Origin of the sequence: Xanthobacter variabilis, assembly GCF_043831965.2 — a bacterium.
In the GTDB taxonomy this organism is placed as follows: Bacteria; Pseudomonadota; Alphaproteobacteria; order Rhizobiales; family Xanthobacteraceae; genus Xanthobacter.
Window position 1 is genome coordinate 617,501 of record NZ_CM195533.1, and the last position, 57,012, is coordinate 674,512.

At 68.2% G+C, this 57,012-nt stretch carries 47 protein-coding genes (1 of these 47 running past the window's edge); 31 read left to right on the plus strand and 16 right to left on the minus strand.

Annotation, left to right across the window (positions count from 1 at the left end; all coding sequences use genetic code 11):
* The first annotated feature begins 429 nt into the window (after positions 1–429).
* From V5F26_RS02740 to V5F26_RS02750, 3 genes are all read left to right on the plus strand, one after another.
* Positions 430–2,418 carry a M23 family metallopeptidase gene (locus tag V5F26_RS02740; protein ID WP_234053091.1) on the plus strand — a complete coding sequence of 663 codons (1,989 nt, stop codon included), beginning with the start codon at positions 430–432 and terminating at the stop codon, positions 2,416–2,418.
* Positions 2,419–2,581: 163 nt separating this feature from the next.
* On the plus strand, positions 2,582–3,511 hold the full coding sequence (locus V5F26_RS02745; protein WP_394947652.1) for a hypothetical protein: 930 nt from the start codon (positions 2,582–2,584) through the stop codon (positions 3,509–3,511).
* A 180-nt stretch (positions 3,512–3,691) separates the two neighbouring features.
* Positions 3,692–4,654 carry a hypothetical protein gene (locus V5F26_RS02750; RefSeq protein ID WP_394947653.1) on the plus strand — a complete coding sequence of 321 codons (963 nt, stop codon included), beginning with the start codon at positions 3,692–3,694 and terminating at the stop codon, positions 4,652–4,654.
* 625 nt (positions 4,655–5,279) lie between these two features.
* Here the strand turns inward: V5F26_RS02750 and clpB are convergent.
* Complete coding sequence (clpB, locus tag V5F26_RS02755; RefSeq protein WP_394057945.1) at positions 5,280–7,913, minus strand: ATP-dependent chaperone ClpB; 2,634 nt, start codon at positions 7,911–7,913, stop codon at positions 5,280–5,282.
* 335 nt (positions 7,914–8,248) lie between these two features.
* Here clpB and V5F26_RS02760 point away from each other — a divergent pair, with 335 nt between their 5' ends.
* From V5F26_RS02760 to gyrB, 4 genes are all read left to right on the plus strand, one after another.
* On the plus strand, positions 8,249–9,085 hold the full coding sequence (locus tag V5F26_RS02760; protein WP_394947654.1) for an MOSC domain-containing protein: 837 nt from the start codon (positions 8,249–8,251) through the stop codon (positions 9,083–9,085).
* 104 nt (positions 9,086–9,189) lie between these two features.
* Positions 9,190–9,726: an arsenate reductase ArsC gene (locus V5F26_RS02765; RefSeq protein ID WP_234053096.1), complete on the plus strand. Its 537-nt coding sequence runs from the start codon at positions 9,190–9,192 to the stop codon at positions 9,724–9,726.
* Between the two features lie 64 nt (positions 9,727–9,790).
* Complete coding sequence (locus V5F26_RS02770) at positions 9,791–10,405, plus strand: LysE family translocator (RefSeq protein ID WP_234053097.1); 615 nt, start codon at positions 9,791–9,793, stop codon at positions 10,403–10,405.
* A gap of 53 nt (positions 10,406–10,458) precedes the next feature.
* Positions 10,459–12,885, plus strand: coding sequence for a DNA topoisomerase (ATP-hydrolyzing) subunit B (gene gyrB, locus V5F26_RS02775; protein ID WP_394057951.1), 2,427 nt, complete (start codon positions 10,459–10,461; stop codon positions 12,883–12,885).
* A 32-nt stretch (positions 12,886–12,917) separates the two neighbouring features.
* Here the strand turns inward: gyrB and V5F26_RS02780 are convergent, their stop codons facing one another.
* A complete protein-coding gene (locus V5F26_RS02780; protein ID WP_394947655.1) occupies positions 12,918–13,688 on the minus strand; it encodes a DUF429 domain-containing protein in 771 nt (256 codons plus the stop codon).
* 97 nt (positions 13,689–13,785) lie between these two features.
* On the opposite strand from V5F26_RS02780, the gene ligA reads away from it, so the two are divergent.
* The 5 genes from ligA to V5F26_RS02805 all read left to right on the plus strand — a co-directional run bounded on the left by ligA (position 13,786) and on the right by V5F26_RS02805 (position 19,920).
* The gene (ligA, locus tag V5F26_RS02785) at positions 13,786–15,927 is read left to right on the plus strand and encodes an NAD-dependent DNA ligase LigA (RefSeq protein WP_394947656.1); all 2,142 of its coding nucleotides are present in this window, start codon (positions 13,786–13,788) and stop codon (positions 15,925–15,927) included.
* A gap of 191 nt (positions 15,928–16,118) precedes the next feature.
* Complete coding sequence (locus V5F26_RS02790) at positions 16,119–16,916, plus strand: (Fe-S)-binding protein (protein ID WP_394947657.1); 798 nt, start codon at positions 16,119–16,121, stop codon at positions 16,914–16,916.
* An 11-nt stretch (positions 16,917–16,927) separates the two neighbouring features.
* The gene (locus tag V5F26_RS02795) at positions 16,928–18,370 is read left to right on the plus strand and encodes a LutB/LldF family L-lactate oxidation iron-sulfur protein (RefSeq protein ID WP_234053102.1); all 1,443 of its coding nucleotides are present in this window, start codon (positions 16,928–16,930) and stop codon (positions 18,368–18,370) included.
* Positions 18,367–19,050: a LutC/YkgG family protein gene (locus tag V5F26_RS02800; RefSeq protein WP_394057959.1), complete on the plus strand. Its 684-nt coding sequence runs from the start codon at positions 18,367–18,369 to the stop codon at positions 19,048–19,050. The genes V5F26_RS02795 and V5F26_RS02800 overlap by 4 nt, the downstream gene beginning before the upstream one ends.
* A gap of 153 nt (positions 19,051–19,203) precedes the next feature.
* Positions 19,204–19,920 (plus strand): alpha/beta hydrolase family protein, encoded by a 717-nt coding sequence (locus tag V5F26_RS02805; RefSeq protein WP_234053104.1) that lies wholly within the window; start codon positions 19,204–19,206, stop codon positions 19,918–19,920.
* A gap of 533 nt (positions 19,921–20,453) precedes the next feature.
* Here the strand turns inward: V5F26_RS02805 and V5F26_RS02810 are convergent.
* The 3 genes from V5F26_RS02810 to V5F26_RS02820 form a co-directional block, all read right to left on the minus strand.
* On the minus strand, positions 20,454–20,759 hold the full coding sequence (locus V5F26_RS02810) for a branched-chain amino acid transport AzlD family protein (RefSeq protein WP_234053105.1): 306 nt from the start codon (positions 20,757–20,759) through the stop codon (positions 20,454–20,456).
* The gene (locus tag V5F26_RS02815) at positions 20,749–21,462 is read right to left on the minus strand and encodes an AzlC family ABC transporter permease (protein WP_234053106.1); all 714 of its coding nucleotides are present in this window, start codon (positions 21,460–21,462) and stop codon (positions 20,749–20,751) included. The genes V5F26_RS02810 and V5F26_RS02815 overlap by 11 nt, the downstream gene beginning before the upstream one ends.
* A 64-nt stretch (positions 21,463–21,526) precedes the next feature.
* Positions 21,527–22,480, minus strand: coding sequence for a LysR family transcriptional regulator (locus V5F26_RS02820; protein WP_394057962.1), 954 nt, complete (start codon positions 22,478–22,480; stop codon positions 21,527–21,529).
* Positions 22,481–22,607: 127 nt separating this feature from the next.
* Between V5F26_RS02820 and V5F26_RS02825 the strand changes: the two genes are divergently transcribed.
* The 12 genes from V5F26_RS02825 to V5F26_RS02880 all read left to right on the plus strand — a co-directional run bounded on the left by V5F26_RS02825 (position 22,608) and on the right by V5F26_RS02880 (position 37,102).
* Positions 22,608–24,131, plus strand: a complete 1,524-nt coding sequence (locus tag V5F26_RS02825; RefSeq protein WP_394947658.1) for an FAD-linked oxidase C-terminal domain-containing protein — start codon at positions 22,608–22,610, stop codon at positions 24,129–24,131.
* A 14-nt stretch (positions 24,132–24,145) separates the two neighbouring features.
* A complete protein-coding gene (glcE, locus tag V5F26_RS02830; protein WP_394947659.1) occupies positions 24,146–25,351 on the plus strand; it encodes a glycolate oxidase subunit GlcE in 1,206 nt (401 codons plus the stop codon).
* 171 nt (positions 25,352–25,522) lie between these two features.
* The gene (gene glcF / locus V5F26_RS02835; protein ID WP_394947660.1) at positions 25,523–26,818 is read left to right on the plus strand and encodes a glycolate oxidase subunit GlcF; all 1,296 of its coding nucleotides are present in this window, start codon (positions 25,523–25,525) and stop codon (positions 26,816–26,818) included.
* A 155-nt stretch (positions 26,819–26,973) separates the two neighbouring features.
* On the plus strand, positions 26,974–27,609 hold the full coding sequence (gene thiE, locus V5F26_RS02840; RefSeq protein WP_394947661.1) for a thiamine phosphate synthase: 636 nt from the start codon (positions 26,974–26,976) through the stop codon (positions 27,607–27,609).
* A 70-nt stretch (positions 27,610–27,679) separates the two neighbouring features.
* Positions 27,680–29,296 carry a malate synthase A gene (gene aceB, locus V5F26_RS02845; protein ID WP_394947662.1) on the plus strand — a complete coding sequence of 539 codons (1,617 nt, stop codon included), beginning with the start codon at positions 27,680–27,682 and terminating at the stop codon, positions 29,294–29,296.
* A 143-nt stretch (positions 29,297–29,439) separates the two neighbouring features.
* Positions 29,440–29,721 carry a transcriptional regulator gene (locus tag V5F26_RS02850; RefSeq protein ID WP_234053112.1) on the plus strand — a complete coding sequence of 94 codons (282 nt, stop codon included), beginning with the start codon at positions 29,440–29,442 and terminating at the stop codon, positions 29,719–29,721.
* Positions 29,722–29,724: 3 nt separating this feature from the next.
* Positions 29,725–31,779, plus strand: coding sequence for a hydrogenase 4 subunit B (hyfB, locus tag V5F26_RS02855; protein ID WP_394947663.1), 2,055 nt, complete (start codon positions 29,725–29,727; stop codon positions 31,777–31,779).
* On the plus strand, positions 31,770–32,723 hold the full coding sequence (locus V5F26_RS02860) for a respiratory chain complex I subunit 1 family protein (protein ID WP_394947664.1): 954 nt from the start codon (positions 31,770–31,772) through the stop codon (positions 32,721–32,723). The genes hyfB and V5F26_RS02860 overlap by 10 nt, the downstream gene beginning before the upstream one ends.
* Before the next feature lie 3 nt (positions 32,724–32,726).
* Positions 32,727–33,404 (plus strand): hydrogenase-4 component E, encoded by a 678-nt coding sequence (locus V5F26_RS02865; protein ID WP_370640788.1) that lies wholly within the window; start codon positions 32,727–32,729, stop codon positions 33,402–33,404.
* Positions 33,401–34,849, plus strand: a complete 1,449-nt coding sequence (locus tag V5F26_RS02870; protein ID WP_394947665.1) for a hydrogenase 4 subunit F — start codon at positions 33,401–33,403, stop codon at positions 34,847–34,849. The genes V5F26_RS02865 and V5F26_RS02870 overlap by 4 nt, the downstream gene beginning before the upstream one ends.
* An 8-nt stretch (positions 34,850–34,857) precedes the next feature.
* Positions 34,858–36,363 (plus strand): hydrogenase large subunit, encoded by a 1,506-nt coding sequence (locus V5F26_RS02875; RefSeq protein WP_394947666.1) that lies wholly within the window; start codon positions 34,858–34,860, stop codon positions 36,361–36,363.
* Positions 36,364–36,577: 214 nt separating this feature from the next.
* A complete protein-coding gene (locus V5F26_RS02880; RefSeq protein WP_234053117.1) occupies positions 36,578–37,102 on the plus strand; it encodes an NADH-quinone oxidoreductase subunit B family protein in 525 nt (174 codons plus the stop codon).
* A 33-nt stretch (positions 37,103–37,135) separates the two neighbouring features.
* On the opposite strand, the gene V5F26_RS02885 is transcribed toward V5F26_RS02880, so the two are convergent.
* The 4 genes from V5F26_RS02885 to adh form a co-directional block, all read right to left on the minus strand.
* A complete protein-coding gene (locus V5F26_RS02885; RefSeq protein ID WP_394057981.1) occupies positions 37,136–37,327 on the minus strand; it encodes a hypothetical protein in 192 nt (63 codons plus the stop codon).
* Between the two features lie 197 nt (positions 37,328–37,524).
* Positions 37,525–38,484: a PDR/VanB family oxidoreductase gene (locus V5F26_RS02890; protein ID WP_394057983.1), complete on the minus strand. Its 960-nt coding sequence runs from the start codon at positions 38,482–38,484 to the stop codon at positions 37,525–37,527.
* Between the two features lie 186 nt (positions 38,485–38,670).
* On the minus strand, positions 38,671–39,699 hold the full coding sequence (gene adhP / locus V5F26_RS02895; RefSeq protein ID WP_234053120.1) for an alcohol dehydrogenase AdhP: 1,029 nt from the start codon (positions 39,697–39,699) through the stop codon (positions 38,671–38,673).
* A gap of 606 nt (positions 39,700–40,305) precedes the next feature.
* Positions 40,306–41,826, minus strand: a complete 1,521-nt coding sequence (gene adh / locus V5F26_RS02900; protein ID WP_234053121.1) for an aldehyde dehydrogenase — start codon at positions 41,824–41,826, stop codon at positions 40,306–40,308.
* 262 nt (positions 41,827–42,088) lie between these two features.
* On the opposite strand from adh, the gene V5F26_RS02905 reads away from it, so the two are divergent.
* Entirely contained in the window at positions 42,089–44,074 is a 1,986-nt protein-coding gene (locus V5F26_RS02905; protein ID WP_394947667.1) for a sigma-54-dependent Fis family transcriptional regulator, read from the plus strand.
* A 100-nt stretch (positions 44,075–44,174) separates the two neighbouring features.
* Positions 44,175–45,041 carry a 3-oxoadipate enol-lactonase gene (pcaD, locus tag V5F26_RS02910; protein WP_509210536.1) on the plus strand — a complete coding sequence of 289 codons (867 nt, stop codon included), beginning with the start codon at positions 44,175–44,177 and terminating at the stop codon, positions 45,039–45,041.
* An 83-nt stretch (positions 45,042–45,124) separates the two neighbouring features.
* Here pcaD and V5F26_RS02915 read toward each other — a convergent pair whose 3' ends face one another.
* From V5F26_RS02915 to V5F26_RS02935, 5 genes are all read right to left on the minus strand, one after another.
* Positions 45,125–45,898, minus strand: coding sequence for a cephalosporin hydroxylase family protein (locus V5F26_RS02915; protein WP_234053124.1), 774 nt, complete (start codon positions 45,896–45,898; stop codon positions 45,125–45,127).
* Positions 45,891–46,931, minus strand: coding sequence for a class I SAM-dependent methyltransferase (locus V5F26_RS02920; protein WP_394947669.1), 1,041 nt, complete (start codon positions 46,929–46,931; stop codon positions 45,891–45,893). Before V5F26_RS02920 ends, V5F26_RS02915 begins: the two co-directional genes overlap by 8 nt.
* A gap of 106 nt (positions 46,932–47,037) precedes the next feature.
* Positions 47,038–48,261, minus strand: coding sequence for a methyltransferase domain-containing protein (locus tag V5F26_RS02925; RefSeq protein ID WP_394057988.1), 1,224 nt, complete (start codon positions 48,259–48,261; stop codon positions 47,038–47,040).
* Positions 48,262–48,372: 111 nt separating this feature from the next.
* Positions 48,373–49,428: an NAD-dependent epimerase/dehydratase family protein gene (locus tag V5F26_RS02930; protein WP_394057990.1), complete on the minus strand. Its 1,056-nt coding sequence runs from the start codon at positions 49,426–49,428 to the stop codon at positions 48,373–48,375.
* A gap of 185 nt (positions 49,429–49,613) precedes the next feature.
* Positions 49,614–50,513 (minus strand): AraC family transcriptional regulator, encoded by a 900-nt coding sequence (locus tag V5F26_RS02935; RefSeq protein WP_394947670.1) that lies wholly within the window; start codon positions 50,511–50,513, stop codon positions 49,614–49,616.
* Between the two features lie 151 nt (positions 50,514–50,664).
* Between V5F26_RS02935 and V5F26_RS02940 the strand changes: the two genes are divergently transcribed.
* Positions 50,665–51,705, plus strand: a complete 1,041-nt coding sequence (locus tag V5F26_RS02940; RefSeq protein WP_394947671.1) for an aldo/keto reductase — start codon at positions 50,665–50,667, stop codon at positions 51,703–51,705.
* A 30-nt stretch (positions 51,706–51,735) separates the two neighbouring features.
* Here V5F26_RS02940 and V5F26_RS02945 read toward each other — a convergent pair whose 3' ends face one another.
* A complete protein-coding gene (locus tag V5F26_RS02945) occupies positions 51,736–52,050 on the minus strand; it encodes a PepSY domain-containing protein (protein WP_370640787.1) in 315 nt (104 codons plus the stop codon).
* Positions 52,051–52,286: 236 nt separating this feature from the next.
* Here V5F26_RS02945 and V5F26_RS02950 point away from each other — a divergent pair, with 236 nt between their 5' ends.
* The 4 genes from V5F26_RS02950 to V5F26_RS02965 all read left to right on the plus strand — a co-directional run bounded on the left by V5F26_RS02950 (position 52,287) and on the right by V5F26_RS02965 (position 56,452).
* Complete coding sequence (locus V5F26_RS02950; RefSeq protein ID WP_234053130.1) at positions 52,287–52,958, plus strand: response regulator transcription factor; 672 nt, start codon at positions 52,287–52,289, stop codon at positions 52,956–52,958.
* Complete coding sequence (locus tag V5F26_RS02955) at positions 52,955–54,316, plus strand: sensor histidine kinase (protein ID WP_394947672.1); 1,362 nt, start codon at positions 52,955–52,957, stop codon at positions 54,314–54,316. The genes V5F26_RS02950 and V5F26_RS02955 overlap by 4 nt, the downstream gene beginning before the upstream one ends.
* A gap of 82 nt (positions 54,317–54,398) precedes the next feature.
* Positions 54,399–54,809 carry a hypothetical protein gene (locus V5F26_RS02960; RefSeq protein ID WP_394947673.1) on the plus strand — a complete coding sequence of 137 codons (411 nt, stop codon included), beginning with the start codon at positions 54,399–54,401 and terminating at the stop codon, positions 54,807–54,809.
* A 290-nt stretch (positions 54,810–55,099) separates the two neighbouring features.
* Complete coding sequence (locus V5F26_RS02965; protein WP_394947674.1) at positions 55,100–56,452, plus strand: ferredoxin reductase family protein; 1,353 nt, start codon at positions 55,100–55,102, stop codon at positions 56,450–56,452.
* Between the two features lie 167 nt (positions 56,453–56,619).
* On the opposite strand, the gene V5F26_RS02970 is transcribed toward V5F26_RS02965, so the two are convergent.
* Positions 56,620–57,012, minus strand: partial view of a hypothetical protein gene (locus tag V5F26_RS02970; protein ID WP_394057999.1) — the 3' portion only. 138 nt of this gene lie beyond the right edge of the window; only the last 393 of its 531 coding nucleotides appear in the window; the start codon falls outside the window, past its right edge — the gene reads right to left on this strand; it ends in the stop codon at positions 56,620–56,622.

Genomic DNA, 57,012 nt, shown 5'->3' on the forward strand with positions numbered 1-57,012 from the left:
GGACAAATCGCGGCTGCACAGCACCGAAAGCACGCTCGTGCAACGGGTTTGCCGCTGTGGAAAAATTCGCAGCAGGTCAGCTTGCGCCACAGGCGGTCGCGCGAACTTTCGGAAATCGAGGTCAGGGTCGGCGGGTCGCGCGTGCGCGCGCGTTCTCTATTTTCTGCGCACCTTCGGAAGTCCGGAGAGCGTTCACGAAAACGTGGAAGGCACGGAGACAGAGGGCATCGGCGGGCGTGCGAAGGGACGATGCGGCAACGCGTTACGAGGCCGCGCCATGCTTTCGCCGCGAGTCGAGGATCTCATCCGGCCTGCTTGACGATGCCGGGGTTGCGTTGACGAGGGCAGTGTCGAGAGGCATTGTCCGCGCACCTGCAAGAGATGCGTCGCGGGACGAAACGGTGCGCCGCAGCGACCTGAAGGGACGGAATGTATCAACGACGATCAGCAGCCGCTTGGCGCGATTCCGGAAGCGCGGCCGGTCTCGGTGAGGACCCGCCGCTTGGCGTCGATGGCGACGAGGAAGAGATTGATCGGCGCCGTGTTTCGGTGCGCTGGTTCGCTGCGACGCTGCTGACGGCACTGTGCGGTTCGTTCCTGATGGGAGGCGCGGTCTATGCCGCGCTCGATGGTGAACACCGCCTGGCGCTTATGCCGGAAAAGATTCGCACCACCCTGCGCAACGCGCTGGCTGTCGGTGAGCGGCCCACGAATGCTTCCCGGAAGGGCGATCGCATGTCGCTACTGAGCGACAGCTCGAACGCGCGGCAGACGTTCCGGGTTTCCACGGCCACCAAGGTGGGCGACCGTGAGATCATCAAGGTGCGGCCCTTCACGCGCGTGGCCGCCAACTTAGCCATGTCGACCACGTCGGTGTCGGCCAATATTCCCCGTTTCAACCCCGCGCAGCTGGTGGCCGATTCCACGGCCAGAGAGGAAGCCGCCCCGCAGGCGGAGCCGACCGGCGAGGTGACGGTGGTGATGCGCGAGCTGACTTCGGTTCCGCCCCATACGAAGCTGGGCGCCACGGTCCCCATGGAGAGCGTGCTGGTTAAGGTCCGGGAGATCGCGGAGCTGGCGCGTAGCCAGCCGGGCGTGCTGCCGGAGGCGATCGTCGGTACCAGCGCGCATTTCTCACCCAATGCGCCCTATCTGTCCTACGCCAGCGTGGGGCAGGATCTTGGTGCCGCCGCAGCACCGGCCCCCCGGGACAATATCAGCTTCGTGCCCAAGACTTCGGCGGAGACGTCTGGCGGCAATGACTGGTCGGACACGACCGTGGTGGTGAAGAAGGGAGACACCATCGTCTCCATCCTCACCGATGCGGGCGTGTCAAAGGAGGATGCCCGCGCGCTGGCAGCCGCATTCAAGCGCGGCAAGGATGGCATTGTGAAAGACGGGCTGCGGCTGCGCATGCTGCTGCAGCAGGAGGGCAGCCGGATCCTGCCGCTGCGCGTCTCGCTTTTCAGCGATTCGGGTCACGAAGGCACCATTGCGCTGTCCGACCGCAACGAGTTCGTGAACGTGCCGGAGCCCGCCGAAACGGAGATGGCCGGCGTTTCCGAGGATGCAGACGACGACAGCGGGCCGGGCGTGCGCCTCTACGAGAGCATCTATGAAACGGCCCTGCGCAACGAGGTGCCCCGCTCGGTGATCGCGGATCTCATCCGGGTCTACTCGTTCGACGTTGATTTCCAGAAACGTGTGCGCTCGGGCGACAATTTCGAGGTGCTGTACTCGGACGACCCCTCGGGCAATAACGAGGTGCTGTTCGCGGCTCTTACCCTCGGCAATGACACCAAGCGCTACTACCGTTTCCAGACATCGGATGATGGCGTCATCGATTATTATGACGAGGACGGCAAGAGCGCGAAGAAGTTCCTGGTGAGAAAGCCGCTGAGCGGCGGCATCATGCGCTCTCCCTTCGGCTATCGCCGACATCCCATCCTGGGCTACTCCAAGCTTCACACGGGCGTTGACTGGGCGGACGCCATCGGCACCCCGATCTATGCCGCCGGCAATGGCACCATCATCTATGCCAACTGGAAATCCGGCTATGGCAAGCACACGGAGATCCAGCACGCCAACGGCTATGTCACCACCTATTCGCACCAATCGGGCTTTGCCCGTGGCATTCGCGAGGGGATGCAGGTCCGCCAGGGGCAGCTCATCGGCTATATTGGCTCCACCGGCCTGTCGACCGGCCCGCATCTGCACTACGAAGTGAAGATCAACGGCAATTTCGTGGATCCCATGCGCATCAAGCTGCCGCGCGGGCGCGCCCTTTCGGGCAAGTTCCTGGCGGAGTTCGGCAAGGAGCGCGAACGCATCGATGCCCTGATGAACCACGGGCCGGTGCCGCCCAAGGTGGCTGGCGTTTCCGCCTCCGGCAAACCGGCGCGCGAAGCGAGCAACTGAGGACCATTCGCGCGCGGCGGATCCCGCTTCGCAGGAGGCGGGGGAAGTGCACCGGGCGCGGCGCCACGCCGCCGCGTTTCGGGCCGTGTGGTGCAGGAAAGTCATTTCCTGTTCGCCTCCGGGAAGCGAGAATGGACGCCTTGCATCCTGACAAGAGCATCCCATGACCCGCCTCGCCCGCCGCACCCTTTGCGCCGCCCTGCTTGCCGCCGCCCTCCCCTTCGTGTGCCAGCCGCTCGCCGCAACGGCCGCCCCGGTGGATGATTATTTCGCGGTCCGCGACAAGGCCATCGCCACGGCCCTTGCCGCGGCGAATGCGGGCAAGAATGGCGACGACGATGTCATCAAGGCGGAAGAAGCCGCGCGCCAGGACCTGGCCAAGCGCATGTCAGCCTTGGTTGGGCCCCTTAAGCTGAAGGGCTTGGGCAACCCCACTTATACCCTCGACGTCTTCGTTTACGGCGACGACCTGGGCACCACCCAGCTCGACGGCATGGCGCTGACCGACAAGAACGAAACCACCCGCGTGGTGGTGACGCCGGAGCCGGTGCTGCAAGCCTGGCTCACCGCGCGCGCCAAGGACAAGGACGCTCCCGCCGCAGCGCGAGGAGGCCTCAAGGCGCTTCCCAATACCGCCTATCTGGTCAACAACAGCATCGTTAATCCGGGCGGCGGCTTCATTCCCTATACCGCCCTTGCCGTGACCGCCGCGCCGGGGGAAACGGCCTATGCCAATCTCGGCCTCTACACCGATGAAGCCCCGGCCGACACCCCTCCCAATACCATCGTAGTGGTGCGGGTGGCCGATGGACGGGCCGTTCTAGGCATGATGCCGGTGACCCTAGACGCGAAGGTGCCGGCCGTCTGCACGCAGGTCTGGAAGCCCTACGATGTAAAAATTCAGGCGCTCCTGAAGGCGACTGAGACGGTAAGCGACCTGGAGGATCCCCGCTTCGCGGAGCTGTCGAAGCTGGAGGAGGAAGGCGCCGCCGCCTTCCAGGCCTGCTTTGCAAAGGCCCCGGAAAGCCAAGCAGCCCTCGCCGCGGCGACCAAGCGCGCCGAAGCCTTTCTCGACACCCTGCGCGGCCGGTGACAAAGCCGCTCCCCGCTGCGTCAATGGCGCGGCGGGGAGCTGGCGGAATTTGGTCCCCTCAGCGCTTGGATTTCGCGCGGGTCGGGCCAGAATGCCGGAACGGCAAAGGCCGCGGCGCCGCGGCGATGATTCCCTTTTTCGAACTCTGCCCGCTTTTCTCGAACGCGCCAGGAGGCCGACATGAGCCGGATCGCACAGCATCGCCCCGCCCCCCAGCTCTGCCGGCGTGGCTTGGCCCGTCTGGCGGCGGCAACCCTGGTGGCGGGCCTTGCGCTCTTGCCAGGCATGGCGACGCCAGCGGGGGCAGCCACCGTCGAAGATTACATCGCGGCACGCGACAAGCTCGCGGCTGAGATCGCCGGCGCGGTCCGGGCCGGTGAGAGCGAGGACGCTGTGGACAGGCGCAATGCCGCCGCCGTCAAGGATCTCCAGGCGCGCATGGAAGCCTTGCTGGGTCCGGTGTCGTTCCCCGGCACACAAAGCACGCCCATCTTCCTGCCCACCACGCTCATTCCCGAATTCCTGGAATCGCAGCAGCCGGACGGCCTGCTATTCTCCAGCGACGATTATCTGACCCGCGTTTTCATCTCGCCCGAGCCGGTGTTTCTCAACTGGCTCGGCAACCGCGGCAAGGCTCCGGACGCCCCCGCCGCCCTGCGCTCCGGCATGGGCGACGCCATGGGCTCCGGGCCGCTCTACAATGCGGTGATGGGTGCCGATGCGGCCTTCGTGAAATACATGGACCTGCCGGTGGCGGCCGGGACGGGGGAGAGTGTCAATGCCGCCCTCGGCCTGTTCACCCAGACGGGCGCCCAGAACGATGCGCCCAACACCATCGTCTTCACCCGCGTGGCCGACGGGCGCGTGGTGGTGGGTGCCACCGAGGTGAAGGAGGATATTCCCCCCTTCCCGGCCTGCGACAAGATCTGGGACAGCTTTGAGGACAAGGCCAAGGCGCTGATCGTCGCCGCCGAGAAGTCGAAGAACGACCAGGATCCGCGCTGGCAGGAATCCACCAAGGTGGAGGAGGAAGGCGCGGCGGCCTATCGCGCCTGCTTCGTGAAGGAGGCGCCGGCCCAGACCTTCTTCCAAGAGGCCACCAAACGGGCGCAGGAGCTGCTCGCGACGGCGCGCGGCAAATAACGCGACACCTGAGGATGTGGGCAGCATAAGATCCCGCTCGCGCCGCCCGGAAAGAGGCTGCGCCGGCCGGCACGTTCCTGAGGATGCGGTCCAACGCCGCTTCATCCATGTGGTCGCGCGGGGATGAAGCCTCATCGCGGATGCCCGAGGGCGGAGCGCGTTTGCGGGCGAGCGGTGCGCCGCGCCCCGGCGGAAATGGTCGCCCGGCTCGCAAAAGCGGCGGCACGGCCCGTCCGAGAACCGACAGCACGCCAGGGAAGCGAATGGCGTCTTCCAGCGACTGGCGGAATGCCCGCAACGCACTTTCCGCCATGGCGAATATCGCTGCGAGCGGCGGAGCCGGTGAGGTCCCGTCTATCGGCCAGAACGCGTGTCGTTCAAGACGCGTGTCGGGCAGGCCGCGCTCGAAAATCTCCGGCGCCGGCAGAAGCTCCATCGCGATGGGCATCGTCCGTGTCCGGCCTGACCATCTTCAACAGCCTGACTAAGCCGTTGTCTCCACGCGAAGCGCAATTCCCCGCGTTCGAGACGCCTTGGCCGTCGCGACACAGTGGCCATGGCGAAAAAAAGGCCCTCCCGCAAGGGAGGGCCTCGTTATCTTCAGCCTTACAGCTCAGCCGCCGGGTCAGGCCGCCTCTTCCACGCTGGTCGCCTCGCCCAGGAAGGTGAGGTGGCCATCTTCCAGGCCGATATGAACCGTGGTGCCATCCAGGATGTCGCCGGCGAGGATCTTCTCGGCGAGCGGGTCCTGAACCAGCTTCTGGATGGTCCGCTTCAGCGGACGCGCGCCATAGGCAGGGTCATAGCCCTTCTCGGCCAGGAAGTGCCGCGCCTCCGGCGAAAGGTCCAGGGTGATCTTGCGATCCTCCAGGAGCTTCTTCAGGCGGCCCATCTGGATATCGACGATGGAGTCCATCTGCTCCCGCTTCAGGCGGTGGAACATGACGATCTCGTCGATACGGTTGATGAATTCGGGGCGGAAATGGTGCCGCACCGCGTTCATCACCAGGTCATAGGCCTCCTCGTCGGACACCACCTCTTCCTTGCCGTCCACCTTGAAGCCCATGGGCTGGCGCGGATCGGCCAGGAACTCGGCCCCGAGGTTCGAGGTCATGACGATGAGCACGTTGCGGAAGTCCACCGTGCGCCCCTGCCCGTCCGTCAGGCGCCCGTCGTCGAGCACCTGCAGCAGGACGTTGAAGACGTCCGGATGGGCCTTCTCCACCTCGTCGAACAGCACCACCTGATAGGGCCGGCGCCGCACGGCTTCGGTGAGGGCGCCGCCCTCGTCATAGCCCACATAGCCGGGAGGGGCACCGATGAGCCGGCTCACGGAGTGCTTCTCCATGTATTCCGACATGTCGATGCGCACCATGGCGGTCTCGTCGTCGAACAGGAACTCCGCCAAAGCCTTGGTGAGCTCCGTCTTGCCGACGCCGGTGGGGCCGAGGAACAGGAACGAGCCGATGGGCCGGTTCGGGTCCTGGAGCCCGGCGCGAGCCCGGCGCACGGCGGTGGAGACGGCGGCAACCGCCTCCGACTGGCCAACCACGCGCTTGGCCAGCTCCAATTCCATGCGCAGCAGCTTCTCGCGCTCGCCTTCCAGCATCTTGTCCACCGGCACGCCGGTCCAGCGGGAGACGACGCCGGCAATGTGGCTGGGCGTCACCGCCTCTTCCACCATGCCGCCGGCCGCGCCCACCTTCTCGATCTCCGCCAGGCGCTTCTCCAGCTCGGGGATCACCGAATAGGTGAGCTCGCCGGCCTTCTGGTACTCGCCCTGGCGCTGCGCGGTCTGAAGATCGGCGCGGGCCTGGTCGAGCTTGGCCTTGACGGTGGTCGCCTCGCCCAGCTTCTCCTTGTCCGACTTCCACTTGGAGGTGAGGACGGCCGCCTTCTCCTCCAGCTCCGCCAGCTCCTTTTCAAGCTTGGCGAGGCGGTCCTTGGAGGCGGTGTCGGTCTCCTTCTTCAGGGCCTCCTGCTCGATGCGCAGGCGGACGATCTCACGGTCGAGATTGTCCAGCTCCTCGGGCTTCGAATCCACCTGCATGCGCAGGCGGGAGGCGGCCTCGTCCACGAGGTCGATGGCCTTGTCCGGCAAGAAGCGGTCCGTGATGTAGCGGTTGGAGAGCACCGCCGCCGACACCAAGGACGAATCCGTGATGCGCACGCCGTGGTGCAGCTCATACTTCTCCTTCAGGCCGCGCAGGATGGAGACCGTATCCTCCACCGTGGGCTCGGAGACGAAGACGGGCTGGAAACGACGGGCCAGGGCCGCGTCCTTCTCCACATGCTTGCGATACTCGTCGAGGGTGGTCGCGCCGACGCAGTGCAGCTCGCCGCGGGCAAGGGCGGGCTTCAGCAGGTTGGACGCATCCATGGCGCCATCGGTCTTACCGGCGCCCACCAGCGTGTGCATCTCATCGATGAACAGGATGATGCCGCCTTCGGCCGACTGCACCTCGTTGAGCACGCTCTTCAGGCGCTCCTCGAACTCGCCGCGATATTTCGCGCCGGCGATGAGGGAGCCCATGTCGAGGGCCAGCAGGCTCTTGTTCTTCAGGCTCTCCGGCACGTCGCCGTCGACGATGCGGCGGGCGAGGCCCTCCACGATGGCGGTCTTGCCGACGCCGGGCTCGCCGATGAGCACGGGATTGTTCTTGGTGCGGCGCGCCAGGACCTGGATGGTGCGGCGGATCTCCTCGTCGCGGCCGATGACCGGGTCGAGCTTGCCGTCGCGCACGGCCTGGGTCAGGTCGCGGGCATACTTCTTCAGGGCGTCATAGGCGTTTTCGGCGGTGGCGGTGTCCGCGGTGCGGCCCTTGCGCAGGGCCTCGATGGCCGAATTCAGGGCCTGGGGTGTCAGGCCGGACTTGGCCAGGATCTTGCCGGCCTCGGTGTCCTTCTCGATGGCGAGGGCGAGCAGCATGCGCTCGACGGTGACATAGCCGTCACCCGCCTTCTTGGCCGCCTGCTCGGCGGTCTCGAAAACCTTCGCGATGGGCTGGGAAAGGTAGACCTGCCCCGAGCCGCCGGAAACTTTCGGCAGCTTGTTCAGCGCCGCTTCCACATCGGCGCGCACCAGCGTGGGATTGCCGCCCGCACGCTGAATGAGACCGGAGCACAGGCCCTCGGGATCATCCATCAGCACCTTGAGCAGATGCTCCGGCACGAACTGCTGATGGCCTTCCCGAACCGCCAGCGACTGGGCCGACTGGACGAAGCCACGCGCGCGCTCGGTGTAGATGTCGAAATTCATGTATCTCCTCCTTCTCGCGTCCCGTCACCTTCTGGCGAAGCATGCGGAACACGCTGGGGCGCGGCCCCGGTATCCCCGGCAACCGCCGCGCGAGGCCTCCCCGGTTTCCCGTGGCCTTCCTTGCGCCGAAGCTCATGTGGGTGTGACTTGGCGGCAACGGAAGAGGGGTCGGCGACGAAATCGAGAATAACAGCCCCGTCCCCGCTTGCCCCTGGATTTGCCCCAGAATCGCACCCGAGCCCCGCCCCTGATCTCCATGTTGCCGGAGAGGAAAACGGGTTGACGCGCGCGCCGCCGGATGGGAACCGCAGGCAGCTTTGCCCCGAGGCTCCGCCATGCCCATCGCCGCCCCATCTCCCCTCGCCCCCATCGTGACAGACCTTGCGCCCGCTACCGTCGCCGCGCTCTACCGCCACCCGGTGAAGGGCCTTTCGCCCGAGCCGGTGGAGCGGGTGCGGCTCACGGCCGGCGCCTTCTTTCCGGTGGATCGGCTCTATGCCGTCGAGAACGGCCCCAGCGGCTTCGATGCCGCCGCCCCCTCCTACCGGCAGAAGACCGCCTTCCTCATGCTCATGCGCGACACCCGCCTCGCCGCGCTGGAGAGCCGCTATGACGAGGCGAACTGCATGCTCAGCCTGTGGATGGAAGGCGTGGAGGCGGCCCGCGGCGACCTCTCCACGGAGGAAGGGCGCGCCCATATCGCCGCCTTCCTCACCTTCTATATGGGCGAGGAGGCCCGCGGCCCGCTGCGCGTGCTGACGGCGCCGGCGGGGTTCCGCTTCACCGATTCCCTGCGCTCAGGCTTTGTCTCGCTGCTCAATCTCGCCAGCGTGCGGGACCTTTCCGAGCGCATGGGGGCGGAGCTGAGCCCGCTGCGCTTCCGCATGAACATCCACATCGATGGCTGGCCCGCCAATGCCGAGCTGGAGCTGAAAGGCCGCGAGCTGGACATGGGCGGGGCGCGGCTGGCCATCCTGAAGCGCACGGAGCGCTGCGCCGCCGTCAATGTGAACCCGGAGCGGGCCGTGCGCGACCTCAACGTGGTGAAGGCCCTGATGCAGGCCTATGGCCACGCCGATTGCGGCACCTATGCGAAGGTCGTGCGCTCGGGCGAGGTCCGCATCGGCGACAGCGTCCGCATTGTGCGCCCCGAGGACCCGGATCGCGAATGACACAAATACGTTGAAGAGCAGCGCTATATGCTGCGAACAGGCGGCTTGCGCCGACCGCGGCGACGCGAATGGCCGCTTCAGAGCACGAACACCAGGGGGAAGCGATGTCGGACACGGCGGCCACGGGACACGTCTATAATGTGCTTTTCCTGTGCACCCGCAACGCTGCCCGCTCCATCATGGCCGAGGCGATCCTGAACAAGGACGGGCACGGGCGCTTCCGCGCCTTTTCCGCCGGCACCCATCCGGGCAATGGCGTGCACCCGCTGGCCATCCTCACCCTGCACCGCTTCGGCTATCCCACCCAGGGGGTGCGGCCCAAGAGCTGGAACGAGTTCGCCAAGCCCGATGCCCCGCAGATGGACTTCATCATCACCGTCTGCGACGACGCGGCCGGGGAGGAATGTCCCGACTGGCCCGGCCACCCCATCACCGCGCACTGGGGCATCGAGAACCCGGCGCTGGTGGAAGGCACGAGCGTCGAGAAGGAAGCCGCCTTCAACCGCGCCTTCCATTATCTGAAGACCCGCATCTCCGTGTTCGATGCCCTGCCGGTGGCGAGCCTCGACAAGATGGCTCTTCACACCCGGCTCCTCGCCATCGGCCAGCTGGAAGGCGCCAGCGCCGCCGTGCGCGCCTGATCGCATCGGCGCGTACCGGGGGCAGGAGGCTTGACGTTCCGGCCCGCACAGCGCACTAGAGGGCATGGAACCGGCAAGCCTCGCTTTTTTCGCGGCCGTGCTGGCACTGGGCGCCGCAAGCCCCGGTCCGGCAGTGGTAGCCGTGGTGACGCGCACGCTCGCCCGTGGCCGCAAGGGTGCGCTTGCCTTCATTCTGGGCCTGGCCTGCGGTGATGTGCTGTGGCTGGGCTGCGCGGCCCTGGGCCTTGCGGCCCTGGCGGCTTCGCTCGGCAACCTGTTCTTCGTGATCCGCCTCGCCGGCGCCGTTTATCTGCTCCATATGGCCTGGCGCCTGTGGACGGCTCCAGCTCCGGCCGCCGATGAGGCTCCGGCACCCGCGCCGCAATCGGGGCTCGGCCTTTATGGCGCGGGCCTGGCCCTTTCCCTGGGCAATCCGAAGACCATGGCGTTCTATCTCGCCCTGCTGCCCACCCTGATGGATCTGACCTCCGTCTCGGCTCTGGGCTTCGGCGAAATGAGTGCCCTCGCACTGGTGATCGTGACCCTGGTCCTGGCCGCCTATGTGCATCTGGCGGACCGCGCGCGGCGCTTCATCGCCTCGCGCCGCGCCATGCGTGCCTTGAACCGCGTCTGCGGCGCCGCCCTGGCCGGGGCGGCGGTGAGCGTCGCCACCAAATAACCGCGTGTTTGCGCTAGATTCGCAACACGCTGCAAACCGATTCGAGACCCGATATGGCCGAACCCGTGCCCGCACAGTCCCCCGACGATTACGGCGCCCAATCCATCCAGGTTCTCAAGGGCCTGGATGCGGTGCGCAAGCGTCCGGGCATGTATATCGGCGACACCGACGACGGCTCGGGCCTGCATCACATGGTCTACGAGGTGGTGGACAACGCCATCGACGAGGCACTGGCCGGCTGGGCCCATGAGGTCACCGTCACCCTCAATGCCGACGGCTCGGTGACCGTGACCGATGACGGGCGCGGCATTCCCACCGACCTGCACCCGGAAGAGGGCGTCTCGGCGGCTGAGGTCATCATGACCCAGCTGCACGCGGGCGGTAAGTTCAACCAGAACTCCTACAAGGTTTCCGGCGGCCTGCACGGGGTGGGCGTTTCGGTGGTGAACGCCCTTTCCACCTGGCTTGACCTGACCATCTGGCGCGATGGCAAGGAACACTTCATGCGCTTCCGCCATGGCGATGCGGAAGCCCCCCTGAAGGTGGTGCGGGACGCGCCCGAGCACGCGCGCGGCACCAAGGTTACCTTCCTGCCGAGCCCCGAGACCTTCACCAAGATCGAGTTCGACTACGCCACCCTCGAGCACCGGTTGCGCGAGCTGGCCTTCCTGAATTCCGGCGTTCTCATCGTTCTGACCGACGCGCGCGGCCCCGAGCCGAAGCGCGAGGAGCTGCACTATGAAGGCGGCATCGAGGAGTTCGTGAAGTATCTCGACCGTTCCAAGACCGCGCTCATCCCCAAGCCCGTGGTGATCCGCGCCGAGCGTGACGGCATCACCGTGGAGGCTGCGCTTTCGTGGAATGACGGGTACCACGAGAACGTACTGTGCTTCACCAACAACATTCCGCAGCGTGATCGCGGCACCCATTTCACCGGCTTCGCCGCGGCGCTGACCCGGCAGGTGATTGGCTATGCCACCGCCTCCGGCATCGCCAAGAAGGAGAAGGTGGACCCCACCGGCGAGGATTGCCGCGAAGGCCTCACCGCCGTGCTCTCGGTGAAGGTGCCGGATCCGAAATTCTCCTCCCAGACCAAGGACAAGCTGGTGTCCTCGGAAGTCCGCCCGGTGGTGGAAAGCTTGGTGGGCGACGCGCTGAGCACCTGGTTCGAGGAAAATCCCGGCGAGGCCAAATCGGTGATTGGCAAGGTGGTGGAAGCCGCCGCCGCCCGCGAGGCCGCCCGCCGCGCCCGCGACCTCACCCGCCGCAAGAGCCCACTCGACATCGCCTCCCTGCCCGGCAAGCTCGCGGACTGCCAGGAGCGCGACCCGGCCAAGTCCGAACTGTTCCTGGTCGAGGGTGACTCGGCTGGCGGCTCCGCCAAGCAGGGCCGCGACCGCGCCTTCCAGGCGGTATTGCCCCTGCGCGGCAAGATCCTGAACGTGGAGCGCGCCCGGTTCGACAAGATGCTGTCTTCCGAGCAGATCGGCACGCTCATCACAGCGCTCGGCACCGGCATCGGCCGCGACGACTTCGACCTTTCGAAGCTGCGCTACCACAAGATCATCATCATGACCGACGCGGACGTGGACGGCGCCCACATCCGCACCCTGCTGCTCACCTTCTTCTTCCGGCAGATGCCGCAGATCGTGGAAGCGGGAAACCTCTTCATCGCCCAGCCGCCCCTTTACAAGGTCACCCGCGGCAAGTCCGAGACCTACCTCAAGGACGAGAAGGCGCTTGAGGATTACCTGACCACCGCCGGCCTGGAGGAAGCCTCCCTGCGGGTGGCCAATGGCGAGGTGCGCATCGGGGCCGACCTGGCGCAGCTGGTGGAGGTGGCGCGCCACTTCCGCGGCACGCTGCACGCTCTGCACCCCCGCTACAACCGGGCGGTGGCCGAACAGGCCGCCCTGGCGGGCGCGCTCTCCACCGCCGTGGCCTCCGACATCGAGCATGCGGGCCGCGCCGCCGAACGCGTGGCCGAGCGCCTCAACACCCTGGCGGAAGAAACCGAGCGCAGCTGGACCGGCACCGCGGACGAGACCGGCTTCACCTTCTCCCGCATGGTGCGGGGCGTGCAGGAAGTGGCGCGGCTTGATGCCGCCTTCATCACCTCGCCGGAGGCGCGCCGGCTGGACACCCTCTCGCAGGAACTCGAAGGGGTATTCACCGAAGCCGCCACCTTGAAGCGCAAGGGTGACGAGGCGCTCCTGCACGGCGCGGTCGACCTGTTCGACGCCGTCACCGACGCCGGCCGCAAGGGCCTCTCCCTGCAGCGCTATAAAGGCCTGGGCGAGATGAACCCGGAGCAGCTCTGGGAAACCACCCTGGACCGGAACGCCCGCACCCTGCTGCAGGTGAAGGTGAAGGAAGTGGACGCGGCCGACGACCTCTTCAACCGCCTGATGGGCGACGTGGTGGAACCACGCCGCGAATTCATCCAGGAAAACGCCCTGCGCGCCAGCGTGGACGTGTAAGGCCCCCCTGCGACCGCACGAAGCGACCGCCGTCAGGGGGCGGTCGGGGTTTCATCAGGAATCCATATGGCGGCGGTCTCATCGCCATATGGTTGGGCCCGCCCTTCCAGCGCCTCGATGCCCACCCACGCGCAAACGACGGCATCAAGCTGGTCCTCGTAGGCCTTCAAGGCGGCTCCGCGCGCACTCGCATCCGGCAACGGCAGCGCCGACAGAACGCCGGCAATGCGCTCCTCCAGCTTCCGCGTGATGACGCGCCATGTCTCCAGCAGGCGCACCCGGCGCTCCGCGATCGGCAGACCCGGCCAGTAGCTCCGTGTCCTGCCGGCCTTGTAGGGCAGCCGTTCGCGCGCTCCGGTCAGGCTCAGCAGCGCCGGATGGGGGTAGACCTCGATGAGGCAAGGCGGCGAAACACGGGTGGTGCACAGAGCGTAGCCGTCTTGCATCAGTCGCGCCTGAAGGTCGCGGCCCACGGCGCCCGGCCGCGTCGCGCTCGGCGTGTGTGTCGCGCACTTCCGGGTGCCATAGGCGCGTGACACCGCGTCGTCCGCCGCCCGCCGGCCCGTGATAGGCGCACGCGACAGGGGCATGTCCACCGCGACCACGGCCGGCGGCGCCCCCGCAAGCCGGCCAGCCGCCGCCGTCAGCGAGGCGGTTTCCCCGGTGGCTTCAAGAAAGGCACCGTAAGAGCCGGCGACCAGGTTCAGACGCCACTGACGGCCCTCCCGCGACACCACGGCAACGCCGCTCGGATTGGACGGGGTCCAGGCGGCATCGATGCCCAAAACCGCAAGATCCGTCATGGCCTCCCCTGGCGCGCGGGCAAAACGTGCAAGACTCGCCTCGCGATATTGCCGCGTACTTTCGGCTTTGCCAGAAAGGGGCACCAGAGGGAACAGCATGACCACGTCCAGCCCGCAGACCTTCCGCTCCGTCGCCGCCGGGGAGCTCACCGCTGATCAGGCGGCCGCCGAGCACAAGGCTCTCGCCCTGGAAATCGCCAGCCACGACGCCGCCTATTACCGCGAAGACGCCCCCCTCATCTCGGACGCGGACTATGATGCCCTGCGCCGGCGCTATGAGGAGATTGAGCAGCGCTTCCCGGCCCTCGTGGGCGCCGACAGCCTGTCGAGGAAGGTCGGCGCCGCGCCGGTGGAGAAGTTCGGGAAGGTCACCCACCAGGTGCCCATGCTCTCGCTGGCGAATGCCTTTACCGATGAAGAGGTTGAGGAGTTCGTGGGCCGGGTGAAGCGCTTCTTGGGCCTCAGCGAAAGCGAGGAAGTCGCCTTCACGTCCGAGCCCAAGATTGACGGCCTCTCCTGCTCCCTGCGCTATGTGCAGGGCCGCCTCACCGTCGCCGCCACACGCGGAGATGGGTCCGAGGGCGAGGACGTGACTGCCAATGTGCGCACCATCACCGAGATCCCCCAGGAGATCACCGGCGCCGATGTGCCCGACATCATCGATGTGCGCGGCGAGGTCTATATGGCGGTGGCCGATTTCGAGGCGCTGAACGCCCGCCAGGAGGCCGCCGGAGAGAAGGTGTTCGCCAATCCGCGCAATGCCGCCGCCGGATCCCTGCGCCAGCTCGACCCTTCCGTCACCGCCGCCCGGCCGCTGAAATTCTTCGCCTATGCCTGGGGCGAGGCCACCACTTTGCCCGCCGACACCCAGATGGGCATGGTCGAGACCTTCGCGCGCTGGGGCTTTCCCACCAATCCGCTGACGGTGGTTGTGAAATCCGCCCGCGAGCTGGTCGCCCATTATCACGGCATCGAGGAGCGCCGCGCCACCCTCGGCTATGACATTGACGGCGTCGTCTACAAGGTGAACGCGCTGGAGCTGCAGCGCCGGCTCGGCTTCGTGTCGCGCTCGCCGCGCTGGGCCATCGCCCACAAATTCCCCGCCCAGCAGGCCGTGACGCTGCTGGAGGATATCGAGATCCAGGTGGGCCGCACCGGCGCGCTCACCCCCGTGGCGAAGCTCGCGCCCATCACGGTGGGCGGCGTCGTGGTGTCCTCCGCGACCCTGCACAATGAGGACGAGATCCAACGTAAGGACATCCGCATTGGCGACACGGTGGTGGTGCAGCGCGCCGGCGACGTGATCCCCCAGGTGGTGCGGGTGCTGGAGGATCGCCGGCCCGAAGGGGCCACACCCTATGTGTTCCCCACCCTCTGCCCCGTCTGCGGCTCCCATGCCGTGCGTGAGGTGGATACCAAGACCGGCAAGATGGATGCGGTGCGCCGCTGCACCGGCGGCCTCATCTGCCCGGCCCAGATGGTGGAGCGCCTGCGCCACTTCGTGTCCCGCAACGCCTTCGATATCGAAGGGCTGGGCGAGAAGCAGGTGCAGGCCCTCTATGAGTGGGAGCTCATCCGCTCCCCCGCCGACATCTTCACCCTGGAGGAGCGCAACACCGCCTCGCTCCAGCGGCTGGAGAACCGGGAGGGCTGGGGCAAGACCTCCGTTAAGAACCTGTTCGCGGCCATCCAGTCGCGACGGCAGGTGGCGGTGGATCGGTTCGTGTTCGCCCTCGGCATCCGCCATGTGGGAGAGACCAACGCCAAGCGCCTCATGCGCCATTTCGGCACCGTGGAGGCACTGGAAGAGGTGGCGCTCGCCGCCGAAATGCCCGGCGAGGTCCATCCCAAGGGCAATGCCGCATGGCAGGAGCTGATCGCCATCGACGGCATCGGCGACGTGGTGGCGGAAGCGGTCATCGAGTTCTTCGGCGAGCCCAATAATCGCGAGGTGCTGAAGGCCCTTCTCGCTCATGTGACGCCGGCGCCCATGGAAGCGGTGGCGGCGGCGAGCCCCGTTTCCGGCCAGACCGTGGTGTTCACCGGCTCGCTGGAGCGCATGACCCGTGACGAGGCCAAGGCCATGGCTGAGCGGCTGGGGGCGAAGGTGGCGGGTTCCGTCTCCGCCAAGACCAATCTGGTGGTGGCCGGCCCCGGCGCCGGCTCCAAGCTGGAAAAGGCCCAGGCCCTGGGCGTGAAGGTCATCACCGAGGACGAATGGTTCGAGCTGGTGGGCTGACCCCCATGGTTTCCACCGCCGGCGGCGAGGTGGTATAGGATCGTTCCAATGTGAGCGGCAGCGCGCCGGCCAAAGGCGCGCTGGTGGCGCCCACGCGGGGGGCTTGTTCCCCCAAAGGATCGCATCTTTGCGGACCGCGTCTTCGTGAACCGCCCACCGCCTCACTCGAAACGCCAGAGCGCCGAGCTGCCATGACCTCCTTCACCGGTCCCGCCTCTTCCGCACACGCCCGCCCGCCGCGCGTGGGGCTGTTCTGCACCTGCCTCGTGGATACTCTGCGCCCGTCGGTGGGGTTCGCGGCGGCCAAGCTGCTGGAGGAGGCCGGCTGCGAGGTGGACGTCCCGCGCCAGACCTGCTGCGGCCAGCCCGCCTTCAATTCCGGCGATCGCGCCACCGCCCGCGCTTTGGCGGAACAGACCATCGCCGCCTTCGAGAGCTTCGATTACGTGGTGGCCCCCTCCGGCTCCTGCGCGGGCATGATGAAGACCCATTATGCCGAGCTGTTCGCCGGCGAGCCGGATGGGATGATCCGCGCCGAGCGTTTCTGCGCCAAGGTCTACGAGCTCGTCTCCTTCCTCGTTGACGTAATGGGCATGACCTCCGTCACCGCCCGCTATGAGGGCGTCGCCACCTATCACGACAGCTGCTCGGGCCTGCGCGAGCTCAAGGTGAAGGACCAGCCGCGCGCGCTGCTCGCCTCGGTGGAGGGCCTCACCCTCAATGAGATGGCGGATGCGGACACCTGCTGCGGCTTCGGCGGCACCTTCTGCGTGAAATATCCCGACATCTCCAACGCCATCGTGGGCAAGAAGGCGGACAATGTCGTGGCCTCGGGAGCCGACACCCTGCTGGCGGGGGATCTCGGCTGCCTCATGAACATGGCCGGCAAGCTCCAGCGCGAGGGGCACCAGATCGCCGTGCGCCATGTGGCGGAAGTGCTCGCCGGCATGGGCAACGGCCCCGCCATCGGCGTCGCGAAAAAGGATTGAGGAGAGAGGCCATGAGCATCGCCATCACCTCGCCCCAGCTGAAGGAAAACGCGGCAGAGGCGCTGAAGGACGCCCAGCTGCAGGAAGCCCTGGCCAAAGTGGGCCCCGGCTTCATCGGCAAGCGCGCGGCGGCCGCCGCCGCGATGCCGGAATTCGATGCCCTGCGCGACAGCGCGCGGGACATCAAGAACCACACGCTGGCCCATCTCGACCTCTATCTGGAGCGCTTCGAGGAGAAGGTCCGCGAGGCCGGCGGCCACGTGCATTACGCGGTGGATGCGGCGGACGCGCGCGCCATCATCACCGACATCTGCAAGCGCCTCTCCGCGAAGACGGTGACCAAGGGCAAGAGCATGATCTCGGAAGAGATCGGCCTCAACGACCACCTGGAAGCCCAGGGCATCATTCCGGTCGAGACCGATCTCGGCGAATACCTCATCCAGATCCGGCATGAGACTCCGTCCCACATCATCGCCCCGGCCATCCACCTCAACAAACGGCAGGTGGAAGCGGACTTCCGCCGCGTCCACACCGATTTGCCGGCGGACCGCGACCTCACCGAGCCCACCTCCCTGCTGGCGGAGGCGCGCGGTGAGCTGCGCCAGAAGTTCCTGGTGGCCGATGTGGGCATCACCGGCGCCAATTTCCTCATCGCCGAAACAGGCACCTCCGTGCTCGTGACCAATGAGGGCAATGGCGACCTCACCCAAACCCTGCCCAAGGCGCACATCGTGCTCGCCTCGCTGGAAAAGCTGGTCCCCACGCTGGAGGACGCCACCCAGCTCCTGCGCGTGCTCGCCCGCTCGGCCACCGGGCAGGACATGAGCGTTTACACCACCTTTTCCACCGGCCCGCGCCGGCCGCAGGATGGCGACGGGCCGGGCGAATACCACGTGGTGCTGCTGGACAATGGCCGCTCCGCCATGCTGGAGGGCGAACTGCGCGAGATGCTGCGCTGCATCCGCTGCGGCGCCTGCATGAACCATTGTCCGGTCTATCACGCCATCGGCGGCCATGCTTATGGCTGGGTCTATCCCGGCCCCATGGGCTCGGTGCTCACCCCGTCCCTCATCGGTGTGGAGAAGGGCGCCAACCTGCCCAATGCCTCCACCTTCTGCGGCCGGTGCGAGGAAGTGTGCCCGGTGCGCATTCCCCTGCCCAAGCTCATGCGCCATTGGCGGGAGAAGGAGTTTGAGCGCCATCTTACCCCCGCGCCCCAGCGCTATGGCCTGAAGGTGTGGAGCTTCTTCGCCACCCGCGGCTGGCTCTACCGGCCAGCGACCCGCCTCGCCATGGCGGCGCTGTCGCTGCTGGGGCGGAGCAAGGGCCGCTTTTCCAGCCTGCCGCTGGCGGGCGGATGGACGAAATATCGCGATTTTCCCGCCCCCGAGGGCGACACCTTCCAGGCCCAGTGGCGCGCCCGCAAGGCCTCCAGCCGGAGCAACGCGGCATGAGCACGTCCCGCGATATCGTTCTTGCCTCCGTTCGCCGCTCCCTTGGCGTCACCTCCGGGGAGGCGCCCCGCCGCCAGGCGGTGGATGACCGGCTGAAGGGCCACCCGGCCGGCGTGGTGCCCGCGCGCGGCCAGCTTGCGCCAGCCGAGCGGCTCGCTTTGTTCAAGGACAAGGTGGTGGCCGCCGCCGCCACCCTTGACCACCTGCCCTCCACTGCGGAGGTGCCCGGCGCCATCGCCGCCTATCTGCGCGCGCGCAACCTGCCGGCCACCCTGCTGCGCGGCGCCGACCCGCGCCTGGCGGCCCTGCCGTGGCAGAACGAGCCCCAGCTCGATGTCTGGATCGGCCCGTCCGACGGGCGCCAGCTGGTGGGTCTGTCCCATGCCCTCGGCGGGGTGGCCGAATCAGGCACGCTGGTGCTGCTCTCGGGCCCGGACAACCCGACCACCCTCAATTTCCTGCCCGACCATCACCTTGTGGTGGTGGATGCCCGCGACGTGGCTGGCGATTACGAGACCGTGTGGACCCGCATCCGCGCGCTGTTCCCCGAAGGGCCGCTCCCGCGCGAGGTGAACTGGATCACCGGCCCGTCCCGCTCGGCGGACATTGAGCAGACCCTGCTGCTGGGCGCCCACGGGCCGCGCAGCCTGCATGTTCTGCTGGTGGGGGAAGCCGGCTGAGCGGCCTTCACCCTTCGGAACATGATGCCTTCGCGCAACGGGTGGCTGGCAAAATGCCGCGACCGTCCAACTGTTGCCAGCGTTAACCAAACTTGGGTTGCCGCCCGGCCAAATTGGCGGCAGAACTCGATCAACACGATCCAGGGTGCCCAAATGCCATTGAGCTTGCGCTTCGCCGTGGCGCTGTTCGCAGCGCTGTTCCTCACCGTCACCGGACGACCCGCCGCCGCTCAAGGCACCCCGCACGTCTACCTCATGCGCGGCCTCGCCAACGTCTTCTCCTATGGCATGGATGATCTCGCGGCCAAGCTCAATGCCCGCGGCATTCCCGCCACCGTCTATGAATATGGCCAGTGGGAGCAGGTCGCGGCCCAGGCCTCGGCCGTGAGCAAGGCCGATCGCGGGTCGCCCATCATCATCATCGGCCATTCCCTCGGCGCCGATGCCGCGATTGAGGCCGGTGAGCGGCTGACCGCCCTCGGCACTCCGGCCAAGCTGGTGGTCACCTTCGATCCGGTCGGGGTCACCAGCGTGGGCGCCGCCTCCGGCAAGTTCGTGAACTACTACCAGTCGAACAACGGCTACGGGAAGCGCCTCACCGCCGGGCCCGGCTTCCGTGGCCGGCTCGTCAATCGCAATCTCGACAGCGTCGCCGCGCTCGATCATTTCAACATCGAGAAGTCGCCGGCCCTCCATTCGGAGGTCATCGCCTCGGTCCAGTCCCTGAAGGCGCGGCCGAAGCCGAAGCCGGCCCCCGCCGCCCCTGCCGTCGCGCCCTCCTCCCAGGCCGCGGCTTCCCCGGCGACGCCCGCTTCCGCCACCACCTCCGGCGAGCGCGCAGCGGCGGCCTCCAGCCAAAAGGCGATGTAAGTTCGAAGGGGCGGACGGCATTCCCTTTGGGAATGGACAGGACTTCCGCCGCCGCCATCCAGATAAAGGGCCGCGCCTCCCGGTGGAGGTTGCGGCCCTTGGCTTTTCCGGCCCCCCTCCTGGCGCTTTAGATCGAAAGGGAAGCGGGCTCTCCGGACCAAGGCACACCGCCTTCAATGAGGTGGAGCGTGTCCCATTCCCTGAAGCGTGGCGATGCGCCCGGCATCCGCCGGTGCGCCGGGAGATCCTGAAGGAGATTCAACCGGGGCGCGCCCCCTGGGCGCATGCCTTAGGGTCCCCGCCCACCATGCTCACCAGACAAACGCGCGTGCCCCTTGAGATCGCTTGCCCTTGAGATGGCGTGCTCCTGAGCCAGGTGCATCTTGGGATCCGGCAGCTCAAGGATCGGGTGACCCGGGCTCCTGGGGCTTGGCCTCAGAAGACGTGGTCCCAGGTGGCTAGGCCCAGGTGGCTGGGCTCAGGTGGCTGGGCTCAGGTGGCTGGGCTCAGGTGGCTGGGACAGAAGGCTGGGCTCAGGGCAGGAAGGCGCGGGTGGCGGCAGCCACGGCCATGGCGGCGGCTACGGGGATGATGTCGTTGCGCACCAGCTTCGCGGTGATCACGGCGGCGGCAAGGCCGGCAATCATGCCCTTGTCACCATGCACCGCGCCCGGCGCCAGCAGCGCCACCAGCACCGATCCGGGCAGGCAATCCAGCACCTTGCGCACCCGCGGCGTGACCGGGATGAGGCGCATGAGGAAGAAACCCGCCGTGCGGTTGAACACGGTGGCGAGGGCCATCACCAGGATGGCGAGCAGCGTGCCCCCATCAACGCTCATCGGTGAAGCCTCCGGCCAGGGCACCGGCCAGCGCGCCGATGACGATGAACCACCAGCCCGGCAGCAGGAAGGACACGACGATGGCGACCGCCGCCGCCACGCCCCAGCCCACCGCCTCGCGCCGGCCGCGCCAGTTGGGCAGCAGCATGGCGATGAAGAAAGCGGGCACCACCAGATCCACCCCCACGGCCTTCGGATCGGGAATGCCGCCGCCCACCACATGGCCGGCGAGCGTGCCGAGCACCCAGATGACCCAGGTGACGAACCCCGCGCCGATGAAATAGCCCACATCCCAGCCGCCCTGAGCGTGGTAGCGCATGGCGAGCGCCCAGTTGTTGTCGGCCAGCAGCACCAGCGAGGAATAAGACTGCCACGCCGGCAGCGGCGCGAACCAGGGCCGAAGCGAGGCCGCCATCAGCACGTGGCGCATGTTCACCGTCATGGTGAGGAAGCCGAGCGCCAGCAGCGAAGCGGCCGTCCAATGGGTGGACCAGCCCTCCAACGCCACCATCTGGGCCAGGCCCGCGAACACGAGGCCGCTGAACAGGCCGGCCTCGGCCAGGCTCAGCCCCTTCTGGGCAGCGGCGGCACCGAAGGCCATGGCGAACACCACCAGCCCCGGCATGAGCGGAAAGATGGTGCGCGCGCCATCAAGGCAGCCCGCGAGCGTGAGCGTGGTTTGGGTGTGGGCGGAGCGGGGCATGGGGACACGATGAAGCGGAGGGACAACCTTTATGGCCTGTCACGGCGCGCCGGCCAACCCGCTTTCACCCCTCGCCAGCCCCCGAAGCCTTCGCCATGCCGCCAAGCAGGGCGTCCAGCCCCTCGTCCCAGCTTGGCACCGGGCCGTATTGCGCCGCAAGATGATCGATGAACAGGCGCACCTTGCGCGGCAGGAACCGGCGCGAGGGATAAACGGCGAACACCCCGACCCGGTGGGACGCCCGCCACTGCGGCAGTACCACCTTGAGCGCCCCGGACCGCAATTGCGGCCCCACGTCCCAGGTGGAGCGCAGGGCGATGCCCACCGAGGCCAGGACGGCGGCGCGGACCACTTCGTTGGAATTGGTGCGCAGGGGGGCGCCGATGCGCAGCGTCACCGGCCCGTCCGGGCCTTCCAGCCGCCAGGGGTCCTGGCTGTGGGTGGCCAGCAGCACATGGCGCGAGAGATCGGCGATGGTGGCCGGCTCGCCCGCGCGGGCGAGATAATCCGGAGTGGCGCACAGCACCCGGTGCACGGGCGCCAGGCGCCGCGCCACCAGGCTCGAATCATCCAGGTCCGCGATGCGGATGGCGAGGTCGAACCCCTCGCCCACAATGTCCACGAACGCGTCGGTCAGCTCCAGGTCGATGGTGAGGCCGGGATTGGCCTCCAGCAGCGGGCCGATATGGGGGGCGATATGCATGCGCCCGAACGAGGTGGGCGCGGACACGCGCAGCAGGCCCCTCGCTTCCGCCGACCCATGGGCAAGCTGGTTCTCCGCCTCCTCCACCGCGGCGAGGATGGCCACCACGCGCTCGTAGAAGCCCTCCCCCGCCTCGGTCAGGGTCACCTTGCGGGTGGTGCGCTGAAACAGGCGGGTGCCGAGCCGCTCCTCCAGCCGCTGCACCCGCTTCGACACCACCGGTGGGGACAGCCCCAGCTCCCGCCCCGCCGCGGAAAGGCTGCCGGCGGTGACGATGCGAGCGAAAATCTCAAGGTCGGCCAGATTGTCGATCATGGGCGGCAGGGGCGCGATTTTTCCAGTTCTCCAACTCACTTTAGCCGCCACGGCAACAATCGGCGACGGATTTTCGCGCGGCAGGGATTATACTTGCTCCAAACACATCAGAACGGGAAACGCCGTAATGGGAGCGACGATCGAGGCCGCAGGGGCGCCGCGCCTCGCCATGCCGGAGCCGGACGCCGGCGTCATGGGCCGCCGCGCCGCCATCGTCGCGGACCTGCGGGCCATTGTGGGCGCGGGCGCGGTGATCGACCACGAGCGGGCCATGCGGCCGTATGAGTCGGACGCCCTCACCGCCCACCGTCAGCTTCCGCTCGCCGTGGTGCTGCCTTCGACCACCCAGGAGGTGGCGGCGGTGCTGAAATATTGCCACGGCAACCGCATCCGCGTGGTGCCGCGCGGCGCCGGCACCTCCCTTTCCGGCGGCGCGCTGCCGCTGGCGGATGCGGTGCTGCTGGGCCTGGCGAAGTTCACCCGCGTACGCGAGATCGACATTGCCAATCGCTGCGCGGTGGTGGAGCCGGGGGTCACCAATCTCGGCATCACCAAGGCGGTGGAGCATCTTGGCTTCTATTACGCGCCCGACCCCTCCTCGCAGATCGCCTGCACCATCGGCGGCAATGTGGCGGAGAATTCCGGCGGCGTGCACTGCCTGAAATACGGCCTCACCACCCACAATGTGCTGGGCGCCGAGCTGGTGCTGATCTCCGGCGAGATCGTGCGGCTCGGCGGCAAGCATCTCGACGCTGGCGGGCTCGATCTGCTCTCCGTCGTCATCGGCTCGGAAGGCCTGCTGGGGGTGGTGACGGAAGTCACCGTGCGCCTTCTGAAGAAGCCGGACACCGCGCGCGCCGTGCTGGTGGGCTTCCCCTCCTCCGAGCAGGCGGGGGATTGCGTGGCGAAGATCATCGCTTCGGGCATCATTCCCGCCGGCATCGAAATGATGGACAAGGACGCCATCGCCGCCGCCGAAGCCTTCGTGAAGGTGGGCTATCCGCTGGATGTGGAAGCCCTGCTGATCGTCGAGCTGGACGGGCCGGAGGCCGAATGCGCCCACCTGCTGGGGGCTGTGGAGGCCCTCGCCCGCGATTGCGGCGCCACCACGCTGCGCGTCTCCCAAAGCGAGGAGGAGCGGCTGGGCTTCTGGGCCGGGCGCAAGGCGGCCTTTCCGGCGGTGGGGCGCATCTCCCCCGACTATCTCTGCATGGACGGCACCATTCCCCGCCGCCAGCTGCCCTTCGTTCTGGCGCGCATGCGGGAGCTGTCCAGGAAACATGGCCTGCGCGTGGCCAATGTGTTCCACGCCGGTGATGGCAACCTGCACCCCCTCATCCTCTATGACGCCAACGCGCCGGGGGAGCTGGAGGCGGCCGAGGCGTTCGGCGCCGACATTTTGCGCCTGTGCGTGGAGGTGGGCGGCGTGCTCACCGGCGAGCATGGAGTGGGCATCGAAAAGCGCGACCTGATGCCGGAAATGTTCAACGAGACGGACCTGCTCCAGCAGCAGCGCCTGAAATGCGCCTTCGATGCCGAGAGCCTGCTGAACCCCGGCAAGGTGTTCCCCACCCTGCACCGCTGCGCTGAGATGGGGCGGCTGCATGTGAGCGGCGGCGCCCTGCCCTTCCCTGATCTGCCGCGCTTCTGAGGCCGCACGCGACCATGACCGAGCCCCTTTTCGCCCGCGACGAGCAGGATGTGGTGGAGGCGGTGGCCGCCGCCTGCGCGAGCGCCAGTCCCCTTGAGATCGCCGGCACCTCGTCCCTGCGCGCCCTGGGCCGCCTTTGCGCTGGCCGCGTGCTGGATGTTTCCGCCCTCAGCGGCGTCACGCTCTATGAGCCGGAAGAGCTGGTGCTCTCGGCCCGGTGCGGCACGCCGCGGCGGGATATTGAAGACATGCTGGCAGAGAGTGGCCAGATGCTGGCCTTCGAGCCCCTGGATCTCGGCCCCGTTCTGGGCACTGCGCCGCGCGCCGGCACGGTGGGCGGGCTGTTCGCGGTGAACCTGTCCGGCCCCCGGCGCCTCAGCGCGGGTTCGGCGCGCGACCACGCCTTGGGCCTACGCGCGGTGTCGGGGCGGGGCGAGCTGTTCAAGGCCGGCGGGCGGGTGGTGAAGAACGTCACCGGCTATGACCTGCCGCGCCTGTTCTCGGGCGCGTTCGGCACCCTGGGCGTCGCCACCGAGATCACCTTCAAGGTGCTGCCCCGGCCGGAAACGGAACAGACCCTGCTGCTCCACGCCCTTGCGCCCGCCCGCGCCGCCGAGGCGCTGAGCGCGGCCATGGGCTCTTCCTGCGAGGTCTCCGGCGCCGCTTTCATGCCGGCGGCGGTGGCGGCCCGGCTGCCGGGCCTTTCCGCCCGCGAGACAGTGGCCCTGCGGTTGGAAGGCGTCGCCCCCTCCGTGGCGGCGCGGCGCGAGATGCTGCGGCAGGCGCTCTCCGCCTTCGGCCCCACCGACGTGCTGGAGACCGACGCCTCCGCCCCCCTGTGGCGCGCGCTGCGCGATGTCGAGCCGTTCGCCGGACCAAGCGCGTGCGCCCTGTGGCGCATCTCCACCGCCCCCATGGCGGGGCCCGTTCTCGCCGCGCGGCTGTGCGCGGAGCTGGACGGGGAGGCATTCTGCGACTGGGCCGGCGGGCTCATCTGGCTTTCCCTGCCGAGCGAGGCCGCGTGGGCGGAGCGCGTGCGCGCCGTGCTGGCGCCTGAGGGCGGGCACGCGACGCTGATCCGCGCCACCGCCGCCGAACGGTCAAAAACCGCGGTATTCCAACCCCTCGACGGCGCCCTCGCCGCGCTAACCCACCGGGTGAAGGACAGCTTCGACCCCGCCGGCGTGCTCAATCGCGGCCGCATGCATGAGGGATGGTGACATGAACCTTCAGCCCACCATCCCCCGCGCGGCCCTTTCCGCCCAATGGCCCCGTGCCCCATACGGCCATGGCGCCTCCGCCGCGCGGTCAGGCCGCCGCTCTATCCCCGGTCGCGGGCTCCGCCGCCCCTCCACCGCTCTCCTTTGCCCCGTCGCGCCAGGACGCCGCTGATGCAGACCCATTTTTCCCTGGCGCAGCTCGCAGATCCGGCCATTGCGGAGGCGGATTCCATTTTGCGGGCATGCGTGCATTGCGGCTTCTGCACCGCCACCTGCCCCACTTATGTGCTGCTGGGCGACGAGCGCGACAGCCCGCGCGGGCGCATCTATCTCATCAAGGACATGCTGGAGGCCGGGCGGCCGGCCACCGAGGACGAGGTGGGGCCCATCGACCGTTGCCTGTCATGCCTGTCCTGCACGAGCACCTGCCCCTCGGGCGTCGATTACATGCACCTCGTGGATCAGGCCCGGGGCTATATCGCAGCCACCTATGAGCGTCCGGCGGCAGATCGGCTCATTCGCGCGCTCATCGCCCGCATCCTTCCCTATCCCCAGCGTTTTCGCCTGGCGCTGAAGGCTGCGGCCCTGGGCCGGCCCTTCGCCGGGCTGCTGGATCGCGGCGCCCTCAAGCCGCTGGCGGCCATGCTGCGCCTCGCCCCGCGCTCCACCGCGCGGACGATGGTGAAGGATGGCATCCATCCCGCGCAGGGGACGCGGCGGGCGCGGGTGGCGCTGCTGAAGGGCTGCGCCCAGGACGTGCTTCAGCCCTCCATCGACGCCGCCGCCATCCGCCTGCTGAACCGGCTGGGGGTGGAGGTGGTGCGTCTGGCCGACCAGGGCTGCTGCGGCGCGCTGGTGCATCACATGGGCCGCACCAATGAGGCCCACGGCTTCGCCCGGGCCAATGTGGAAGCCTTCAGCCGCGAAATGGAGCAAGGCGGGCTCGACGCCATCCTGGTCACCGCCTCCGGCTGCGGCACCACTTTGAAGGATTACGGCCACATGCTGCGCCGGGATCCCGCTTATGCGGAGCAGGCGGAGCGCGTCGCCGCCAAGGTGCGCGATATCAGCGAGTTTCTCGCCACCCTCGAACTGCCGACGCAGCCGCCGCGGGACCTGAAGGTCGCCTACCATTCCGCCTGCTCGCTCCAGCACGGGCAGAAGGTGAAGGCGCCGCCCGTGGAGTTGCTGCGCCGGGCGGGCTTCGAAGTGGTGGAGCCCATCGACCCCCATCTGTGCTGCGGCTCCGCCGGCACCTACAACATGCTGCAGAGCGACCTCGCCGAGGCCCTCAAGGCCCGCAAGGTGGCAACCCTGGAAGCCCGCGCGCCGGACCTGATCGCCGCCGGGAACATCGGCTGCCTCACCCAGATCGCCAGCGGCACCGAGCTGCCCGTGGTGCACACGGTGGAGCTGCTGGACTGGGCCCTGGGCGGCCCGCGCCCCGCCGCTCTCGGCCCGGGCTGAAAGCCGGCAGGCAACAGTTCGGCATCAATTCTCCGCAATTGTTGCCACTACGGCGAAAGTGCATTTCCGCCCCCGGGGTTGGACAGGGCCGCCAGGGGGCGTTACCACAAAAGGAACGCGGGCGGTTTCCGTCCCCAGCAACCGGGCTCATCGTGATGGCCAGCGCCTTCGATCTTTCGCTCTATCTCGTCACCGACCCGCGCCGCACCGCGGCGCGCGGGCTTGAGGCGACGGTTAAGGCGGCGGTGAAAGGCGGCGTCACCCTGGTGCAGCTGCGCGATCCCGACGCCCATGGCCGGGCCCTGGTGGAACAGGCGCGCGCCCTGAAGGCGCTGCTCGCCCCTTTGGGCATCCCGCTGATCGTCAATGACCGGGTGGACGTGGCGGTGGCTGCGGATGCCGATGGCGTGCATCTGGGCCAGGACGACATGAGCCCCGCCGATGCGCGCGGCCTTTTGGGGGCGGGCCGCATTCTTGGCCTCTCCGTGGGCAATCCGGCGGAATACAGGGCGTCCGATCTCGCGGGCGTGGATTATCTCGGTGTCGGCCCGGTGAAGGCCACCGGCACCAAGGCGGATGCGGGCGCGGCCATCGGCCCGGCGGGCATCGCCGCCATACGGGCGCTGACGGGTCTGCCTCTGGTGGGCATTGGCGGCGTCGACGCCGCCATCGCGCCGGAGGTGATCCGCGCCGGGGCCGACGGGATCGCGGTGGTGTCCGCCATCTGCGCGGCCGCCGATCCCGAGGCCGCCGCCAAAGCCTTGCGCGCCGCCGTATCGGCCGCACGCTGACCCTCACGCGGCGTCGCCGCGAACCGACACTTTCCACCGAACTTCAAGTGGCTGAAGGAGGCCGCACGCCATGACTCTGTCCGCCGCCAAGGCATCCCTTCCCCTCACCGACGGCATCACCGTGACCGGCGCGCTGGCGCCCCGCTTCGAGGAGATCCTCACCCCCGAGGCGCTCGCATTCCTGGCGGGCCTTCAGCGCAAGTTCAACGCCACCCGCACCGCCCTTCTCGCCCGCCGGGTCGAGCGCCAGACCCATTTCGACAAGGGCGAACTGCCGGACTTCCTGCCCGCGACGGCGAACATCCGCGCCGGTGACTGGACCATCGCCGACCTGCCAGCCGATCTTCTCGACCGCCGCGTGGAGATCACCGGCCCGGTGGACCGCAAGATGATCATCAACGCGCTGAACTCCGGCGCCAAGGTGTTCATGGCAGACTTCGAGGACGCCTCCGCCCCCACCTGGGCGAACATGATCGAGGGCCAGCTCAACCTGAAGGACCGCTGGGCCGGCGCCATCGATTTCACCGACGCCACCACCGGCAAGGCCTACAGGCTCGGCCCCAAGCCCGCCGTGCTCATCATCCGCCCGCGCGGCTGGCACCTGCCGGAAGCCCATGTGCTGGTGGACGGGACGGAGATGTCCGGCTCCCTGTTCGATTTCGGCCTCTACGTCTTCCACAACGCCAAGGCGGCCCTGGCCCAGGGCTCCGGCCCCTATTTCTATTTGCCCAAGACCGAGAGCCACCTGGAAGCCCGGCTGTGGAACGAGGTCTTCACCTTCGCCGAGCAGGAGCTGGGCCTTGCGCACGGCACCATCAAGGCCACCGTGCTCATCGAGACCCTGCCGGCTGTGTTCGAGATGGACGAGATCCTGTTCGAGCTGAAGGACCACATGGCCGGGCTCAATATGGGTCGCTGGGACTACATCTTCTCCTTCATCAAGCGGCTGGGGAAGAATGAGCGCTTCCTCACCCCCGATCGCGGCCGCATGGTCATGAGCGAGGCGTTCCTGAAGGCCTATTGCCTGTTGCTGGTGGAAACCTGCCACCGCCGCAATGCCTTCGCCATGGGCGGCATGGCGGCCCAGATCCCGGTGAAGGGCGACGCCGAGGCCAATGCCGCCGCCTTCGCCAAGGTGAAGGCCGATAAGGAGCGCGAGGCGGGCCTGGGCTGCGACGGCACCTGGGTCGCCCATCCCGACCTCGTGCCGGTGGCGCTGGAGGTGTTCGACCGCCTGATGCCCAAGGCCAACCAGCGCGACGCCGTGCGCCCTGCGTGCAATGTCACCCGCGACGACCTGCTGGAGATGCACCAGGGTGCCCGCACCGAAGCCGGCCTGCGCGAGAACATCCGGGTGGGTGTGCAATATATCGAGGCGTGGCTGCGCGGACGCGGCGCGGTGCCGCTCTATAACCTCATGGAGGATGCCGCCACCGCCGAGATCAGCCGCGCCCAGGTGTGGCAGTGGATCCACCTGGCCGCAAAGCTGGAGGACGGCCGCACGGTGACTAGCGATCTGTTCGGCGCCCTCATGACCGACGAGATGGCCAAGCTGCGCGGGGTGCTGGGCGCCGCCACCTATGACGCCGGCCGCTTCCCGGAGGCCATCAAGCTGTTTTCGGACATGTCCCTGGCCGACAGCTTCGAGGAATTCCTCACCCTGCCGGCCTACCGCCTGATCGCCTGACCACCCTGGCGCCCCTCCTTCCGGGCGGGGCGCCAGCGGAAGGCGGATGATGTTTTAAACATCACTAATTGGTGTTGAAATCTGAGTTCGCGAGGCGTAGCGTTGAATAAAGATAGATTCAACAACACTCGCCTCGGCCCTCCGTGATCACTGCCGCACAGCTCCGTGCCGCCCGCGCCCTGCTTGGCCTCGACCAGAAGGGGCTGGCCGCCCTGTCCACCCTCTCGGTGCCCACCATCCAGCGGATGGAGGCCAGCGAGGGGGTCATTCGCGGCAATGTGGACTCGCTCATGAAGCTGGTGGCGGCCCTGGATAGCGCCGGCATCGAGCTCATTGGAGACAATATGGCGAGCGAAGCGGGCGGGCGCGGCGTGCGGCTGAAGGAGCCCACCCCGCGCACACCCCTGGCAGGGACGGAGGGCTGAGACGTGGCCGACGGCGCAACTGCCGCCGCGGCGGCGCTGGGCTCCACGCCCACCGGGCCCCTGAGCGGCCTTCTCTTCCTGATTGTCGCCTTCGCGGCGATCGCGCTGGCGGCCCCGCGCCTCGCCCGGCGGCCCGGCGGCAGCGCTCTCGTCTATGGCGCAAGCTTCATCGCCGCGACGCTGGGCCTGCTGAGCGCCCTCGCCGGCCTTGTCGGTGCACCCGAAACGCTGGTGCTGCCCCTGGGCCTGCCCTGGATCGGCGCCCATTTCCGGCTCGATGCGCTCTCCGCCTTCTTCGCCCTGGTGGTGAATCTCGGCGGCGCAGCGGCGAGCCTCTATGCCATCGGCTATGGCCGGCACGAGCATGCGCCGGCACGGGTGCTGCCCTTCTTCCCCGCCTTTCTCGGCGCCATGAACCTGGTGCTGGTCGCGGCTGATGCCTACAGCTTCCTGTTCGGCTGGGAGCTGATGTCGCTGGCCTCCTGGGCGCTGGTGATTGCCCACGACAAGTCCGCGGAAAACCTCAAGGCCGGCTTTGTCTATATCGTCATGGCCACCTTCGGCACGCTGATGCTGATGCTGGCCTTCGCTCTGCTCGCGGGCCCCTCCGGCGCCTATGCCTTCGCGGACATGGAGCGCGCGCCCCATGGCGCCCTGGTGACCGCCTTGGCGCTGGGGCTGGCGCTGGTGGGCGCGGGCTCCAAGGCCGGCCTTGTGCCGCTGCATGTGTGGCTGCCGCTGGCCCATCCGGCGGCGCCCAGCCACGTCTCCGCCCTCATGAGCGGGGTGATGACGAAGGTGGCCGTTTACGGCTTCATCCGCATCGTGTTCGATCTGGCCGGCCCGCCGGACTGGTGGTGGGGCATTCCGGTGCTGGCGGCGGGCGGCATCACCGCCACCCTGGGCGTGCTCCAGGCCATGCTCCAGGCAGACATGAAGCGCGTGCTCGCCTTCTCCACCATCGAGAATATCGGCATCATCTTCGTCGGACTGGGGCTCGCCCTGGCCTTCAAGGGCAATGGGCTGGAGGCGGCCGGCGCGCTCGCGCTCACCGCCGGCCTGTTCCATGTGCTCAACCACGCTTTGTTCAAGAACCTCCTGTTCTTCGGCGCCGGCGCGGTGCTGAACGCCACCGGCGAGCGAAGCCTCGAACAGCTCGGCGGGCTCATCCATCGCATGCCCACCACGGCGGCGGTGATGCTGGTGGGCGCCGCCGCTATCTCTGCCCTGCCGCCGCTCAATGGCTTTGCCTCCGAATGGCTCACCTTCCAGGCCATCCTTCTGAGCCCGGAGCTGGCGCCCTGGGGCCTCAAGCTGCTGGTGCCGGCGGTGGGCGCGCTGCTGGCCCTCGCCGCGGCATTGGCGGCGGCCTGCTTCGTCCGGCTCTACGGCATCGCTTTCCTGGGCCGCCCGCGCACCGGGGCCGCCGCCGAGGCGCGGGAGGTGGACCGCTGGTCGCGCGGGACCATGATCGGCCTCGCCACGCTCTGCGTGCTGGCGGGCATCCTGCCCGGGCCGGTGATCGACGCGTTGCAGCAGGTGGTGTCGCCGCTGATGGGCGCGCGCATGCCGGTGCAGGGCGACGTGGCGTGGCTCTCCATCATCCCGGTGGGTGAGAGCCGCTCCAGCTATAACGGCCTCCTGGTGTTCGTCTTCATCCTCATCTCGGCGGGGCTGGCGGCGGTCCTGATCCACCGCTTCGCTTCCCGCGCCCTGCGGCGGGCGCCGGCCTGGGATTGCGGCTTCCCGCTCAACGATCCCCGCACCCAATACTCGGCCTCGAGCTTCGCCCAGCCCATCCGCCGGGTGTTTGCCAGCGGCCTGTTCCGCGCCCGCGAGGACGTGACCATGCCGCCGCCGGGCGACCTTTCCCCCGCCCGCATCCGCCTGAGTGAGGACGACCCGGCCTGGCGGCTCATCTACACGCCGCTCACGACGATGGTGGACGCGCTGTCCGCGCGCGCCAATGTGCTGCCGCACCTCACCATCCGCCAATATCTGGGCATCGTCTTCTCGGCGCTCATCCTCCTGCTGCTGGTGCTGGCGATATGGCCCTGATTGGCGATCTCCTCATTCAGGGCACGCAGATGACGGTGGTGCTCGCCGTGGCTCCGCTGGTGACGGGCGTGGTGCGCAAGCTGAAGGCGCGGCTCTACCGCAAACGCGGCGCGAGCGTGCTCCAGCCCTATCGCGATCTCGCCCGCCTGCTCCGCAAGGAAGCGGTGGTGGCGGAAGGCGCCTCCTGGCTGTTCCGCGCCGCGCCCTACCTCATCTTCGCGGCCACCTGGGTGGCGGCGGCGCTGGTGCCCACCTTCGCCACCGGGCTGCTGTTCTCCTGGTCGGCGGACCTCATCGCCATCACCGCCCTTCTGGGCAGCGCCCGCTTCTTCCTGGCGCTGGCGGGCATGGATGTGGGCACGCCCTTCGGCGGCCTCGGCTCCAGCCGCGAGATGATGATCTCATCCCTCGCCGAGCCGGCCATGATCATGCTGGTTTTCTCCCTGGCCCTGGTGGCGGGCTCCACCCAGCTGTCCACGGTGGCGGGGGTGATGCTGCAGGGCGTCGGCCTGCGCGTGTCGCTGGCCCTGGCGCTGATCGGCCTCATGATCGTGGCGGTGGCGGAGAATGCCCGCATCCCGGTGGACAATCCCTCCACCCACCTTGAGCTCACCATGGTGCACGAGGCCATGGTGCTGGAATATTCCGGTCGCCACCTCGCCCTCATCGAGCTGTCGGCACAGCTGAAGCTTACGCTCTACATCTCGCTCATCGCCTGTGTGTTCGTGCCCTGGGGGCTGGCGCCCGCGGGGGCGGGGCTGACCCATATGCCGCTCGGCCTGTTCGCATATTTCGGCAAGCTGGCGGTGGGGGCCACGCTGCTCGCGCTGTTCGAGGTGTCGCTGGCGAAGATGCGGGTGTTCCGGGTGCCGGACTTCCTCGGCGCGGCGCTCATGCTGGGGCTGCTCGGCACCCTGCTCTTGTTTGTGTCTCGGGGGCTCTGATCCATGCCGCAGCCCATGTCCCCCCATTTCGTGTTCGACATTGCCCACCTCCTGGCGGGCGCCATGGTGCTCATCAGCCTGATGATGCTGTACCAGGACCGCCTGCCCGCGCTCATCAAGGTGTTCGCGCTGCAGGCGGTGGCGCTGGCAGCCTCGGTGGCGTGGCAGGCTTATGCCCATGACGCGCCGCACCTTTACGTCACCGCCGGCATCGCCATCCTGTTCAAGGGGCTGGTCATTCCGGTGGCCCTGCACCGCATGGTCGCGCGGCTCGGCATTCACCGGCAGGTGGAAACGGCGCTTGCCACCGGGCCCACCATGCTGGCCGGCATCGGCCTCGTCGGCCTCTCTCTGGTGGTGATGCTGCCGGTGACAGCCACCTCCGATCCGCTGGCGCGGGAGGACCTCGCCTTCGCCCTTTCGGTGGTGCTGCTGGGCTTCCTGATGATGGTGACGCGGCGCAATGCGGTGAGCCAGATCATCGGCTTCATGTCCATGGAAAACGGCCTCATCCTCGCCGCCGCGGGCGCCAAGGGCATGCCGCTGGTGGTGGAAATCTCGGTGGCGTTCTCGGTGCTCATCGCCTTCATCATCCTCGGCGTGTTCCTGTTCCGCATCCGTGAGCGGTTCGACACGGTGGACGTGGACGCCCTCGACCGGTTCCGGGGAGGGCGGGCATGAGCCTTCCCAGCATCCTTCTGCTGCTCGCAAGCCCGGTGCTCGGCGCCGCGCTGCTGGCGCTGTGGCCCTCCTGGCGCTCGGGGGCGTGGGTCAACGTCCTCGCCTGCGCCCTCGCCTTCGCCGGGGCGCTGGGGCTGGTGGTGCACCGGCCGGACAGCGGGCCCTATATCCTGGTGGACGACCTCAACATCGTGTTCATCGTCCTGAACACGTTCGTGGCCCTCACCACCGCCGTGTTCAGCGCTACCTACATCGCCCACGAGGTGGAGACCGGGCGCATGACGCCCGCCAACCTGCGCGTCTACCACGCCATGTACCAGGTGCTGCTGTTCGGCATGAACATGGCGCTGGTGTCCAACAATCTCGGCGTCATGTGGGTGTCCATCGAGGGCGCGACCCTCTCCACCGTGCTCATGGTGGGGCTCTATCGCACGCCGGAAGCCATTGAGGCGGCGTGGAAATACTTCATGCTCGGCTCGGTGGGCATCGCCATGGCGCTGTTTGGCACCATCCTCGTCTACATGGCCGCCCAGCCGGTGGTGGGCGAGGGCCAGGACGGCATGGTGTGGAGCGTATTGGTCACCCGCGTTCAGGCCTTCGATCCGGCCTTGCTCAACCTCGCCTTCGTGTTCCTGCTGCTCGGCTACGGCACCAAGGTGGGCCTGTTCCCCCTCAATGCCTGGCTGCCGGACGCCCATGCGGAAGGGCCAACCCCCATTTCCGCCGTGCTGTCCGGCCTGCTGCTGAACGTGGCGCTGTATGCGGTGCTGCGCTTCAAGCTGCTGCTGGCGCTCAATCCCGGCGCGCTGGCGCCGGGGCCCCTGTTGATGGGCATGGGGCTCGCCTCGCTGCTGCTGGCGGGCGTGATGCTCTACCGGCGGCGGGACATCAAGCGCCTGTTCGCCTACTCCTCCATCGAGCATATGGGGCTCATCGCCTTCGCCTTTGGCATTGGCGGGCCGCTGGCCAATTTCGCCGGGCTGCTGCACATGGTGATGCATTCGCTCACCAAATCCGCCATCTTCTTCGCAGTGGGCCATGTGGCCCAGGTGAAGGGCACGCAGAAATTGTCGGAGATCCGTGGCCTCACCACCTCCCATCCCGCGCTCGGCTGGGCCCTGGTCATCGGCGTCCTCGCCATTGCGGGGCTGCCGCCGGGCGGGGTGTTCATGAGCGAGTTCCTGCTGGTCACCTCCACCTTCGCCAAGCCGTTCCCGCTGATGCTGCTGGCCTTGCCGCTGGTGGCCGGCCTCCTCATCGCCTTCGGGGCCCTGGTGCTGAAGCTCAGCGGCATCGCATTCGGCGAACCGTCTCCCGGAACCGCCCCGGTGAAGGCCTCCTACGGGCCGCTGGTGGTCCACCTTGCCCTGGTGCTGGCCGCCGGCCTCTATCTACCGGCGCCGCTGGTGGCCTGGTTCCAGCACGTGGCGAAGCTTCTGGGGTAGCGCACGGCATGCAGTCTCTCACCTCCCTCCTCGCCGCCGGAACGCGCAGCTTCACCTGCCGGCCGTGGCCACGCGCGGTCCTCGACCCCGGCGCGTGGTCGGCGCTCGCGGCACATCTGGCCCAGGGGCGCTTCACCCTGGTGTCTCTCTGGGGCGACGTGGATGCGGTGCACATGGCGCTGCTGGACGAGGCCTCGGTCGAAGCCGGCATCGCCACCTGCCTGTGCCCCGAGGGGTGCTTTCCCTCCGTCGGGCAGGTGCACCCGCCGGCGCAGCGGCTGGAACGGGCGGTCCGCGACCTCTACGGCCATGTGCCCGAGGCGGCTCCCGACACCCGTCCCTGGCTGGACCACGGCCGCTGGGGCATCGACGCGCCGTTGGGCGCGGCCCAGGCCGCGGGCGAGGGTGAGCCCTATGCCTTCCTGGCCGCCGAGGGCGCCGCCCTGCACCAGATTCCGGTGGGGCCGGTGCATGCCGGCATCATCGAGCCCGGCCACTTCCGCTTCACCTGCCATGGCGAGACAGTGGTGCGCCTGGAAGCGCGGCTCGGCTATGTGCACAAGGGCATTGAAGGGCTGATGGTGGGCGCTTCGGTGGAGGAAGCGGCGCGCCTTGCCGGCCGCAGCTCCGGCGACAGCACCGTGGCCTTCGCGCTCGCCTTCGCCCGCGCGGTGGAAGCCGCGCGCGGCATCGGCGTGCCGCCGCGCGCCATCTGGCTGCGCGCCCTGGCGGCGGAGCTGGAGCGGCTGGCCAACCATTTCGGCGACGTCGGCGCCATCTGCAACGACGCCGCTTTCGCTCTCATGCTGGCCCATTGCGGCGTGCTGCGGGAACGGACCCTGCGCGCGGCGCAGACCGCCTTCGGCAACCGGCTGATGATGGATGTGGTGATCCCCGGTGGACTGTCGAACGACATGACGCCCGACGGCATCGCCGCCGTGCGCGCGCTGGTGAAGACCGCTCGCGCCACCTTCCCCGAGCTGATCCGCCTTTACGACGACACCACCTCCATCCAGGACCGCACCGTCGGCACCGGCATCGTGCGGGAAGCATTGGCGCGCCGGTTCGGTGCCGGTGGCTTCGTCGGGCGCGCCAGCGGGCGGAGCTTCGATGCCCGCCGCTTCCTGCCCTATCCGCCCTACAACCAGATGCCCTTCACCATTCCCAGCCGCCAGGACGGGGACGTGAACGCGCGCATCTGGATCCGCATTCAGGAGATCGAGGAAAGCCTCTCCCTCGTCACCCGGCTACTGGACACCCTGCCCGCCGGCCCCACGCAGACTTCCGTGGAGCCCGGCCCCGGCGAGGGCGTGGCCATGGTGGAGGGGTTCCGGGGCGATATCTTCGCCTATGTGCGGCTCGACCGCGAGGGGCGGATGGCGCGCGCCCACCTGCGGGACCCCTCATGGTTCCAGTGGCCACTGCTCGAGGCCGCCATCGAGGGCAACATCGTCGCCGACTTCCCCTTGTGCAACAAATCGTTCAACTGCTCCTATGCGGGCCATGACCTCTAGCGCCGGAGCGGAAGAACCAACCGGCCGGCGGGCCTCCCCTGATGTCGCATCGTCGGTTCCGCCCATGAAATGCCATGCGCCTGTTTGGAACGGCTTCAAACGACGGGGTGAAGCGGGCAATTTTGGGTATACGGGCTGAACATGTGCAATTGTATATGTGTAGGGCGACCGGCGCGAACCTGAGGTGATCGCCGGGCGCTCAAGGGAATGAGTGATGCGCCAAATCCTGCTGAAGAGCCTGTTGACAGGCCCCCTCACTGAAGATGTGCCCGACGCCACCGAAGTGGCGGCGCTCGGCTCAGCCGTGGGGGCGGCGGCGCAGGCCCGGCTCGGCCGCAGCCTCGCCATCCGGGAGGTGGATGCCGGCTCCTGCAATGCCTGCGAGCTGGAGATCCATGCGCTGTCCAACGCCTTCTATGACCTGGAGCGGTTTGGCCTGAAGTTCGTCGCCTCCCCCCGCCATGCCGACGTTCTGCTCGTCACCGGCCCGGTGAGCCGTAACATGGCCGAGGCGCTCCAGCGCACCCATGAGGCCACGCCGGCGCCCAAATGGGTGGTGGCGGCGGGCGATTGCGCCATCAATGGCGGCGTCTTCGCGGGAAGCTACGCGGTGATGGGGGGTGTCGAGGCGGTCCTGCCGGTGGATCTGCGCATTCCCGGCTGCCCGCCCACGCCCACCGCGCTGCTCCAGGGCCTGCTTGCCCTGCTGAATGCCAATGAGGGGCGCGCCGCGCGCTGAGCACATCAGGTCCCGTCCGCACCCACGCGCGCTCTACTGCCGTCCGGCGCCGTCGCGGGTGAGCTCATCCACGCGCTGCATGATGATGAGCCAGGTCTGCTGCTCCTCGCTCTTGCCGCCGATTTCGAAGCTCTGCGCCATGGTCGCGGCAAAGCCCACGCCTTCGGCGCCATATTGATCGGCGATGATCCAGGCGGTCTGCCACAGGTCCTCGTCGCTCGCCATAGCCGCCTCCTCACTCACCGGATCGTCGAGAGAGAGGGGCAGCGGCCGCCCCGGCGGGAGAGCCGCTGCCCAAAATTTCCCCGGCCCCCGCGCGCATTTTCACCACAGGCAGCCAGCTTCGGACGGTTGCGAAATACCGATGCGGGCCGGCCGCCCCGGAGCGCGCGCGGCCGGCGAAACCGCGTCTCCTCAAACTGTCACAAGTCCAACACCAGCAGGTCGCCTTTGCCACGCGACACGCAGGCCAGCATCCAGCCTTCGTCGCGCTCGGCGGCGGAGAGGCGCTTGTCGCGGTGGTCCACCTCGCCTTCCAGCACCTTCACCTTGCAGGTGCCGCAGGCACCCTGCTCGCACGAGGTCCGGATCTTCACCCCCCTTTCCTCGAGCGCGCCGGAGACGGACTTGTCGCCGGGGATCTCATAGGTCTTGCCGGTGGACGCGATCTTCACCGAGAAGACCTTGTCCAGCAGCGGCGCGGGCGCCTTGCCGCCGAACCGCTCCATGTGGATGCGATTGACGCCGAAGCCCTTCTGCTGCGCGGTCTTGGCGATGGGGTCCATCCACCAGTCCACGCCGCACAGGAACAGCTCGGTGTCATCGGGTCGATCGGCGAGGATGTTGGCCGGATTGAAGGGCGGCTGCGCGCCTTCCAGATAGAAGGTGGTGTTCTCCGCGAAGGCGGACGCCTCGATGGTGCCCTGGAACGAGCCCGGAGAACCGCCGGCAAACACATAGTGCAGCTCGAAGGGAACCTCTTTCTTCTTCAGGTGGTCGGCGATGCTGAGAATGGGCGTGACGCCGATGCCGCGCGCCATCAGCACGGCGCGGGCCGTGCCCTTGGGCACCGCGAAACGGTTGCGCGGTGCGCTCACCTGCAGGGTGTCGCCCACATTCACGTTCTCATACATGGCCAGCGAGCCGCCACGGCTGTTGGCATCCTTCCACACGCCGATGAGATAGTGGTTGCGCTCGTCGGCGCTGTTGAACAGCGAATACTGGCGCACCAACCCGCCGGGGATCGTCACATCAATGTGCGAGCCGGGCGTGAAGCCGGGCAGCTCCGCGCCTGCGGGATCCACCAGCTCCAGCGAGACCATATTGTTAGCCTCGACCGTCTTCTTCGCTACGACGACCGGGTGCAGGGCATCGTCTGACATTCGAAACTCTCCATGGACCTTAAGCCGATGGGGAGGGAGCAAGGACAAGGCCAGTTTTCAGGCGAAAACCTGTCATTGCGCACCGGAGGTCAAAAAATAGGCAGATGCCCGGCCGCCGGCACGCACAGCACGGCCCCGCGGCGGGGAGCCGCCCCGGCCTGGGCGCAAGCCGGGGCGCGCCCGCTGTCAGCCCTCGAAGTCGAGCACGATGCGGCCCTGGATGTCGCCCTTATGCATGCGATCGAAGATGGTGTTGATGTTGTCCAGCCTGTCGGTGTGGATGGTGGCCTTCACCTTGCCCTCGCCCGCGAAATTGAGCGCCTCCTGCAGGTCGAGCCGGGTGCCGACGATGGAGCCGCGCACGGTGATGCCGTTCAACACCGTATCGAAGATGGAGAGGGGAAAATCGCCCGGTGGCAGGCCGTTGAGGGAGACGGTGCCGCCGCGCCCCACCATGCCCAGGGCCTGCTCGAACGCCTTGGGCGAGACGGCGGTGACCAGCACGCCCTGGGCCCCGCCCACCTCCTTCTTCACGAAGGCCACCGGATCGGTGGTGCGGGCGTTGACCGTCAGCGCGGCCCCCAGCGAGCGGGCAAGATCGAGCTTGGTGTCGTCGATGTCCACGGCGATTACGTTGAGGCCCATGGCCTTGGCATATTGCACGGCGAGGTGCCCGAGGCCGCCGATGCCGGAAATCACCACCCAATCGTCGGGCTTGGTGTCCGTCACCTTCAAGCCCTTATAGACGGTGACGCCCGCGCACAGGATGGGGGCGATCTCCGTGAAGGAAATGTTGGCCGGCAGGTGGCCCACGAAGTTCGGGTCCGCCACTACATATTCGGCGAAGCCGCCATTCACGGAATAGCCGGTGTTCTGCTGGTCCTCGCACAGGGTTTCCCAGCCACCCAGGCAATGCTTGCAATGGCCGCAGGCGGTGTAGAGCCACGGCACGCCCACCCGGTCGCCTTCTTTCACATGCTTCACGCCCGCGCCGACGGCGGCCACATAGCCCACGCCCTCGTGGCCGGGAATGAAAGGCGGCTTCGGCTTCACCGGCCAGTCGCCCTCGGCGGCGTGAAGGTCGGTATGGCACACGCCGCTGGCCGCGATCTTCACCAGGATCTGCCCCGCGCCCGGCGTCGGCACCGGCACCTCCTCAATGGACAGGGGCTTTCCGAACGCGTGAACGACAGCGGCCTTCATGGTCTTCGTCATGCTCTTCCCTTTCGTTCCCATCCGACGGGCCCGAAGGCCAGGCCCCCGGCACCCCCGGCTTTGACAGGGAACGCGCGCGACGATGCACGGCCGGCCCCGCCGCTCGCGCCCCAGGCCCCCGCAGCAGCGGCCCGGACATGAACCGGCGCCCTGGCGCGGGAAACACAGCAATTGGTCATCCCGCTGGCAGCGCCCGGTGCTCATGCGTTTCGGGCGCTGGCTGGCATGTGGGGGATGGCTGGCGCGCAGCCGAGTGAGGGGGAGACCGAACCGCACCACTCACGGCAAGGAGCGCCACGGCTGCGAGATCGCTGTCGATGTCCGGATCAACGACAGGCACGAATCGACGGCCGCCGGAAGCCAGGGGGAAACTGGCCTCCGGCCTCGATCATGGCCGTTCGTTCCTCCTTGAGCGGTTGTCCGCGGCCGGTCCGCGGGTCGTTTCAGACGCCGCCTTGGGACAGGATGGAGTCCACTGCCCCAAGAACGGTGCCGGTGATCCTTTGTTCCCGGCGGCGGGACGGATGAAAGTGAGGATGCCGGGCATCCCCGCCCCGCCGCCGGCCACGTCTGGCGCCGCGCCTTCACCAGAAGGCGCGGATCCGCTCAGAAGAAGCCGAGCTTCTTCGGGCTGTAGCTCACCAGCAGGTTCTTGGTCTGCTGGTAATGGTCCAGCATCATCTTGTGGGTCTCGCGCCCGATGCCCGACTGCTTGTATCCGCCGAACGCCGCATGGGCGGGATAAGCGTGGTAGCAGTTGGTCCACACGCGGCCCGCCTCGATGGCGCGGCCGAAGCGGTAGGCGCGAGAGCCATCGCGCGTCCACACGCCGGCGCCCAGGCCGAACAGAGTGTCATTGGCGATGGAGAGCGCCTCCGCCTCATCCTTGAAGGTGGTCACAGACACCACGGGGCCGAAGATCTCTTCCTGGAAGATGCGCATGGAATTGTTGCCCAGGAACACGGTGGGCTTCACATAGAAGCCTTCCGAAAGGTCCCCTTCCAGGGCGTTGCGCTCACCGCCGATCAGCACCTTGGCGCCTTCCGCCTTGCCGATCTCGATATAGCTCAGGATCTTGTGCATCTGCTCGCTGGAGGCCTGGGCGCCGATCATGGTGGAGGGATCGAGCGGCGAGCCTTGCTTGATATCGGCGACGCGCTTCAGCGCCTTTTCCATGAAGCGGTCATAGACGCTTTCCTGGATCAAGGCGCGGCTGGGGCAGGTGCACACTTCGCCCTGGTTGAGGGCGAACATCACGAAGCCTTCGATCGCCTTGTCGAAGAAGTCGTCGTCTTCCGCCGCCACATCCGAGAAGAAGATGTTCGGCGACTTGCCGCCCAGCTCCAGGGTAACCGGGATGAGGTTCTGGCTGGCATAGCCCATGATGAGGCGGCCGGTGCCGGTCTCACCCGTGAAGGCGATCTTGGCGATGCGCTTGGAGGAGGCGAGCGGCTTGCCGGCCTCCAGGCCGAAGCCGTTCACGACGTTGAGAACGCCGGCGGGCAGGATGTCGGCGATCAGCTCGGCCAGCACCAGCATGGAGGCCGGGGTCTGCTCCGCCGGCTTCAGCACCACGCAATTGCCGGCGGCGATGGCCGGGGCCAGCTTCCACGCGCCCATCAGGATCGGGAAGTTCCAGGGAATGATCTGGCCCACCACGCCGAGCGGCTCGTGGAAGTGATAGGCGATGGTGTCGTGGTCGATCTCGGAGAGCGCGCCTTCCTGGGAGCGCACGCAGGCCGCGAAATAGCGGAAGTGGTCGATGGCCAGCGGAATGTCCGCCGCCGTGGTCTCACGGATGGGCTTGCCGTTGTCCCAGGTCTCGGCCAGCGCGAGCAGGTCGAGATTCGCCTCCATCCGGTCGGCGATGCGGTTCAGGATCAGGGCGCGCTCGGCGGCCGGGGTGCGACCCCAGGCGTCCTTGGCGGCGTGGGCGGCGTCGAGGGCCTTCTCGATGTCGTGCTCATCGGAGCGCGCCACTTCGCAGATCACTTTACCGTTGATGGGCGAGATGTTCTCGAAATAGCGCCCGTTCACCGGCTCCACGAAGGTGCCGCCGATGAAGTTCCCGTACCGGGCCTTGAAGGGCGAGGCCTTGTCCTGATTGAGGAATTCTGGCTTGTTCATGGTTTCCTCCCACTGTGGGTCGCGCATCCTATCGCAGCCCTCGTGCCAATTGCCGGCCGGATGCGGAACTTTTATTCTTGCAGTGCGGTAAGTTGTTGTGCGGCTGCACTTCAGGTCAAGGCTGGATCCACTCCACTTTGGCCGGAGCTGGACGCGGCATGAACAGTCGTGCGAGACTGTCGCCCATAAGAACAACACGGAACGACAGGTGTCGCATTTTGCAACACCCGTCATTTGGGAGCGAAAACGTCCCGAGGTGCCGATGCTGCAGACCATCCCGTCCCGCGACGCCCACCTGTTCTCGCACGAGGCGCTGGTTGCCGCGCGCCAGCGCTTCTTCTCCGGGGAAGCGATCTGCACTGGCGTGGCTGAGCCGATCCTGCGCTCCTGGACGCGCTGCGCCGCGCGCGGCCTGCCGCCGGGCGGACGCGTCGCCCCCGAGCCCGTCACCGCGGGCGAGCTGCGCCAGCACCGTGACCGGGCGGAAACCCTGCGCCGGCGCTGCCGGCCGGAGCTGGAGGCGCTCCACGCGGATGCCGCCGTCACCGGCAGCATCGTCATCCTCACCGATCCCTCAGGCTTGGTGCTGGACACCATCGGCTCGGCGGAATTCGCCGATCGCGCGGCCCAGGTCTCCCTGCTGCCGGGCGTGAACTGGAGCGAAACCGCGATCGGCACCAACGCCATCGGCACCGCTTTGGTGGAGCGCCGGCCACTGGAGGTGCGCGGCGCCGAGCATTATGCGGAGGCCCACGGCATCCTGAGCTGCGCGGCGGCACCCATTCTCGATCCCTTCGGCGAGGTGGTGGGCCTGCTGGACCTGTCCGGCCCCTCGGCGGTGGCGCAGATGCACGCTCTGGGGCTGGTGCAGCTGGCCGTGAACCAGGTGGAGCACCGCCTGTTCGAGGGCGCCTTCCCCGGGCATACCGTGGTGCGCTTCCACACCGATGCCAGCTTCCTGGGCACCAGCCGCGAAGGCATCCTGGTGTTCGAGAACTATCGCCTGGTGGCCGCCAACCGCTGGGGCCTCGCCCAGCTCAGCCTCGGCTGGGATGCCCTGGGAACCTGCCGCTACAGCGAGCTGTTCGAGGGCAGCCTGGGCCGGAGCGCGGAGGTACGGCGCGTGCGCAGCACCCGCGGCGACACCCTGCATGCCCGCATGGAGCAGCAGCCGTCCCGCCATGCCTCGTCCCGGACCTCCGCCGCGCAGCCGGACGGCAGCCGCGCTGTCAGCGCCCCGGCGCCGACAGCGACGCCGGCGGAACCGCTGCCCGCGGCCCTGTCACGCCAGTCGCCCGAGCCTTGCTTCGATGCCGTCACCGCCGAGGCCCTGCGCCGCGCCGTGCGCCTGCTTGATGCTGGCGTGCCGGTGCTGATCCAGGGCGAGACCGGTTCGGGCAAGGAGGTCTTCAGCCGCCAGATCCACGCCCGCTCGCAGCGCGCGCAGCGGCCGTTCGCGGCGGTGAACTGCGCCGCCTTGCCGGAGGGGCTCATCGAGTCCGAGCTGTTCGGCTATGAGGACGGCGCCTTCACCGGCGCCCGCCGAGCCGGCTTCAAGGGCCTTCTGCGCGAGGCCGATGGCGGCGTTCTCTTCTTGGATGAGATCGGCGACATGCCGCTGGCGCTCCAGACCCGCCTGTTGCGGGTGCTGCAAGAGCGGGAAGTCACGCCACTGGGGGGCGGCAAGCCCGTGCCCGTCGATTTCCACCTGGTCTGCGCCACCCACCGCGACCTGAAGCAGCTGGTGGATGCCGGCACCTTCCGCGCCGACCTCTATTTCCGCATCGCCCAGTACACGGTGGCGCTGCCGGCGCTGCGACACCTGCCCGAGCGCGAGGCCCTGGTGCGGCACTTCTGGCGGGAGCTGGCGGGTGAGGGCGATGCGCCCGCCCTTTCGCCCGAATGCGTCGCGACCCTGGCGTGCTACTCCTGGCCTGGCAACTTCCGGCAGTTCGTGGGTACGCTCAAGGTGCTGCATGCTTTGGCCGAACCCGGCGGCATTCTGGGCCCTGAAGCCCTGCCCGCGGACCTGCGCGCTGATCTGCGCGACGGCCCGCGCGATGCCCCTGCGGACGTAGCGGACACCCTCCGCGAGGATGACCTTCAGACGGTGACGCGCGCCACCATCCAGGCCGCCCTTGCCGCTTGCAACGGCAACATTTCCATGGCGGCGCGGCGGCTCGGCATCCACCGCTCGACCCTGCACCGCCACCTGGCGGCCGAGCGGCACCCCGGCAAGCCCACCTGACGCATTCCCCTGCAAAAGGGTTGGAGCGGGCGGCAAAATGCGTTTTCCTCCCGGTACCAGCCTGCTCCGGCCCGCGCCGGAGCTAGGCGCAAGGTGGAGGATGACGATGACGCCCCCAGCGGCAGACGAGTCCATTGGCCAAGAGCGCCTGGGTCATGAGAGCCTGGGTTATGAGAGCCTGGGTCATGTGACCCTCGGAGACGGATGCCGCCTCGCCTACCGTTTTGACGGGCCGGCGGACGCGCCGGTTCTGCTGCTGTCCCACGCCCTCGGCACCCGGCTGGAGATGTGGGACCCGCAGATACCCGCACTCGCCGAGACCTTCCGGGTGTTGCGCTACGACTGCCGGGGCCACGGCCGCTCGGACGTGCCGGTGGGCGCCTATGGCATGGACCGGCTGGGGCGCGACGTGGTCGAGCTCATGGACACGCTGAGCGTCGAGCATGTGCATTTCTGCGGCCTGTCCCTGGGCGGCATGGTGGGGCAGTGGCTGGCCGCCCGGGTGCCGGAGCGCGTAACCGGGCTGGTGCTCGCCAACACCACCGCCCACATGGGGCTCGCCTCGGTATGGGACGAGCGGATTAACGCCGTACTGGACGGCGGCGTGGCCGCCCTGACGGAAAGCGTGCTGATGCGGTGGTTCACCCCCGCTTTCCTCGCCGCCCATCCCGAGCGCGTGGCGCCGGTGCGCGCCATGCTCAACGCCACCGCGGCCGAGGGTTATGCCGGCTGCTGCGCCGCCATCCGCGACATGGACCTTCGCCTCACCGCCCCGCTGATCCGCGCGCCAACCCTGGTGATCGTCGGCACCCAGGACCCCTCTACGCCGCCGGAGGAAGGGCTGCGTCTGGCCCAGTCCATCGCCAGCGCCCATGTGGCCAAGCTCGATTGCGCCCACCTCTCCAATGTGGAGCAGGCGGACGCCTTCACCGAGCTGCTGCTGGCCCATTGCGGCGCCGGAGCCTGATACGCGGGCCCGATCCTGAACCGGGACCAAGACGCCAGCCGCTTGCCCCCGGTGTGGGACGGGCGCCGCAGCGCCCCGTCAGCTCAGGCCTTGACGCGCTTCAGGAAGCCGTCGGGCGCAACGGTGATCTGGAGCTTGTTCTGGATCGCCACGTCGATCTCGAACTCCGGATGCCCCTTCAGATAGGCATGGACGGCGGTCTTGGGATTGTTGCCCACGTCCCAGGGGCGATCGTGGAACAGGCCCTTCGGCAGGTCCTCGACGATGGTGTCGAACACCACGCAATAGCTGTCGGCGCTCACCAACGGGGCATAGGCCTCTAGCTCCGCCAGCGCATGGTCGTGGGAATGGTTGCTGTCGAGGCAGACGAGAATGCGCGCGTGGCCTTCCGCCCGGCGCTTGACCTCGGCCACGATCTCCGGGGCGATGCTGGAGCCCTGGATCATCTCGATGCGCGAGGCCATGGGATGGGCCTCGATGGCCGCGCGGTTATGGGCCCTAATGTCGATGTCCACGCCGATCACCTTGCGCCGGCTCGCGCGCGGGTCCATCGGCGTGCCCGCCTCGATGGCATCGGTCAGGTCGAGCAGGGCCAGCATGGAGGCGCTGAAGATCAGCGAGCCGCCATGGGCGATGCCGGTCTCGATGATGAGGTCGGGCCGCACCGACCAGATCAGCTCCTGCATCGCGCAGATATCCTGCGGATACTGGATGATCGGCCGGCCCATCCAGGAGAAATTGTAGGAATATTTGGCGTTGATGGAGCTGAGCATGAAGCGCCCGGTGTCCTGACGCAGCTGGGCGTCCGTGCCGAGGGCCGCGATGCGGGCTTCTCTTTCCTGTTCGAACTCAGTCATTTCCGACCTCGACATAGCGGTAGGCATGGTGCGACATGGCGCGGATCTCGTCCGCGTAGTTCGGATTCATGATGTAGATGGTGGATCCCGGTGCCAGCAGGGCCAGTCCCTCATCCGGCGCATGAACGCGCAGGCCGGTGACGGGCATGTGCCGGCCCTGTTTCGCCGGATTGATGTCGATGGCGAGATCGACCGGATGTCCGGCGCGCGCGCGCAGCAGGGCGTAGATCACCCCCTTCGAGGCGCATCCCCAGATCGCCCCGCCCGCGCCGTCCATGGTCGCCAGGGAGGCGGCGAAGTTCTCGGGGACGGTGACGGCGTCACCGGGCACGAATGCGGGCGCCTGAACGGTGGCGAGATCGGCCACCACATAGAGATATTGCCCGCCGAACAGCCGCCCGCTTTCCACCACGGTGCCGAACATCTTGTTCAGGTCGGCCAGGCGGAAATAGTTCACATGCTCATAGAAGATGTCGAACCAGGCGCGATTCTCCAGAATCCAGTCGAGGCAGGGCACCTCGATATAGATGAGCCCCTGCCCACCGTTCGCGACCTTCAGATTCTGCAGGAAAGCGACCGGGTCGGCGATATGCTCCAGCACATGGCGCAGGATGAGCCCGTCGCCGGACATGCCCATTCCCGGCTCGAAGAAGCGCCGCTGGATCCGGGGATTGTCGCCTTCATAGGCGGCATCGAAGCCGACGATGTCGAACCCGGCCGCCAGCAGCATCTCCAGGAAGAAGCCCTTGCCGCAGCCCACCTCGACCAGCCGCTCCCGGCCGAGCCGGCGGGCGATGATCTCGCGCACCTCCTCCAGATGCCGGACGAAGGCGGAGCTGAGGGACTGCTCGTTGTGGTAATTGCTGTCGTAGATCACGAGCTCGGGCCGAAAGGCCGCGTTGAACACGAGGCCCGTGGCTGGATCCTGCACCAGCCGCACGTCACCCAGCTGGCACGCCTGCGCCTCCCGCGCGGTGGCATAGACACGGTTCTGCAGCACGGGCAACCCGGTTTGCTCGTATAGCGCCTTCATCACCCCGCCCTTCCCCGGGTGCGCCCCGCACCCGCAACGGCCGCGCCCGCGCGCGGAGATCGAGGATTACGGGACGAACCTTGCGCGGGTCCGGCGTCCGCGGCGCTCATGAAATCTGCAGCCGGGGCACCGCCGTGACGAAGCGGGTGCCGCGCGCGGCGAGCTCCGCATTCTGCCGGCGCACCTCATCCGCGATGTTCCACGGCAGGATGAGCACGTCATCGACGGGCTGCTCCAACAGCGCGGAAGGCGGCAGGATCGGAATATGGCTGCCGGGCATGAAATGCCCCTGCTTGGAGGGGGCTGCATCGCACACGAAGGGCAGAAGGTCGGGCTTCACGCCGGCATAGTTCAGCAGGGTGTTGCCCTTGGCCGCGGCGCCATAGGCGGCGACCCGCCGGCCTTCCCGCTTCTGCGCGATGAGGAAGGACAGAAGGTCGTCCTTGATCCGGTCCGCCCGCGCCTGGAACGCGCTGTAGGTGGCGAGATCCTCCAGGCCGCGCTCCCGCTCCAGGGCCAAGAGGTCATGCACCGCCGCGCTGGTGGGCCGGGCATCCTCGTGATGGCAGCCGAAAATCCGCAGGCTTCCGCCATGGGTCGGCAGCTCCTCCACGTCGAACACCCGTAGCCCGGCGCTGGCGAACAGCCGGCCGACGGTGCGCAGCGACAGGTAGGAGAAGTGCTCGTGGTAGACGGTGTCGAACTGCGCCTCATCGATCAGCCGCATGAGGTGCGGAAACTCCAGCGTGATGGTGCCCGTGGGCTTCAGCACGGCGGCAAGGCCGGCGGTGAAGTCATTGATGTCGGGAACATGGGCATAGACGTTGTTGCCGATGACGAGATCCGCCTGCTGCCCCTCAGCGGCCAGCCGGCGCCCCACCGCCGCCCCGAAGAACTTGCGCAGCACCGGAATGCCCAGCTTCTCGGCCGCGTCGGCGGTGCTCGCCGTGGGCTCGATGCCCAGGCACGGAATGCCGGCGGCGACGAAGTTCTTCAGGAGATAGCCGTCGTTGGAGGCGACCTCGATGACGAAGCTGCCGGCATCGAGCTCAAGCTTGCCGATCATCTTCTCCACATAGCGGGCCGCATGGGCGAGCCAGCTGGAAGAGGTGCTGGAGAAATAGGCATAGCCCGGGGTGAAGAGCGCGTCTGCGGCGGCATAATCCTCGGTCTGGACCAGCCAGCAGCGGTCGCACACCTTCACCTTCAGCGGGAAATAGACCTCCGGCCGGTGCAGGTCCGCCGCGCAGAGATAGGCGTTGGACGGCGGCGCGAAGCCCAGATCGAGAAAGGTGTGCGCCAGGGGAGCGGAGCAGTGGCGGCACTTCATCGGCGAGCCCTGTGATCGGGGAGAGTGAAGAACAATCCGGCCCGGCGCCTTCGCGCCCGTGGTGCCCTGGTGCAGCCCCGCTCTGCGCCATGGCACGGCCGGCATCACCGGTCAGGCCTGCCCGGCCACCCAGCGCAGATCGGCGCCGAGCCGGCCGGCGGCCATGTGCCGGCGCAGCATGTTGAGCCGCATATAAGGCGACTCGCGGAAATTCGCGTCCCTGAAATCCATGCGCCGGAACCCGTCCACCAGCCGCTCGATGGAGCGGTCGAGGGACACCTGCGGGATGTTATCCGGCGCCAAAGCGCGGAACAGGGCGAAATCCACCCGGTAGGAGCGGTTGTCCGGCGGAGCGTCGGTATTGATGCTCACCTTCACCCCGGGAACATGACGCGCCACCGCCTCGGCCAGGTCGCGCACCTGGTAGTTATTCTCGTCGCGGCCCGCATTCACGGCCAGCCAGGGCCCGCCATTCTCCCGCGTGCGGCCGATGGCCCAGGCGATGGCACGGGCCATGTCCTCCACATCGATCAGCGGCCGCCAGGGCGTGCCGTCGCTGAGCACGGAGATTTCGCCGCGGGTGAGGGCGCAGGCCACGAAATCGTTCAGCACCAGGTCGAGCCGCAGCCGGTCGGACATGCCGCAGGCGGTGGCGAAGCGCAGGGAGGTGAACACCATGTCGCCGAGCGGCGCGTCACGCAGGTCGCTTTCCGTGCCGATCTTGGAGCGGGCATAGGCGGTCAACGGGTTGGTCGGGTCGCCCTCCTTGCGCGGGCTGCCCTCGGTGGCGCCATACATGGAGCAGGAAGAGGCGAAGACGAAATTCCGCACGCCGCTCTGCGCCGCCAGGCGGGCGATGCGCACGCTGGCGTCGCGGTTCACGGCGCCGGTGACCTCCTCGAACTCCTTGCCCATGGGATCGTTGGAGATGGCGGCCAGATGCACCACCGCGTCCACGCCCTCCAGCAGCTCCGCGGGAAACGCGCGCACATCGCCGAAATGCTGGCGCGCGAGCACGGATTCGGGCAGCCGCTCCGCCCCTGTCAACGCATGGCCGAAGAAGCCCGCATCATAGCCGATCAGCTCGATGTCCGGGTTCGCTCCCTTGAGGTAGCGCGTGAGCACAGAGCCGACATAGCCCATGTTTCCGGTAATGAGGACCCGCATCCGCCCGCTCCCTGCGCCTCGCCGCCATCCAAGGCGCCCTGTGGGGTTAGCATAATCAGGCGACAGAAGGGGGACGACCTTAGGCTGAGCGGTTTCCCCCCATTTCTCACGCCAGGGCAATGGGGCGGAGCCTCCCCCGAGCGCATTGCGTTTACCCGAACCGGCGCCCCTCCGCTCGAAGCGCCCTAGAGCTCCAGGGATGAGAGGACGCCGCCGCGCATCAGCGCGCCGTCGCGGCCCGGCGGCTCGCCGAACAGCCGGCGATAGTCGCGGCTGAACTGGGACGGGCTCTCATAGCCGATGGAGAACCCCACATTGGCCACCTCCACCCCGTCGGAGAGCAGCATGCGCCGAGCGGTCTGCAGGCGGATCTGCTTTTGGAACTGGATGGGCGACATGGCGGTGGCGGCGCGAAAGTGGCGGTGGAAGCTGGCAAGGCTCATCCCCACCAGGGCGGCGAGATCGCTCACGCGCAGCGTTTCCGCGAAATGATCGCGGATCCACGCCACCGCGCGGGCGATGCGCGCCAGCCGGCTGTCGGCAAGCCCCACTTGGCGCAGCATAGCGCCATGGGGGCCGTTGAGCAGCCGCCACACCATCTCGCGCCGGATCAAGGGCGAGAGCACGGCGAGGTCGCGCGGGGAATCCAGCATCGCCAGCAGCCGGCCCAAGGGGTCGAGCAGATCGGCTTCCATCCGGCACACCGCGATGGAGGCGAAGCCTCCCGTGGCCGGCTCCTCCGCAGCATCCAGCAGCAGGTCGGCGATCATGGCCGGGTCCACGGCAAGGCTGAACGCCATGTAGGGCCGCTCCGCGCTCGCCTCGACGATCTGGGCGGTGATGGGCAGGTCCATTGAGGCGATCAGGCACTTGCCAGTGTCGTAGCGAAAGGCGCGCTCACCCAGAAGGCTCATCTTCGCGCCTTGCAGCACACCACAGAAGGACGCCTGATAGACCGCGTGCAGCAGGCCGGACGGCTCCTGCGCCACCATCAGCCGCAGCCCCTCCAGCGGCGTCTCGCGGCCAAAGCGCTGCCATTGCTGCCAGAGCAGCTCGCGGGGCCGGTCGAGGAGATCATCACTCATGGCCCTAAAGTAGGCCACCGCGCGGGCGGGAAAAGCCCCGCCCGGCGTTTTGAGAGAATCGGGCAAGAGAGCGCGAGGATCCGCGTCGCGCCGGGGCGGCCGGCGGGCCTATGTCATCGGCACGGGTTGTCCCGCCATAAGGAGCATGACCATGCGTTATCGTCAGCTCGGCCCCAGCGGCCTTTTCGTTTCCGAGATCTGCCTCGGCACCATGACGTTCGGCGGCAATGAGGGCATGTGGGCCCAGATCGGCCAGCTCCACCAGGAAGAAGCCGACGCGCTGGTGAAGGCGGCCGTGGAGGCCGGCGTCAACTTCATCGACACCGCCAATGTCTATGCGGGCGGCGAGAGCGAGCGCATCCTCGGCCGCGCCATCCGCAATCTGGGGCTCTCGCGCGATGATCTCGTCATCGCCACCAAGGTGCTGGGCCCCATGGGCGAAGGCCCGAACGCCCGCGGCGCCTCGCGCAAGCACATCCTCGACCAGTGCAAGGCGAGCCTTCAGCGGCTCCAGCTCGACCATATCGACCTCTACCAGATCCATGGCTTCGACGCCGCCACGCCCATCGTGGAAACGCTGGAGGCGCTCGACACCCTCGTGCGCCAGGGCCACGTCCGCTACATCGGCCTGTCGAACTGGGCAGCCTGGCAGATCGTCAAGGCCATCGGCATCGCCGCCGCCCGCCAGCTGGCGCCCATCCTGTCGCTGCAGGCCTATTACACCCTGGCGGGCCGCGACCTCGAGCGCGAGATCGTGCCCATGCTGAAGTCCGAGGGGCTGGGGCTGATGGTGTGGAGCCCGCTCGCCGGCGGCCTGCTCTCCGGCAAGTACAGCCGCTCGGACGAGGCCTCCGGCAGCGGCCGCCGTGCCGCCTTCGACTTCCCGCCCGTGAACCGCGACCGGGGCTATGGGGTGATCGACGCCATGCGGCCCATCGCCGAGGCCCATGGGGTGAGCGTGGCGCAGATCGCCCTGGCCTGGCTGCTGCACCAGAGCGTGGTGACCAGCGTCATCGTCGGGGCGAAGCGGCCGGACCAGCTGGCCGACAATCTCGCCTCCACCCGCGTGCGCCTGTCCACCGAGGAGCTCACGGCGCTGGATGCGGCGAGCGCCCTGCCGCCGGAATATCCCGGCTGGATGCTGGAACGCCAGGGCGGCTACCGCGCCCACATGGCCGACAGCCAGCGCTGACGCACTCCCGCAAACCCGCCCCGGCCGACCTCAGTCGTCGTCCGGGGCGTCATCCGCGCGGGCCACGGGCTCCAGGCTGGCGGGGTCGTATTTGGCCTTGAGCCGCCGGCCCTGGGCATTGGTAGCCCGCACCTTGTAGCAGCCGTCGTCGGAACGGATGGACAGCACGGTCCAACCCTCCGCCTCCAGCTTCTTCTGAAGGGCGGCGCGCGGCTGCCATTGAGCAAGGGGCACATCGCAATGGGGTCCGGCCATCGCCGGGCCCGCGCCGAGACCCACGGCGCCCAGGCTCACCGTGGCGAGGCAGACCATGGCGAGACCGCCCGCGAACGCTGCGCTTTTCACCTTCACTCTCCTTCGCACGCCCCGCGTCCAGCAGAAGCACGCGGAGCTGACGGCCACCTGAACGGCGCGGCGCATTCGCGCGCCCCATGGCCCGCCCGCCGGGCTACACTATATGCCATGGCGGCCATTCACCGGACATCCTCCAGCCTTTTCACGCCTTCGCGGTTCCGCCGAGAGCCCGCTGCACGGCTGGCGAAGGACGCTCCGGGTTGGCCTGTTCCGCGCCGAGGTGAGAGATGCGCATTCTGCTGGTGGAAGACGACCCGATTCTCGGCACGGCCGTGCGTGACCAGCTCGTGGCCGATGGGCACGGCGCCGATTGGGTGACCCGCCTCGGCGAGGCCGATGCCGCCCTCCATGCCGCCGTGTTCGAGCTCGTGCTCCTGGATCTCATGCTGCCGGACGGGCGCGGCTCCGATTTCCTGAAGCGCATTCGCGCCGCCGGCGATGTGACCCCGGTGATCGTCCTCACCGCCCGCGACCAGATCTCCGACCGCATCGCCGCCCTCGACGCGGGCGCCGACGATTATCTCGTGAAACCGTTCGACCTCTACGAGCTCTCCGCCCGCATCCGCGCGGTGGGGCGGCGCTATGCGGGCAATCCCAACCCGCTCGTCACCGTCGGCGATCTCGAAATCGACCTTGCTGCCCGCTCGGTCCGCCGCGGCGGGCGCGCCATCTCGCTCACCGCGCGCGAATGGTCGCTGTTCGAGGCGCTGGTGCAGCGGCCCAACCAGCTCATGTCCAAGCCCCAGCTGGAAGAGCGGCTTTATTCGTTCGACGCGGAAGTGGAGAGCAACACCATCGAAGTCTACATCGCCCGCCTGCGTAAGAAACTGGGCGCGGACGCCATCGAGACCGTGCGCGGCATGGGCTATCGCCTGGGCACGCCGGGAGCGGGCGCGTGAACGCAGCCCGCCCCGCCCGCCGCTGGAGCCTGGGCCGGCGCCTGGGGCTCTGGCTCGCTGTTTCGGTCACCGCGCTCTGGCTCGCGGCGGCGACGGTGGCCGGCCTGGTGCTGCGCCGCGAGATCGACGACGTGTTCGACAGCGCCCTCGAAGAGGTGGCCCAGCGGGTGCTGCCCCTCGCCTATTCCGAACTCCTCTCCCGCGAGGACGGCGACGCCCCCCAGCGCATGGCGCCCATCGGCACCCACCGCGAATACATCTCCTACGTGGTGCGCGACGCGGCCGGGCGCGAGCTGCTGCAATCCAGCGACGCCGACCTGATGGACATTCCGCGTGCGCTCGCCCCCGGCTTCCACACCACCCACCATTTGCGCACCTTCACCATCTCCGCCGTGCAGGGCACCATCTCGGTCACCACGGCCGAGCATCTCGGCCACCGCAAGAATGCGGTGCGCAGCGCGGTGATGGCGCTCATCTGGCCGCTGGTGGCGTTGGTGCCCATCGCGCTGGTCGCCGTCTGGCTCGCCATCCGCCTGTCCCTGAGGCCGGTGGTGGCCTTCCGCACCGCCATCGAGGCCCGGGGCCGGGGAAACCTGTCGGCCGTGGCGGCGTCCGGGCTGCCGGAGGAGATCGCGCCGGTCGCCTCTTCGGTGAACGCCTTGCTGGAGCGCCTGCGCGGCGCGCTGGAGGCGGAACGCGGCTTCACCGCCAACAGCGCCCATGAGCTGCGCACTCCCATCGCCGCCGCTCTGGCGCAGACCCAGCGCCTGATGGCGGAGCTGCACGAAGGGCCGGAACGCGAGCGCGCACGGGCCATCGCCACGGCGCTGAAACGCCTCTCGCGCCTGTCGGAAAAGCTGCTCCAGCTCGCCAAGGCCGAAGGCGGCGGCCTTTTGGCCGAGGCCCCCGCCCCCCTCGCCCCGGTGCTGCGCCACGTGATCGAGGAGATCTCGCGCCAGAGCGAGCAGGCCGACGACCTTGACGTGCTCATCCCAACCGAGGGCGGTCCGGTCTCCGACATCGATCCCGACGCCTTCGCCATCCTGGCCCGCAACCTGATCGAGAACGCCCTCAAGCATCGCGCCCCCGACACGCCGGTGACGGTGCGGCTGGCCGAGGACGTGCTGGACGTCTCCAATGCCGGCGCCGTGGTGCCGGCCAGTGAACTCGCGCGTCTGACCCGGCCTTTCGAGCGTGGCCCCACCCAGGCCGACGGCTCGGGCCTGGGCCTCGCCATCGGCGCCGCCGTGTGCCGCGGGGCGGGGCTGAGCCTGGAGCTGGCCTCGCCCGTTCCAGGCCGCTCCGATGGCTTCCGGGCCACCGTGCGCTTTCCCACCGCCAAGCTGACGGGAAGCTGAACGGCCCTCGGCACCGGGTTCAGGTCGCTGTCAGGTGCGGGCGCAAGGATGCCGCCGGACACTGCCAACCGGGAGGCTCTCCATGAAGACCCACGTGAAGACCCGCGTGAGAACCCTCACGCTGATCGGCGCGACCCTTCTTCTCCTCGCTTCGGGCAGCGGCATCGCCCTCGCCGGATCGGACATCACCGCCCCGGCGCCCGCCAGCCAGGAGCGGCAGCAGCGGCATGAGCGGAGCGGGCAGCACGGACAGCGGGCGGCCGCCACGCACGCCGACGCAAGCCGCCACGCCGACGCGCGCCCCATGCGTGAGTGCGACCACGCCTCGCGTGAGCGCGACCACGCCCCGCGTCACCACGATCACGTCCGCGCGGATGACGACGGTCACCATCACCGCAGGCGGATGGCGCAGGCTGCGGCGGAACCGATGGCCGGTACGCCATGGCCCGACGGCGGCCGCGACGATGCGGGGCCGAGGGGCCCCGCGCGGTAACCCCGCTCCGCCAAGAGCGTTCCCAGCCCCTCGGCCGGTGGCGCGGGCCATGCGAGGCCCCGCGCCCGGACCTCGGCTTGAATGCCCGCGCGACACCGTTACGCGCGGCGCCAGCTGGCACGAGGAGGCGGGCCCGGACAGCGAAACGGAGGCACAGGACCCGGCATCGGTACCGGACTTGAGCGCCCTCAATGCAACATCAGGTGCTTTCAGGTGTCGTGGCTTGAGGTTATGCCTGACCCACGGTCAAAGGCGACTCGCCGCGCCCACGGAGATTGAGACACGCAGACATGCGACACATCAAGCTGGCCCTTTTCGGCATCCTCGTCCTCATGTCGGTGCTCTGGATCGCCGCCGAGCCGGGAGCGTTCCAGCTCCGGGGCCTTTTTCCGGTGCGCACCGTGGCCGTCCAATATACCGGCGTGCTCGCCATGGCCGTCATGAGCGTGGCCATGATGCTCGCCCTGCGCCCGCGCTGGCCCGAGCGCTGGCTGGGCGGCCTCGACAAGATGTACCGGCTGCACAAATGGCTGGGCATCACCGCCCTCGTCGTCTCGGTCGTCCACTGGCTCTGGACCCAGGGCCCGAAATGGGCGGTGGGCTGGGGCCTGCTGGTGCGCCCGCCGCGCGGTCCGCGCCCGCCCATTGAGAACCCCGTGGAAGCCTTCTTCTCAACCCTGCGCGGCACGGCCGAGAGCGTGGGCGAGTGGGCCTTCTACGCCGCCGTGGCGCTGATCGTCCTGGCGCTGATCCGCGCCTTTCCCTACCGCTGGTTCTACAAGATCCACCGGCTGCTCGCCGTGGCGTATCTGGTGCTGGCGTTCCATGCCGTGGTGCTGCTGACGTTCGCCGACTGGATGACGCCGCTGGGCGTGGTGATGGCCGTGCTGCTCGCCGGCGGCACCTATGCGGCGGTCGTGGTGCTGCTGCGCCGCGTGGGCGCCGCGCGGCAGGTGAAGGGGCGCATCGCGCAGCTCACCTATTTTCCCGGCGTGAAGGCGCTCGAGACCATCATCGACGTGCCCAACGGCTGGCCGGGCCACCGCCCGGGACAGTTCGCCTTCGCCATGTCCGATGCCTCGGAGGGTGCCCACCCCTACACCATCGCTTCCGGCTGGCACCCCGAACAGCCACGCATCACCTTCGTGACCAAGGCGCTGGGCGACCATACCGGCCGCCTCAAGGACAAGCTGCGCGTGGGCCAGGAAGTTCGCATCGAAGGCCCCTATGGCTGCTTCACTTTCGACGACGACTGCCGCACCCAGATCTGGATCGGCGGCGGCATTGGCATCACGCCATTCCTCGCCCGCATGAAGCACATGGCCATGCACACCGATGCCCCCGACTGGCCGCAGGGGCAGGTGGCGCACCTCTTCCACACCACCAGCGACGTGGACGAAGATGCGCTCGCCCGGCTGGCGGCACATGCGGAGGCCGCCAATGTGCGCCTGCACGTGCTCATCAGCGGACGCGACGGCCGCCTGACCGGCGCGCGCATCCGCGAGGTGGTACCCGATTGGCGTGAAGCCAGCATCTGGTTCTGCGGCCCCGCCGGCTTCGGCTCCGCCCTGCGCGCCGATTTCGCCGCCCAGGGCATTCCGGTGGAAAAAAGGTTTCACCAGGAGCTGTTCGATATGCGCTGACGCGCCGGCGCGCCTGGAAAGCTCGCGCGCTCTAAGAGCTGACGCCGAGGACCGCGGAGCTTGGCTCACGGCCCTTGGCCACGCGCCTGGGTGGTCGCCGTCCACATCGGGCCGTCAGGTCACGACAAGAACAAGCGTCCACCCGATAGGAAAACGCGGGAAACGCGCTAGAAGTCCTTCTCGATGATGGAGCGCTTGCTGCCCAGGCCGGTGAGGGAAAGCTGAAGCTGCGCCAGGACCGAGCGCACGAAGGTGCCCGTCTGCCGGCATTTTTTCAGATTCTCCGGCGTATCCTTCTTCAATGCTTCGCCGGTCGCCTGGCCGATGGGGGACGCCACGATCCAGGCGCGGTCGACATCCACGCCCACTTCGCGCGCGGCGGCATCGGCGGTGGCCGTCAGGCGCCGGACCTCGTCCAGGCTCACCGGGGGCAGGAAATCGGGCTTCGAGAATTCGCGGGCCGCCTCGGTGCAGCCCTTCACCGCGAAATACATGGCATAGAGGAACTTCAGGTGCCCTTCGGCCACCATGCGCCGCCGGGCCAGGTCCGCACCCGGCTC

Excerpts from the sequence above, each read along its gene's own strand:
- V5F26_RS02740 (WP_234053091.1), top strand. The coding sequence starts at position 430 with ATGTATCAACGACGATCAGCAGCCGCTTGGCGCGATTCCGGAAGCGCG.
- V5F26_RS02745 (WP_394947652.1), top strand. The coding sequence starts at position 2,582 with ATGACCCGCCTCGCCCGCCGCACCCTTTGCGCCGCCCTGCTTGCCGCC.
- V5F26_RS02750 (WP_394947653.1), top strand. The coding sequence starts at position 3,692 with ATGAGCCGGATCGCACAGCATCGCCCCGCCCCCCAGCTCTGCCGGCGT.
- clpB (WP_394057945.1), bottom strand. The coding sequence starts at position 7,913 with ATGAATTTCGACATCTACACCGAGCGCGCGCGTGGCTTCGTCCAGTCG.
- V5F26_RS02760 (WP_394947654.1), top strand. The coding sequence starts at position 8,249 with ATGCCCATCGCCGCCCCATCTCCCCTCGCCCCCATCGTGACAGACCTT.
- V5F26_RS02765 (WP_234053096.1), top strand. The coding sequence starts at position 9,190 with ATGTCGGACACGGCGGCCACGGGACACGTCTATAATGTGCTTTTCCTG.
- V5F26_RS02770 (WP_234053097.1), top strand. The coding sequence starts at position 9,791 with ATGGAACCGGCAAGCCTCGCTTTTTTCGCGGCCGTGCTGGCACTGGGC.
- gyrB (WP_394057951.1), top strand. The coding sequence starts at position 10,459 with ATGGCCGAACCCGTGCCCGCACAGTCCCCCGACGATTACGGCGCCCAA.
- V5F26_RS02780 (WP_394947655.1), bottom strand. The coding sequence starts at position 13,688 with ATGACGGATCTTGCGGTTTTGGGCATCGATGCCGCCTGGACCCCGTCC.
- ligA (WP_394947656.1), top strand. The coding sequence starts at position 13,786 with ATGACCACGTCCAGCCCGCAGACCTTCCGCTCCGTCGCCGCCGGGGAG.
- V5F26_RS02790 (WP_394947657.1), top strand. The coding sequence starts at position 16,119 with ATGACCTCCTTCACCGGTCCCGCCTCTTCCGCACACGCCCGCCCGCCG.
- V5F26_RS02795 (WP_234053102.1), top strand. The coding sequence starts at position 16,928 with ATGAGCATCGCCATCACCTCGCCCCAGCTGAAGGAAAACGCGGCAGAG.
- V5F26_RS02800 (WP_394057959.1), top strand. The coding sequence starts at position 18,367 with ATGAGCACGTCCCGCGATATCGTTCTTGCCTCCGTTCGCCGCTCCCTT.
- V5F26_RS02805 (WP_234053104.1), top strand. The coding sequence starts at position 19,204 with ATGCCATTGAGCTTGCGCTTCGCCGTGGCGCTGTTCGCAGCGCTGTTC.
- V5F26_RS02810 (WP_234053105.1), bottom strand. The coding sequence starts at position 20,759 with ATGAGCGTTGATGGGGGCACGCTGCTCGCCATCCTGGTGATGGCCCTC.
- V5F26_RS02815 (WP_234053106.1), bottom strand. The coding sequence starts at position 21,462 with ATGCCCCGCTCCGCCCACACCCAAACCACGCTCACGCTCGCGGGCTGC.
- V5F26_RS02820 (WP_394057962.1), bottom strand. The coding sequence starts at position 22,480 with ATGATCGACAATCTGGCCGACCTTGAGATTTTCGCTCGCATCGTCACC.
- V5F26_RS02825 (WP_394947658.1), top strand. The coding sequence starts at position 22,608 with ATGGGAGCGACGATCGAGGCCGCAGGGGCGCCGCGCCTCGCCATGCCG.
- glcE (WP_394947659.1), top strand. The coding sequence starts at position 24,146 with ATGACCGAGCCCCTTTTCGCCCGCGACGAGCAGGATGTGGTGGAGGCG.
- glcF (WP_394947660.1), top strand. The coding sequence starts at position 25,523 with ATGCAGACCCATTTTTCCCTGGCGCAGCTCGCAGATCCGGCCATTGCG.
- thiE (WP_394947661.1), top strand. The coding sequence starts at position 26,974 with ATGGCCAGCGCCTTCGATCTTTCGCTCTATCTCGTCACCGACCCGCGC.
- aceB (WP_394947662.1), top strand. The coding sequence starts at position 27,680 with ATGACTCTGTCCGCCGCCAAGGCATCCCTTCCCCTCACCGACGGCATC.
- V5F26_RS02860 (WP_394947664.1), top strand. The coding sequence starts at position 31,770 with ATGGCCCTGATTGGCGATCTCCTCATTCAGGGCACGCAGATGACGGTG.
- V5F26_RS02865 (WP_370640788.1), top strand. The coding sequence starts at position 32,727 with ATGCCGCAGCCCATGTCCCCCCATTTCGTGTTCGACATTGCCCACCTC.
- V5F26_RS02870 (WP_394947665.1), top strand. The coding sequence starts at position 33,401 with ATGAGCCTTCCCAGCATCCTTCTGCTGCTCGCAAGCCCGGTGCTCGGC.
- V5F26_RS02875 (WP_394947666.1), top strand. The coding sequence starts at position 34,858 with ATGCAGTCTCTCACCTCCCTCCTCGCCGCCGGAACGCGCAGCTTCACC.
- V5F26_RS02880 (WP_234053117.1), top strand. The coding sequence starts at position 36,578 with ATGCGCCAAATCCTGCTGAAGAGCCTGTTGACAGGCCCCCTCACTGAA.
- V5F26_RS02885 (WP_394057981.1), bottom strand. The coding sequence starts at position 37,327 with ATGGCGAGCGACGAGGACCTGTGGCAGACCGCCTGGATCATCGCCGAT.
- V5F26_RS02890 (WP_394057983.1), bottom strand. The coding sequence starts at position 38,484 with ATGTCAGACGATGCCCTGCACCCGGTCGTCGTAGCGAAGAAGACGGTC.
- adhP (WP_234053120.1), bottom strand. The coding sequence starts at position 39,699 with ATGACGAAGACCATGAAGGCCGCTGTCGTTCACGCGTTCGGAAAGCCC.
- adh (WP_234053121.1), bottom strand. The coding sequence starts at position 41,826 with ATGAACAAGCCAGAATTCCTCAATCAGGACAAGGCCTCGCCCTTCAAG.
- V5F26_RS02905 (WP_394947667.1), top strand. The coding sequence starts at position 42,089 with ATGCTGCAGACCATCCCGTCCCGCGACGCCCACCTGTTCTCGCACGAG.
- pcaD (WP_509210536.1), top strand. The coding sequence starts at position 44,175 with ATGACGATGACGCCCCCAGCGGCAGACGAGTCCATTGGCCAAGAGCGC.
- V5F26_RS02915 (WP_234053124.1), bottom strand. The coding sequence starts at position 45,898 with ATGACTGAGTTCGAACAGGAAAGAGAAGCCCGCATCGCGGCCCTCGGC.
- V5F26_RS02920 (WP_394947669.1), bottom strand. The coding sequence starts at position 46,931 with ATGAAGGCGCTATACGAGCAAACCGGGTTGCCCGTGCTGCAGAACCGT.
- V5F26_RS02925 (WP_394057988.1), bottom strand. The coding sequence starts at position 48,261 with ATGAAGTGCCGCCACTGCTCCGCTCCCCTGGCGCACACCTTTCTCGAT.
- V5F26_RS02930 (WP_394057990.1), bottom strand. The coding sequence starts at position 49,428 with ATGCGGGTCCTCATTACCGGAAACATGGGCTATGTCGGCTCTGTGCTC.
- V5F26_RS02935 (WP_394947670.1), bottom strand. The coding sequence starts at position 50,513 with ATGAGTGATGATCTCCTCGACCGGCCCCGCGAGCTGCTCTGGCAGCAA.
- V5F26_RS02940 (WP_394947671.1), top strand. The coding sequence starts at position 50,665 with ATGCGTTATCGTCAGCTCGGCCCCAGCGGCCTTTTCGTTTCCGAGATC.
- V5F26_RS02950 (WP_234053130.1), top strand. The coding sequence starts at position 52,287 with ATGCGCATTCTGCTGGTGGAAGACGACCCGATTCTCGGCACGGCCGTG.
- V5F26_RS02960 (WP_394947673.1), top strand. The coding sequence starts at position 54,399 with ATGAAGACCCACGTGAAGACCCGCGTGAGAACCCTCACGCTGATCGGC.
- V5F26_RS02965 (WP_394947674.1), top strand. The coding sequence starts at position 55,100 with ATGCGACACATCAAGCTGGCCCTTTTCGGCATCCTCGTCCTCATGTCG.